We start from the raw sequence: 57,671 nt of genomic DNA, 5'->3' as shown, positions 1-57,671 counted from the left end.
ACGTTGTTCCGATACTAAGCGCCCTGAGGCGGGATGTCTTTATCGCAGGGAATCTGTGATAAAGACCAAAATGCCATCATTCATTTCTCGCGAAGTTGTCTTCTTTGTGTAATCTGCGATGAAGCGCTGTGCAATGGCCTCAATGAGCTAATGTTAGGACCTGGGTTCGCCGGTAGAGGAATCTTGGAGTTTTGGCTGAAAAACACGTCGGGCAGCCCGCCCGCTAAGGATTTCTGGCATGCCGCGGTTTCATCGAGCGTTTGCTTTGATCGGATTGCTGTTGCTGACACAGGCCGAGGCTGCGGAAAAGCTGCGTCTGGTCGCCGATGCCTGGCCACCCTTTACCGACGCCACGCTGGTCAATGGCGGTGTGGCCACGGACATCGTCAGCACCGCGCTGGCCCGGGCCGGTTACGCCAGCGATTTCGAACAAGTGCCGTGGGCCCGGGCCTTGTTTGGGGTGGGCGAGGGACGTTACGACGTACTGGTCAACACCTGGTACACCGACGAGCGCACGAAGCTGGGGCAATTTTCCGGCGAGTACCTGCTCAACCGCGTGCGCTTTCTCAAGCGCAAAGACACGCCAATCGAATACAACAACCTGCAACAACTGCACACCTACCCGATAGCGGTGGTACGCGGTTATGCCTATTCGCAGGAATTTGATGAGGATGTGTCGTTGCAGAAAGTCCCGGTGCATAACTTCGCCATGGCTGTGCGCATGGTCGCGGCCGATCGGGTCAAGCTGACTTTGGAAGACGAGTTCGTCGCCCGGTATTACCTGGCGCGGGAATCACCCAAAGTGCGCAATGCCGTGGAGTTCCTGCCCAAGCCGTTGAGCGAGAACAGTCTGCATATTCTGGTGAGCCTGAAGAACCCGGAGCATGAACAGATCGTCGCCGGTTTCGATCGCGAGATTGCGGCGATGAAGGCTGACGGGAGTTATGAGAAGTTGCTCAGGCAGCATGGGATGTGATCTGAAAGGCCTGCAGTGTCCGAGCTGAAGCCTTCGCGGGCAAGCCCGGTCGCTGCACATTTCAGGCTTCGTTAGTGTCCTTGATCAAATGCGCCGCCAACGTCCGCAACGGCCCCAGTTGCCGACAGATCAACGCCAGTTGTGTCTGTACCAGCCGCTGGCCTTCATCGATTTCATCCGGCATCTGCTCAAGCGCATTGGCCAGTGCTTCTTCCTCATCACTCTGAATCGCAATCGGCTGTTTGCTCGCCAGGCCCTGGGCAATGTCGTCGAGGCTGGCGGCCACGCTCACGCCCGCACCGTCGATCAGCTGCTCGCGCACATCCGACGGCAGTTGGGTTTCACGGTGTGCCCCAAGCCCCGACAAATAGCTGAGCAGGGTGTGCGACAGCACCAGGAATCGGAACCCTACATCGGCTTCCTTACGGAAGTGCCCCGGCTCCATCAGCATGTTGGCCAGTGTCGTCGACAACGCCGCGTCGGCGTTGTGCGCGTTACGTCGGGCCAGGCGGTAAGCCAGGTCGTCGCTTTTACCGGCGGCGTATTGCTGCATGATCTGGCGCAGGTAAATGCTGTTGCAGGTCAGGGTATTGGCCAGCACTTTGTTCAGGCGTCGGCCCTGCCAGTCCGGCAGGAACAGGAATACCGACAGGCCGGCGATCAGGCTGCCGAGCAAGGTATCGAACAGTCGCGGCAGAAGCAGCCCGTAACCGTCGCCCACCTGGTTGAAGCAGAACAGCACCATGATCGTAATGGCGGCTGTCGCCAGGGTGTAGCGGGTGGTGCGGTTGGTAAAGAACACCACCCCGGCGACGATGGCGAAGCTCGACTGGATCAACGGGTTGGGGAACAGATCGAACAGCGCCCAGGCCACGGTCAGGCCGATGGCGGTGCCGATGATCCGTTGGCCCAGTTTGCGGCGGGTGGCGCCGTAGTTCGGCTGACAGACAAACAACGTGGTGAGGATGATCCAGTAACCTTGCGAGGGGTGGATCAAATGCACCATCGCGTAGCCGATGCTCAATGCCAGGGGCAGGCGCAGGGCGTGGCGGAATAGCAAGGACGTTGGCGTCAGCTGCGTGCGCAAGCGAATCCACACATCCTTGAGACTGCGTGGCGAACGGTCGAGCAGGCTGCTGTCGGTGGCGTCTGCAAGCGCATCGGGGTTGCTGGCGTCGCTGAGCAAACGGTCGAGGGTGCCGAGGTTGGCGGCCAATGCCCGCAACGAGCGCAACAGACCACGCCAGGCCGGATTGCTCTGGATGCGCAGGTGTTCGAGGGAGGCGTGCAGGTCGCTCAGGGCTTCGGCGAAGCTGGCGTCATAGATGAACGGCTGGCGCATCTGGATCGATTCGGCCAGCGCGCGGCACACCTTGCCTTGTTGGCGCAGCAGGCGCTGACAGCGGAACAGCACGTCGCTGTGGAAGAACGCCTCGGCCAGCGCGTTGTAAGGGTAGTGCGAGGAGCTGGCGCGCTCGTGGATGTCCTGGGCGAGGAAGTACAGCTTCAGGTAACGGCTGAGTTTCGCCCCCGGCCGGCCATCGCCGACCCGGTGCAGAATGATTTCCTTGGCGGCGTTCAGGGCTGCCACCACCCGACCGTTCTGCTGGGCCAGTTCCAGGCGGCGCGCTTCCACGTCCAACTGCCGGATCGGTTCGAACAACGACGATTTCAGTTTCAGGTAATAACCCAGTTCACGGAACAACCGCGCCAGGCTCTGTTGCACCGGCTGGTTGGAAAACAGTACCTGCCACAACACCGAGAGCAAGCCATACCACGCCGCACCCGCCACCAGCAGTACCGGCTCGTGCCAGAAATCAGTGACCGCGCCGCCGCGCTGGTCCACGCCGATCATGGTGTAGACCGACAGAATCAGCGTCGCTGACGCAATCGCGCCATAACGCTCGCCCAGCGCGCCGAGCATGGTCAGGCAGAAGCTGGCCAGGGCAAAGGCGATGATAAAGAGGATGGGGTAGGGGAAGAGCAGTTCGACGGACAGGGCGGCGACCATAAAACACACCAGCGTCACGGCCAGTGCGTTGAGGCGGCCCTGCCAACTGTCGTCGGTTTCGGCCAGGGCGCTGGCGATGATCCCCAGGAACAACGGGATCAGCAGCCCCATTTCATCTTGATACCAACACAGCGCCATGGTGCCGGTCAGGGCGATGAATACCCGAACGCTGTAACTGAATTTATCCAGCGCCCAGAGGCGACGCAGAGACTGCCGAAATGTGGTCGATGACATGAAGTGCGAAGGCCTTCCGAGGCAATGACGCTAAATTGAGCCACTAATGACGCCGACGCAATGGCGCCGATCACATCAGACAGCAAAATCTGTTCCTTCCTCGTTCTGTGTTGCCTGTCAGGACGTCTTCGCGGGCAAGCCTCGCTCCTACAGGGATTTAGGTGACCCTTGTAGGAGCGAGGCTTGCCCGCGAAGAACGATAACGCGATCGGTCAGACGTATTGCGCCGCCGCGTAACCGGACGCCCAGGCCCATTGGAAGTTGAAACCACCCAGATGCCCGGTGACGTCGAGCACTTCACCGACGAAATACAGGCCGGGGCTTTTCAGCGACTCCATGGTTTTGGATGACACTTCGCGCGTGTCGACGCCACCCAGGGTCACTTCGGCCGTGCGGTAGCCCTCGGTGCCGGCCGGCACGACTTTCCAGCTCGCCAGTTTTTCAGCGATGTCTGCAATTTCTGCGTGGGTGTATTGCTTCATCGGTTTGGAGACGAACCAGTTGTCTGCCAGCAAGTTGGCCATCTTCTTGGTGAAGATCTCACCGAGCAGGGTTTTCAACTCGCTGTTCGGGCGTTCGACTTGCTGCTGTTGCAGCCAGCTCGGTACGTCGTGATCCGGCATCAGGTTGATCTCTACCGTGTCGCCGGATTCCCAGAACGAAGAAATCTGCAAAATCGCCGGGCCGCTGAGACCGCGGTGGGTGAACAGGATGTTCTCGCGGAAACTCTGGTCGTTGCAGCTCACCAGGCAATCCACCGACGTACCGGACAGTTCGGTGCACAGCTCCTTGAGCTGATCGGTGATGGTGAACGGCACGAGGCCGGCGCGGGTCGGCAGCAGGTCGTGGCCGAACTGCTTGGCCACCTGATAGCCGAAACCGGTGGCGCCGAGGGTCGGAATCGACAGGCCGCCGGTGGCGATCACCAGGGATTGGCAAGTGATCTGGTCCAGCGTGGTATCTAGCAGATAACCGCTTTCGAGCTTCTCGATGGTCTGGATCGAGGTGTCCAGGTGCAGGCTGACGCCGACCTGATTGCACTCCTCGAGCAGCATGTCGAGGATGTCGCTGGATTTGTTATCGCAGAACAACTGGCCGAGTTTCTTCTCGTGGTACGGCACGCCGTGTTTGGCCACCAGAGCGATGAAGTCCCACTGGGTGTAACGTGCCAACGCAGATTTGCAGAAATGTGCGTTCTGCGAGAGGAAATTGCTCGGCTCGGTGTACATGTTGGTGAAATTGCAGCGGCCACCGCCCGACATGAGGATTTTCTTGCCGGCCTTGTTGGCATGGTCAAGCAACATCACCTTGCGCCCGCGCCCGGCGGCGGTCAGCGCACACATCAACCCTGCGGCGCCAGCGCCAATGATCACAACTTCGGTAGAGCGCAAAACGGTGTCCTCACACATTGATCGTTCCCACACTCTGCGTGGGAACGATCACAGGGAAATACAGTGTTCTTACAGGATGCGAACGCGCAGCGAACGGCCTTTGATTTTACCGTCGTTCAGGCGCTGCAAGGCTTGCTTGGCGATCCCGCGTTCCACGGCCACATAGGCCTGGAAGTCGAAAATCGCGATCTTGCCGACCTGGGCGCCGGGAATGCCCGCCTCACCGGTCAGTGCGCCGAGAATGTCGCCTGGACGGACTTTGTCTTTACGGCCCGCACCAATGCACAGCGTGCTCATCAGCGGCAGCAGCGGACCGCCGCCCTGGGACGTGAGGTTATCCACCTGATCCCAATTCAACGGCGACTTCTGCAGTTGCTCGATGGCTTGGGCGCGATGGGCTTCGGACGGTGCGACCAGGCTGATCGCAATGCCTTTCTCACCGGCACGACCGGTACGGCCGACACGGTGAATGTGGATTTCCGAGTCACGGGCCAGTTCGACGTTGATCACCATGTCCAGAGCATCGATGTCCAGGCCGCGTGCGGCGACGTCGGTGGCAACCAGTACCGACGTACTGCGGTTGGCGAACATGGCCAACACCTGGTCGCGGTCACGCTGTTCCAGATCGCCGTGCAGGCCGACGGCGGAGATGCCTTTGGACGTCAGGTGATCGACGGTTTCCTGCACCTGCTGCTTGGTGAAGCAGAACGCCACGCAGGACGCCGGACGGAAGTGGCCGAGCACCTTGGTCACCGCGCTCATGCGCTCTTCCGGGGAGATTTCGTAGAAGCGCTGCTCGATCTGCGTGTCGTCGTGGAACGCCTCGGCCTTCACTTGCTGCGGATTACGCATGAACTTCGACGCCAACTGCTTGATGCCCACCGGATAGGTGGCGGAGAACAGCAGGGTCTGGCGACGTTCCGGGCACTGGGCGATGATTTCTTCGATGGAATCGTAGAAACCCATGTCGAGCATGCGGTCGGCTTCGTCGAGGATCAGCGTGTTCAGGCCGTGAAGCACCAGCGAACCCTTGCGCAGGTGTTGCTGGATGCGCCCTGGAGTGCCGACGATGATGTGTGCACCGTGCTCCAGCGAGCCGATCTGCGGGCCGAAAGACACACCGCCGCACAGGGTCAGGACCTTGATGTTGTCTTCGGCACGGGCCAGGCGACGGATTTCCTTGGCGACCTGGTCGGCCAGCTCACGGGTCGGGCAGATGACCAGTGCCTGGCAACCGAAGAAGCGCGGATTGATCGGGTTCAACAGGCCGATACCGAAGGCGGCGGTCTTGCCGCTGCCGGTCTTGGCCTGGGCGATCAGGTCCATCCCCTTGAGGATCACCGGCAAGCTTTGCGCCTGGATCGGCGTCATCTGGGCATAACCGAGGGAGTCGAGGTTAGCCAGCATGGCGGCGGACAGCGGCAAAGTATTAAAAGCGGTGGCGATGGTGGTCACGGGACTGGCCTGCAAAACAAAATGTCGCGCAGTGTATCAGTCCCAGGCTCTCCACCTGCAAATTCTGGACGAATAGCCGTAGCAGCTGTCGAGGTACGAGGCTGCGTTGCGTGTCCGCAGGACCGCCCCGGGAGGCCGCTTCGCAGCCCAACGCAGCCTCGTGCCTCGGCAGCTGCTACGGGTCAGTGCTCGATATCGTGCTCACGGCTGACCATCCGTCGGCCGTCCTTTGGTGAAAGTTGCGAGAAGATCGTTGCAGCCAGCATCGCCATGATTCCTACCGTCACAAACGTAAGCTGGAACGCGCCCAGCACCGTGTCCACGTCGTCATTGCCCATCTCCGCCGTGAATCCGCCGAGCAGCGCACCGGCGCACGCCACGCCCAGGCTCAGGGACAATTGCGCTACCACCGACAGCAAACTGTTGCCGCTGCTGGCGCTGGCGTCGTCGAGGTCGATCAGTGTCACGGTATTCATCGCGGTGAACTGCAAGGAGTTGATCGCCCCCAGAATCGCCAACTGGCCCAGCAACAGCCAATACGGTGTCTGCTCGCTGACCAGGCCCATGCTTGCCAGCATGATCCCCAGCGCCAGTGTGTTGCCGGTCAGCACGATGCGGTAGCCGAAACGTTCGATCAACGGCCGCGCCACCGATTTGGCGACCATCGCGGCCGCGGCCAGGGGCAGCATGCTCATCCCGGCCTGTGACGGCGAATAGCCCAGCGCCACTTGCAGCAGCAACGGCACCAGGAACGGCAATGCGCCGCTGCCCAACCGGGCGAACAGGTTGCCGAGGATGCCCACGGCAAAGGTCCGGGTCTTGAACAGCGATGGCGCAAACAGTGGATTGTCGATGTGCCCGGCCCGCAGCCAATAGGCCGCCAGACAGGCCATGCCGGCAAACAACAGCAACATCACCCGCAAGTGCGGCAGACGCAGTTCGCCGAGGCCTTCCATGGCGATGGTGATCAGCACCATCGCCGCGCCGAACAGCAAGAAGCCCAGGCTATCGAAGCGGGTGCGCTCGCTGCCGCGCAAGTCGGGGATGAATTTCCATACCGCGTAGCAACCGAGAACGCCCACCGGCAGGTTGATCAGGAAGATCCAATGCCAGGTCAGGTATTGCACCATCCAGCCGCCCATGGTCGGGCCGATCAGCGGGCCGAGCAGGCCGGGAATGGTGATGAACCCCATGATCCGCACCAGATCCGAGCGCGGATACGCGCGCAGCACTACCAAGCGTCCGACCGGCAACATCAAGGCGCCGCCCAGGCCCTGGATCACCCGGGCGCCGATCAGCATGCTCAGGGTGCTCGACAAGGCGCAGAGCAATGAGCCGATGCTGAACAACAGGATGGCGCCGAAGAAAATTTTCTTGGTGCCGAAACGGTCGGCGATCCAGCCGGAGGCGGGAATCAGCAAGGCGACGGTGAGCATGTAGGCGATGATCACACCCTGCATGCGCAGCGGGTCTTCGGCCAGGTCCCGGGCCATGGCGGGGAGGGCGGTGTTGAGGATTGTCCCGTCGAGGGACTGCATGAAGAAGGCAATGGCCACGACCCATGGCAACCAGCGGGCGGTGACGGCGTCGAGAGGTGGGCGGTTGGGCATGGGGCCTCTTGTTAATGCAGATTCGTGGCTGGCGCTGAACCCTGTGGCGAGGGAGCTTGCTCCCGCTCGGCTGCGTAGCAGTCGTAAATCCGGTGAATGCGGTCTGTCTGATAGAGCACATTGCCGGTCTGGGGCCGCTTCGCAGCCCAGCGGGAGCAAGCTCCCTCGCCACAGGTTTTTGTGTTTACAGGGTCAAGGTCAGTCGGCTGACGAGCGCTCCCGGCAGCAATGCCGAAGACGTGTTCCGCTGACTGTAGGTGCTGGCCGACAACATCAGCTCGCGTTCCTCGGTCAACGCTTCCAGCTGCGAACCGAGCAGGCTGTAGGCGCTGTCATCGAAACGCATGGTGCTGACCGGTGCCTGAATCTCGCCGTTCTCGACCCAGAAGGTCGCGAACCGTGTCATGCCGGTCAGGCGCGCCGCCGGTTGGTCCGAGTAGTTCAGGTACCACAGGTTGCTGATATACAAACCGGTGCCCAGTTGCTTGAGGATCTCGGCGTCAGGCAACGAGCCGGCCGCCATGTTCAACGCACTTGGCGCTTCACCGCCGCCAGCACCGTTGGCGGTCAGTCCGTATTCGGCGGCGCTGCGTGAACCGACCAGTTGCTCGCCCGCCTTGCCCTCAACAATCAGCCGCAGATCACTGCGCGGATAACCTTCACCGGAGAACGCCGGGCTCAGGGAGCCGCTGACTTTTTCATCCAGGGACACCAACGGGCTGAACGAGCTGTCGCCACCGTAGAGCTTCTGCAACGGACTGCTCTTGCTGGCAATCGACTGCGCCGAGAACCCGCCCCAACTGAGCATGCCCATGATTTCTTCCAGGGCTGCCGGCGCGAGGTAGGCGCGGTACTGACCCGGCGCCAGCGTGCGCGTTGGCCGACCCAGAAACGCCAACTGCTCGCGGGCCTGCTGGAAACGCCGGGCAAACCCGGCGCTGTTCCAGTCGTGCCCGGCATAGCTGGCTTTCACCGCCTGACCGTTTTCATGGAACAGGCTGAAATCGAAGTTGAAGCTATTGGCCTGATGCCAGCCGAACGCGCCCGAGGAGCTGGCGAAGCCGCGACTGATCGGCCCGGCGGCATAGAAACCGACCAGATCCAGCCCCTCGCCGGCCTGAGTGATTTCAGCGACCACCTGCTCGGTATCCGGCAGCGGATGTTCCTGCACGTTATTGCTCTGCCAGTCGTCATGGTTGAGCAGCAGGTACGGATCCTGAGGCAGCAACGGCAGGGTTTCGCGCAACTGTTGTAGCCCCTCGGCCAGACGCTGAAGGTCGACTTCCGGATCGCCCGACAACGTGATATCGAGGTCGGCGTGGCGGCCGTCGTTGATCAGTTTGAAGCCGATGCTTGCCTGCTGCACCTGCCCGGCCTGACGCACCTTGGCGTGGTTGAAACGCACGAAGGCCGACGATTCGGCGGCGTAGCTGAGGGTGAACTGCTCAGGCGTGCGCAGTGCATCGCGCAGCCAGTCGACCAAGGCCTTGAACGAATCGGCCTGGTTTTTTGAAGTGCTCGTGGACGTACTCATCAGGCATCTCCCCCAAACACATCAACGTTGCTGAACACACAGGCCGGCGACGCATGGCCGACACGGATCACCTGGTTCGGTTCGCCCTTGCCGCAGTTCGGCGTCCCCAGCACCTTGAAGGTGCTGACGTCACCGACGGCGCGCAGGCTCTTCCAGAATTGCGCGGAAATCGCCCGGTAGTTCGGGTTCTTCACCACGCCTTTGAGTTCGCCGTTTTCGATCAACTGGCCCCATTCGCAACCGAACTGGAATTTGTTGCGCGCATCGTCGATGGACCACGAACGGTTGGTGCTCATCAAAATGCCGTGCTCGATGTTGCCGATCAGTTGCTCAAGCGGCTGATCGCCGGGCTCGATGTTGAGGTTGGCCATGCGGTCGATCGGCGGACGGTTCCAGCCGCAGGCGCGGCTGTTGGCCACGCCGTCGAGGCTGGCCCGGAACTGCGAGACCGCGCCGCCCAATGGTCGCAGCAGCAAACCTTGCTTGATCAGGAATTGCTTGCTGGCGGCGGTGCCTTCGTCGTCATGGCCGTAGCTGGCGAGCTGTTCGGGGATGTCCGGGTCGAATGTCACGTTGAGCAGTTCGGAGCCGTATTGCAGGCGGCCGAAGTCTTGCGCCTTGACGAAACTGGTGCCGGCGTAATTGCGCTCGTCGCCCAGGATGCGGTCCAGTTCCAGCGGGTGACCGATGGACTCGTGGATCTGCAGCATCATCTGGTCGGGCATCAGCAACAGGTCGCGCGGGCCTTGCGGGGTGTTCGGTGCCAGCAGCAATTGCAACGCCTGGTCGGCGACTTTCGGGCCGGCGCCGATCAGGCCGCAGCGGCTGATCACATCAAAGCCGCCCTGCTGACCGAAATTCTCGCGGCCGAGGGTGCGGGTCTGGCTGTCGCTACCGTCGTAGGCGGTGACGTCCATGCTCGGGTAGACGAAGCGCTGGGCCTGGCGCAGTTCGGCGCCGGCGCTGTTGAGGTAGATCTGCTCGACGTTGGTGATACCGATGCTCGCCTGCCAGTTCACCAGGCGTTCGTCCTTGGGCACGGCGGCAGATTCGGCGCCGAGCAGTTGGTAGCAATCGCTGAGAGACGGGAAGGGTTGGTCGAGGCTCGGCGAGAAATAGTCGGCGCGCTCGCTGGAAACCGCTTGCTCACGCAAGTCGAGGAGGGCGTGTGGCTTGAGTCGACGGGCTTGTTGCTCGGCCTTCTCCAGCGCGGCTTGCAGCCCGGATTGGGACAAGTCGTTGGTCGCGGCATAGGCTTCGACGCCGTTGACCCGAACGGTCAGCATCGCACCTTCGTCCCGGCTCAGGCTCGGTGGTTCGGCGACGTTCTTGCGCACTGAAAGATACTGACCGGATTCGCGAACATAACGCAGCGAAAAGAATTCAGCGCCCGTGCGCAACGCAGCGAAGCGCTGCTTGAGCTGGGGGTGGAAATCGAACATTCGGGAACCTCCTTGGTATGGAGTGGCGGCGAATCGGTGTTGCGAGGGGGGGAAACGTTTGCGTGGCGCTAGATTAGGCCTGCGTGGGGGGTAGGATCAAGTGAAGAGCGGTGTAGGAAGAGTTGAGGTTGGGTGAGTCAGGAATTTATCTATTGCTTGGGCGGACGCTTTCGCGGGCAAGCCTCGCTCCTACAGGGCGAATGCGATTCCCTGTAGGAGCGAGGCTTGCCCGCGAAGGCCGCGCCTCGGTGTTACGGCTTACTGAGCGCTCACATCCCGCAACGGCTTGCCCTTCACCGGTGCACCGCCGGCCACGTAGTACTTGGCCTTGCTGCGCGGCAATGGTTTGCGACCGCGGATCTTGTCGGCGATTTTCTCGGCCATCATGATCGTTGGTGCGTTCAGGTTGCCGGTGGTGATGATCGGCATGATCGAAGCATCGACCACGCGCAGGCCTTGCATGCCATGCACACGACCTTCGCCATCGACCACGGCCATTTCGTCGGTGCCCATCTTGCACGAGCAGGACGGGTGGAACGCGGTTTCGGCGTGCTCGCGGATGAACTTGTCCAGCTGCTCGTCGGTTTGCACGTCGATGCCGGGGCTGATTTCGCGACCACGGAAGGCATCCAGCGCCGGCTGTTGCATGATTTCACGGGTCAGGCGGATGCCATCGCGGAATTCCTGCCAGTCCTGCTCGGTGGCCATGTAGTTGAACAGGATGCTCGGGTATTCGCGCGGATCCTTGGACTTGGCCTGGATGCGACCGCGGCTTGGCGAACGCATGGAACCCATGTGTGCCTGGAAGCCGTGCTCTTTCACGCCGTTGCTGCCGTTGTAGTTAATCGCTACCGGCAGGAAGTGATACTGGATGTTCGGCCATTCGAATTCCGGGCGGGTACGAATGAAACCGCCGGCTTCGAACTGGTTGCTGGCGCCGATGCCTGTGCCGTTGAACAGCCACTCGGCGCCGATGGCCGGCTGGTTGTGCAGGAGCAGCGACGGGTACAGCGAGACCGGTTGGGTGCAGGCGTATTGCAGGTACAACTCGAGGTGATCCTGCAGGTTTTCACCGACGCCCGGCAGGTCGTGGACCACCGGAATATCAAGCTTTTTCAGCAGTTCGGCCGGGCCGACACCGGAGCGTTGCAGGATCTGCGGCGACGCGATGGCGCCGGAGCACAGCAACACTTCTTTGCGGGCACGGACTTCAACGCGTTCTTCGGCGGCACCGATCAGGTAACGCACGCCGACTGCACGCTTGCCTTCGAACAGAATCTTGTCGGTCAGGGCGTGGGTGACGATGGTCAGGGTCGAACGCTTCTTGGCGATGTCCAGGTAACCGCGAGCGGTACTGGAGCGACGGCCTTTCGGCGTCACGGTGCGGTCCATCGGGCCGAAACCTTCTTGCTGGTAACCGTTCAAGTCTTCGGTACGCGGGTAACCGGCCTGCACGCCTGCTTCAACCATCGCGCTGAACAGCGGGTTGTTGCCGGCTTTGGGCGTGGTCACGCTGACCGGACCGTCGCCACCGTGGTAGTCGTTCGGGCCGATGTCACGGGTTTCCGCCTTGCGGAAATACGGCAGGCAGTCGAGGTAAGTCCAGTCTTCCAGGCCTGGCAGTTTCGCCCAGTTGTCGTAGTCCATGGCGTTGCCGCGGATGTAGCACATGCCGTTGATCAGCGAAGAACCACCCAGGCCCTTGCCGCGACCGCATTCCATCCGGCGACCGTCCATGTGTGGCTCTGGATCGGTTTCGTACGCCCAGTTGTAGCGACGACCTTGCAGCGGGAACGCCAAAGCCGCCGGCATTTGTGTGCGGAAATCCAGACGGTAATCCGGGCCGCCCGCTTCGAGCAGCAGGACGGTGACGCCTTCGTCTTCAGTCAGACGGGTCGCCAGGGTGTTACCGGCGGAGCCGGCACCGATGATGATGTAATCGAATACTTGGGACATTGAATGCACCCTCTTTGAAGTTGGTCAGGTCGCGGTCGCGGATTTGTCACTTACTGTGGCGAGGGAGCTTGCTCCCGCTCGGCTGCGCAGCAGTCGCAAATCAGCGACCGTGTTCTGTCTGAATGAGCGCTGAACCTGAAGTTGGGGCTGCTTCGCAGCCCAGCGGGAGCAAGCTCCCTCGCCACAAAGGCCCCAGCTTCAGGTTCGCGTCAGATCAGAAAACCGAGGCGTAATCGCCCAGTTCGACCTGTACCGATTTGATGCGTGTGAAGTTGTTCAGCGAGCTGATGCCGTTCTCACGGCCCACGCCCGACTGCTTGTAGCCGCCGACCGGCATCTTGGCGTCGGACTCGCCCCAGGCGTTGATCCAGCAGATACCGGCTTCCAGTTGATGAATCACGCGGTGCGCGCGGTTCAGGTCTTTGGTAACGACGCCGGCAGCCAGACCGAAGTCGGTGTCGTTGGCGCGACGGATCACTTCTTCTTCGGTTTCGTAGGTCAGGATGCTCATCACCGGGCCGAAGATTTCTTCGCGCACGATGGTCATCTCGTCGGTGCAGTCGGTGAACACGGTCGGGGCCACGAATGCGCCTTTGGCGAATTCGCCGTCGGTCAGACGAGCGCCGCCGCACAGCAGGCGAGCACCTTCTTCCTTACCTTTGGCGATGTAACCCAGCACGCTTTCCATGTGGGCGAAGCTGACCAGCGGGCCGAAGTTGGTGTTTTCGTCTTCCGGGTTGCCAACGCGGATGCGCGCAACGCGCTCAACGATCTTGGCTTCGAACGCGGCTTTCAGGTGGCTCGGGACGAACACGCGAGTGCCGTTGGTGCAGACCTGACCGGAGCTGTAGAAGTTGGCCATCATCGCGGTGTCGGCGGCGCGATCGAGGTCGGCGTCGTCGAAAATGATCAGCGGGGATTTGCCGCCCAGTTCCATGGTCACGTCTTTCAGCGTGGAAGCGGAAGCGCTGGCCATGACTTTCTTGCCGGTGTCGGTGCCGCCGGTGAAGGAGACTTTTTCGATGCGTGGGTGTTCGGTCAGCCAGGTGCCGACTTCACGGCCGCTGCCGGTCAACACGTTGAACACACCAGCCGGCAGGCCGGCTTCGGTGTAGATCTCGGCCAGTTTCAGGGTGGTCAGCGAGGTGACTTCGCTTGGCTTGAAGATCATCGCGTTGCCGGCCGCCAGGGCTGGAGCGGATTTCCACAGGGCGATCTGGATCGGGTAGTTCCACGCACCAATACCGGCCACGATGCCCAGCGGCTCGCGACGGGTGTAGACAAAAGAGGTGGTGCGCAGTGGAATCTGCTCGCCTTCGATGGCCGGTACCAGACCTGCGTAGTATTCCAGCACGTCAGCGCCGGTGACGATGTCGACGTAACGGGTTTCGGAGTACGCCTTGCCGGTGTCCAGGGTTTCCAGGGCGGCCAGTTCATCGTTGCGCTCGCGCAGGATGTCGACGGCACGACGCAGGATGCGCGAACGCTCCATGGCGGTCATCGCGGCCCAGATTTTCTGGCCCTTTTCGGCACTGACCACTGCACGCTCAACGTCTTCCTTGGTCGCACGCTGTACGGTTGCGAGGACTTCACCGTTAGCCGGGTTGATGGCTTCGAAGGTGGCGTCGCTGCTGGCGTCACTGTAGCCGCCGTCGATGTAGAGTTTTTGCAGTTCGAAACGGGCCATAAAGTCCTCGCAAGTGCATAAGTTGGTTGGCGTTAACCACTGGGACGTGCCGTGTAGCGTTGGCGACGCTGATCAGTGGCGGTTCAGGGGTTGAGCGGTTTTATGTGTGCTCTAACTCACCTGCTTGGCCAATTGGATATCCATGTATTCGTAAGCGATCCGTTGCGCCTGCTCGGTGTCGAAAGCATCTCCCGACAGCGCGCCGCGCAACCACAAACCGTCAATGAGGGCTGCCAGGCCCCGGGCGGCGCTGCGCGCTTGATCAAGCGGCAACGCACGGCGGAACTGGCAGCACAGGTTGGAATACAGACGGTGATCGTTGATCCGCTGCAACCTGTGCAAAGACGGCTGGTGCATGCTGGTGGCCCAGAAGGCCAACCAGGTTTTCATTGCCGGGCCATTGACCTGGCTGGCGTCGAAGTTGCCTTCGATAATCACCTGCAGATGCGCCCGTGGGCTGTCATCTGCCATCGCCTGACGGCGCGCGGTGACGTTCTCGCTGAGGACGCTCATCAGATACCGCATCGTGGCGGCGATCAGGCCATTCTTGTCCTGAAAATAGTGACTGATGATGCCATTCGAGACACCGGCCAAACGGGCGATCAGCGCAATGCTGGCGTCCCCCATGCCGACCTGATCGACGGCCTGCAACGTGGCTTCGATCAATTGCTGGCGGCGGATGGGTTGCATACCGACCTTGGGCATCTTGCACATCTCCTTAGGCCTTCCGGTGGACGAGATACGGCTACCGGATTGAGGGCCAGTCTATTTTGTTTTGATTGAACGTTCAATCAACAAAGAATAAGATCTGCGACAATTCGTCGCTGCTTACAGATTTTTCCTACGTGTAAATGACGATAAACCGACATCCAAAAATGCTCGAAACCCATACGCAGACGCGTTCCAGGGGGTTTCGGGCTTTTTTCGGGGTGTCTTTATATCACCCGCCGGTCGGCTGCCAACTAATCGATTGGTCGGGTATCGCGTTGCCTTGTGTTCTTCTCTCGCACTGCCCGGAGCATCTGTGCCATGAGTTCTGCCTCTCTAATAAAGACCCCACCCGAGAAGGTGATGGTCAACGGTTGGGTGTTCTACACCTCTACCGCGTTGATTCTGTTGTTGACCGCCATTCTGATCATCGCCCCGCAAGAGGCCGGCAGAATGCTCGGTATTGCCCAGGCCTGGTTGTCCCGCAGCTTCGGCTGGTACTACATGGTAGTGATCGCCGCCTATCTGGTTTTTGTCGTCGGCCTGGCGTTTTCGTCTTACGGCAAGCTCAAGTTGGGCAGCAAGGACGATACCCCGGACTTCAGCTACGGCGCCTGGGCGGGGATGCTGTTCTCGTCGGGTATCGGCATCTCGCTGTTGTACTTCGGTGCGTCCGAGCCACTGGACCATTACTTCAACCCGCCGGAAGGCGTCGCCGGCAGCAACCTTGCCGCACGTCAGGCAGTGCAGCTGACGTTCCTGCATTGGGGCCTGCATGGCTGGGCGATCTACGCCTTGGTCGGCCTGGCCGTGGCGTACTTTGCTTACCGTCATAACCAGCCGTTGGCCTTGCGTTCGGCGTTGTATCCGCTGGTCGGCGAGCGTTGGGTCAAAGGCGCGGCCGGTCATGCGGTGGACGGCTTCGGCATGTTCGTGACCCTGCTGGGGCTGGTGACGAACCTGGGGATCGGTTCGCTGCAAGTGTCGTCGGGGCTGGAAAACCTGTTCGGCATGGCACACAGCAACACCAACCTGCTGATCGTGATCATCGTGATGAGCACCGTGGCGACCATCGCCGCTGTGTCCGGTGTGGAAAACGGCATTCGTCGTCTGTCCAACCTGAACATCGTGCTGTTCAGCGGTCTGCTGATTTTCGTGCTGTTGTTCGGCCCGACCCTGCACCTGCTCAACGGCTTTGTGCAGAACATCGGTGACTACCTCAATGGCGTGGTGCTGAAGACCTTCGACCTCTACGTGTATGAAGGCGACAGTGAGAAGTCTGACCGCTGGCTGGGCCTGTGGACCCTGTTCTACTGGGCCTGGTGGATTTCCTGGGCGCCATTTGTCGGCATGTTCATCGCGCGTATTTCCCGTGGTCGCACGGTGCGTGAGCTGGTCGCCGGTGTGCTGCTGATCCCGCTGGGTTTCACCCTGGCATGGCTGTCGATCTTCGGTAACTCGGCCCTGGACCTGGTGATGAACCATGGGGCGGTGGAGCTCGGGAAGACGGCGCTGGAACAGCCATCGATGGCGATCTACCAGTTGCTTGAGCATTACCCGGCGTCGAAAGTGGTAATCGGCGTGTCGATCTTTGTCGGTTTTGTGCTGTTCCTGACCCCGGCGGACTCCGGCGCGGTGATGATGGCCAACCTTTCGTGCAAGGGCGGCAACGTCGACGAAGACGCGCCGCACTGGCTGCGGATTTTCTGGTCGGTGGTGATCACCCTGGTGACCATCGGTCTGCTGTTCGCCGGTAACTTCGAAGCCATGCAAACCATGGTGGTGCTGGCAGGGCTGCCGTTCTCGGTGGTGCTGGTATTCTTCATGTTCGGCTTGCACAAGGCCATGCGCCAGGACGTGCAGATCGAACAGGAGCAAGCGGAACTGGCGGCGCGTGGTCGTCGTGGTTTCAGCGAGCGTCTGACCCAGCTGGATCTGCAGCCGAATCAGTCGATTGTTCAGCGTTTCATGGACAAACAAGTCAGCCCGGCGCTGGAAGAGGCCGTGGTTCAACTGCGCGGCAAGGGCCTGGACGTGCAAACGTTGCTGGGTAAAGCCAAGCGTTGCATGGGCCTGCGGATCGAGATGGAAGAGGGCAACCCTTTTGTCTACGAAGTGAGCCTGGACGGTTATCTGGCGGCGGCGAGCGAAACGGTGTCGGCCGAAAGTGCCGATGAACCGCGCGCACGTTACTACCGCGCCGAGGTGTACCTGCACAACGGCAGCCAGGACTATGACTTGATGGGCTTCACTCGGGATCAGATCACCCGTGACGTGCTCGATCAGTTTGAAAGCCATCGGCAGCTGCTAGGCCGGGTTTATAGCTGAGGTTTGAGGTAATGCGGTGCACAAGCTGCACCGCAGATCCATTGTGGCGAGGGGGCTTGCCCCCGTTCGGCTGCGAAGCAGTCGTAAATCCGGATGATGCGGTGTATCTGAATAATCGCGGTGTCAGGTTTTGGGGCCGCTCCGCAACCCAGCGGGAGCAAGCTCCCTCGCCACAGTAGTCAGCATTCCAGATCCAATCTGTGCACAAGCAAAAACGCCGCGATCATCTCGCGGCGTTTTTGTGTCTGCTGTCTTGCTTACCCCAGGTTCTTGCCGAGCAGCGCGTGGTACAGCTCGCTGTCGCCCAGGATCCCGACCACTTTGTTGTTGTCGTGCAGCACCAGCTTGTTGCCGGTCTGGTAACGAATCTGCAGCGCATCGCGCATGCCGATGTTGGAGTCCACCAGCGTTGGTCGACGGCCCAGGGCTTCAACCGCTTGCCCAGGTATCCATTTCTGCAGATCCAGGCTCGAGCCGTTCTGGCGCGCGCCTTTGATGGTGTTGCCTTCGGCCAGGTCCAGCCACGAATCGCCGCCCGGATCCAGGCACACCGAACCGTTGATGCGTTTGCAGTTGTCCAGGGTGCGCATCAGGCTGCGACCACACAATACGTTCAGCGGATTGGTGTGGGCGACGAAGGTGCGCACGTAATCGTCCGCAGGGTTCAGGACGATTTCTTCCGGCACGCTGTACTGGATGATCCGGCCGTCCTTCATGATCGCGATACGGCTGCCCAGCTTCAGGGCTTCATCGAGGTCGTGGCTCACGAAGACGATGGTCTTGCTCAGCTTGTTTTGCAGTTCCAGCAGCTCGTCTTGCAGACCCTGGCGAATCAGCGGGTCGAGGGCCGAGAACGGTTCGTCCATCAGCAGGATGTCGGCGTCCATCGCCAGCGCACGGGCCAGGCCGACACGTTGCTGCATGCCGCCGGAGAGCTCATTGGGTTTCTTGTTGCGCCACTGGGTCAGGCCCACCAGCTCAAGCTTCTCGTCCACCAGTTTGCGGCGTTCTTTCTCGGGGCGACCCTGCATTTCCAGACCGAAACTGATGTTCTCGCGCACCGTCAGCCAAGGCATCAGGGCGAACTTCTGGAACACCATCGCGATGCGCTTGGTGCGCATCATCTTCAGTTCCGCCGGGGTGCAGGACGCGATGTCGATCTGCCGACCTTCGTGTTCGACGAACAACTTGCCACGGCTAACGGTGTTGAGGCCGTTGATGCAGCGCAACAGGCTGGATTTGCCGGAGCCGGACAAACCCATCAGTACGCAGATTTCACCTTTCTCGATGTCCAGGCTGGCCTTTTCGACACCAACGATTTGCCCGGTCTTTTTCAGAATCTCGTTGCGGGTCATGCCCTGGTCGAGCAGTTTGAGAGCGGCGCGTGGATCTTTGGAGAAGATCACGTCCACGTCTTCGAAGCGAATAATGCTCATGCGTCACCCCCTACTTTGGCTTCGGGTTGTTTGCAGATACGGTCGAGCATGATCGCCAGCAATACGATCGCCAGGCCTGCTTCGAAGCCCAGTGCGATATCAGCAGTGTTCAGTGCGTTGACCACAGGTTTGCCCAGGCCGTCGGCGCCCACCAGTGCCGCAATCACCACCATCGACAACGACAGCATGATGCACTGGGTGATACCGGCCGCGATGCTTGGCATGGCGTGGGGCAGTTCGATGCGCGAGAGCAACTGACGGCGCGAGCAGCCAAAGGCTTTGCCGGCGTCCATCAGTTCGTCCGGAACATCGCGGATACCCAGGTAGGTCAGGCGGATGGGCGCGGCAATCGCGAACACCACCGTCGAGATCAGACCCGGGACCACACCCAGACCGAAGAGGGTCAGGGTAGGAATGAGGTACACGAAAGTCGGTACGGTCTGCATCAGATCGAGCACCGGCCGCATCAGTGTGTAGAACATCGGTTTGTGCGCGGCGACGATACCCAACGGCACGCCGATCACTACGCAGACCAGGGTGGCGAACAACACCTGGGCGAGGGTTTCCATGGTTTCCTGCCAGTACCCCAGATTGAGGATCAGCAGGAAGGAGGCGATGACGAAAACGGTCAGGCCCCATTTGCGTTGGATGAAATGTGCCAGTAGTGCGATGAGGCCGATCAATGCCAGCGGGTTGAACCAGGTCAGCGCAAAAGTCACGCCGTGGATCATCGTTTCCAGTGACACGGCGATGGCGTCGAAGGTGCTGGCGCCGTGTTGCGTCAACCATTCAACGAAGCTCGCGATGTACTGGCCTAAGGGTATTTTCTGATCAATCAGCATGGTAGTGAACGTCCGCATGCAAGGAAATAAACAGCCCGGGCAGGCGAGCCTGCCCGGCGTAAGCGATTACTGCGCGAGCTTGGCTTTCACGGCCTCCAGGCCTGGTTTACCGTCAATGGTGGTCACGCCAGCGAGCCAGGTATCGAGCACCTGTGGGTTCTTTTTCAGCCAGGCCTTGGCGGCCGCTTCAGGCTTCATCTTGTCGTCCAGGATGTTGCCCATCAGCGTACTCTCCATGTCGACGGTGAACTCCAGGTTTTTCAGCAGTTGGCCGACGTTGCTGCACTCTTGGGTATACCCCTTGCGAGTGTTGGTCGCAACGGTGGCAGCACCGAAATCCGGGCCGAAGAAGTCATCGCCACCGGTCAAGTACTGAATCTTGAAACGTTTGTTCATCGGGTGCGGTGCCCAGCCGAGGAACACCACGGCTGTGTCGCGTTTTTGCGCACGGTCGACTTGCGACAGCATGCCCGCTTCGCTGGACTCGACGACTTTGAAACCGGCGGTTTTGAGACCGAAGGCGTCTTTGTCGATCATGCTCTGGATCAGACGGTTGCCGTCGTTGCCTGGCTCGATACCGTAGATCTTGCCGTCGAGTTCTTTCTTGAACTTGGCGATGTCGGCAAAGTCATGCAGCCCTTTGTCGTACAGCGCTTGTGGTACGGCGAGGGTGTATTTGGCACCTTTGAGGTTGGTGCGCACGGTTTCCACGGTGCCGGCATCCCGATAGGCCTTGATGTCGTTTTCCATGGTCGGCATCCAGTTACCCAGGAACACGTCCATGTTCTTGCCGTCGGCCAGGGACTTGTAGGTCACCGGCACGGAAATCATCGTGGTCTTGGTCTTGTAGCCGAGGGCGTTGAGCACAACGCTGGTGGTCGCGGTGGTCGCGGTAATGTCCGTCCAGCCGACATCGGAGAAGTTTACGGTGCTGCATTGGGCCGGCTCTGCGGCTTGAGCCAGGAACGGCAGACTCAGCATGGCGGCCAACAACAACGACGGGGAACCTTTCATAGGGGCGACTCCTAAGTGTTTTTTTTGGCAGTGTTCCGACTGGACCACCGCACTTATCTGTTGCGGTTGGATGGCGTTTTGGAGACAGCTCTACCACAGCGCCTTGCAATCGAGTCGATACGATCATGTACCAGTGAAAATCTGACGCCTACAGGGTGCGTCGTAACCAGTACAGGGATGGTCGCATCCAGTGTCGGTGACGTCGTTTACAGCTTTTTTCAGCCCGATTTGCCCCGCTGATCCGCAAAAAAACGGCGAAAACATTGCGTAAGAGACCTGCGGCGCTAGTGGGCATGAGTGCGTCGGTGTGAGACGTTGAACGACATGGTAAAAGCCTGATGATGCGGCCATCTCGACGGATTGCAGCTTGAGCGTAGCAGCTCCGTCACTGGGCGCTTTTGCGCCTGGAGCAGGCACATCCAGGAGTTCAGCAGTAATGGCTATCAGCGTTTTCGACTTGTTCAAAATCGGCATCGGCCCTTCCAGTTCGCACACCGTGGGGCCTATGCGCGCCGCGGCGCTGTTCGTGCAAGGTTTGCGCGAGCGGGGGCTTCTGGAGCAGGTGTGTCGCATCGAAGTTCAGCTATACGGATCGCTCTCGGCCACCGGCATCGGCCACGGCAGCGACAACGCGGTGATCATGGGGTTGATGGGCGAGTGGCCCGACGCGATCGATCCGTCGCAAATCGGCATCCGTATAGAAGCCTTGCGTGAAACTCACACGCTATTGCTCGACGGCCGCTTGTCGGTCCCGTTCATCTGGGCTCGGGACATGCGCCTGATCGACGAGAACCTGCCGTTCCATCCGAACGCCATGACCCTGGTCGCCGAAGGCGATCACGGCGAGCTGCATCGCGATACCTACTATTCCATCGGCGGCGGTTTTGTCGTCGACGAGGCGCAAGCTTCCAGCGGTGTGGTGGATCTGGATAACACCGTGCTGCCTTACGACTTCTCCAGTGCCGTCGAATTGCTCAGCCTGTGCAAGAAGCACAACCTGCGCGTGGCCGAATTGATGATGGCCAACGAGAAAGTCTGGCGCAGCGAAGAAGAAATCCGCAGCGGTCTGATGAAGCTCTGGCGCGCCATGCAGGATTGTGTGGAGCAAGGCCTCAAGCACGAAGGCATCCTGCCCGGTGGTCTCAATGTGCGCCGTCGCGCGGCCAAGTTGCACCGCAGCTTGCAAGAGCTGAACAAGCCCAACGTGATCGGCTCGACCTTGAGCGCGATGGAGTGGGTCAACCTGTTCGCGTTGGCGGTCAACGAAGAAAACGCTGCCGGCGGGCGCATGGTCACGGCGCCGACCAACGGTGCGGCGGGGATCATTCCGGCGGTGTTGCACTACTTTATGAAATTCAGCGAGGCGGTGACCGACGCCAATGTGGTCGATTACTTCCTCAGTGCCGCGGCGGTGGGGATTCTGTGCAAAAAGAACGCCTCGATCTCTGGTGCCGAAGTCGGTTGCCAGGGTGAAGTCGGTTCGGCTTGCGCCATGGCGGCGGCCGGGTTGGCGGAGGTTCTTGGTGCCACGCCGGAGCAGTTGTGTAACGCGGCGGAAATCGGCCTGGAGCATAACCTCGGCTTGACCTGCGACCCGGTGGGCGGGCTGGTGCAGGTACCGTGCATCGAGCGCAATGCGATTGCTGCGGTGAAAGCGATCAACGCCGCGCAGATGGCGCTGCGCGGTGACGGCCAGCACTTTATTTCGCTGGACCGGGTGATCCGCACCATGCGTGATACCGGTGCCGACATGCACGACAAATATAAAGAGACGTCGCGCGGTGGCTTGGCGGTTAGCGCGGTGGAGTGCTGAAACCGAGTTGACCTGTGGAGAGGGGGCAAGCCTGCTCTCCACAAAGACCTCATGTGCTGCACCAGACCAGTCAAAACTGCGCACCAAGTGAACACGCGCACTAAAACGCGCCACGTTTTGGCGCGTCGCAAACAGGCAAGCCCGGCTCCCCGGTCGGGGATCAAATTCAAACCCTGACCGTTCGTCACCTGTGCCAGCGGTGACACTCTTGGCCGCCGCGTCGCAGACCTGTTCCCACAAGTGCTACCGATTTGCTCACACGCAACGGGGGCACGGGTTTGGGGCCGTTGATGGCACTTTTAACCTCTTATCTCTGCGCGCCATATCTAGACGCATCGCGACGTCGTTTTCAGGAGTTATTGAACGCGCATTCAATTTAGGCATGGCAATTGCTCTGTCATTACAAAGCCCGTCTCCCACGCGAGAACGATGGCAATAAAAAGAGCCTCCGCCTGAGGCCATCACCCGCTTTGTGTGAGGAGATACCGCGATGACGACGTTCAACTCCGGGGCCCAACCCCAGAACCGTGCGCCTCAATCCATCGGCTTTCTGCTGCTGGACAATTTCACGCTGATTTCTCTGGCCTCCGCAGTAGAACCCCTGCGCATGGCCAACCAATTGTCCGGTCGCGAGCTGTACCGCTGGACCACGCTCACCGTCGATGGCGGTCAGGTCTGGGCCAGTGACGGCCTGCAGATCACCCCCGACGCCTCCATGCACAAAGCACCACCCATGGACACCGTCATTGTCTGCGGCGGCATCGGCATTCAGCGCACCGTAACCCGTGAGCATGTGTCGTGGCTGCAAAGCCAGGCGCGTCAGTCCCGTCGTCTCGGAGCGGTCTGCACCGGCAGCTGGGCCCTGGCGTGCGCCGGCCTGCTGGACGGTTTCGATTGCAGCGTGCACTGGGAATGTCTGGCCGCTATGCAGGAAGCTTTCCCGCGGGTGGCCATGAGTACCCGTCTGTTCACCCTCGACCGTAACCGGTTCACCAGCTCCGGCGGCACCGCGCCGCTGGACATGATGCTGCACCTGATCAGCCGTGATCACGGTCGTGAGCTGTCGGCCGCGATTTCGGAGATGTTCGTCTACGAGCGCATCCGCAACGAGCAGGATCACCAGCGCGTGCCGCTCAAGCACATGCTCGGCACCAACCAGCCGAAACTGCAGGAAATCGTGGCGCTGATGGAGGCTAACCTCGAAGAGCCGATCGACCTCGATGAACTGGCGGTTTATGTCGCCGTTTCGCGTCGTCAGCTGGAGCGGCTGTTCCAGAAATACCTGCACTGCTCGCCGTCGCGTTACTACCTGAAACTGCGCCTGATCCGTGCTCGGCAACTGCTCAAGCAAACGCCGATGTCGATCATCGAAGTGGCGTCGGTGTGCGGGTTCGTGTCCACGCCGCACTTCTCCAAGTGCTACCGCGAATACTTCGGCATTCCACCGCGTGACGAGCGCGTAGGCTCCAATACCACGCAGCAAGTGGCGATGATGCCGCTGCCGCAAGCCTTGGTGCTGTCGCCGTTGTCCGGGCCGCTGTCGGCGTTGAGCCAGGCGCGTAATGAATCGACGTTTGCCAGCGTAAGGCTCTAAACCCGGCAAACTATTGTGGCGAGGGAGCTTGCTCCCGCTGGGCTGCGGAGCAGCCCCAAAACCGGTACATGCATTCTTCATTCACATGTACCGGTTTTGCGACCGCTTCGCGCTCGAGCGGGAGCAAGCTCCCTCGCGACAAAGTGTTCACACCCCGGAAATCAGGCGCTATGGCTCTGTTGGTATTGCGCCAATGCCGGTAACAGTTGCTTGTCAATGGCCTGACGCACGGCCGGCTGGATTGACGCGCTGCTGGTGTACATCTGCTTGACCATGGTCCGCAGTTCGATTGCCCGCTCGTTGTTCAAGCCCCGTACTGCGCATTCGCAGGCTTGCTCGGCGGTTGCGCCGGGGGGCACTGAAAACCCCAACGCTTTCAGCTGGCTCAACAGGTCTTCCTGGTCTATCAAATCGGCGTACATCATGACGCAATCCTTCTTCAGGGAACGGTGTCGTGGTTCGATTCTGGTAGGGGCTGTGGGTGTCGGCAAGGACGATTTGTCGCAATGGCCGCAATACCTATGAACAGGTCGCTTTCGGCTAACTTGCGAAAGATGGGAGTAGGCACACTGGACTCAGCTGGCTCCACGAAGGTTTGGTCACCCTCGCGCAACAGCTCCTCAACAGTACCCTCCTCAGCTCCGATCTTGTCACGGCTTGATCGGGGTTTTTTTTGCCTGCGAATCCAGAATTTGTGTTGTTTGTGCGGACGCCATCGCGGCGGTGCGGCGATCCGACAAGCCACGCTCCCACAGGGGTCGTGAGTAACCTGTGGGAGCGTGGCTTGCCCGCGATGAACGATGACGCGGTCTAGCGTTGTAAAACGAGAATGCGCGACAGCAATTCATCCCGGTCGACATAGCAACCCTGGAAATGCCGGGCGCCGGTGGCGGGGTCGAAGGCGTTGCGGGCGTGGAGGGTGCGGCGGTTGTCGAAGCACCACAACTCGCCGGGGTTAAGCCGTGTCATCACCCGGAAACGCGCCTCGCGGGTCATCGCAATGAAGCGCCGGTAAGCGCGATACAGCCTGGGCATCTGCTCCACTGAAGCATCGAATGGCCCGCGCAGAAAGTTCGCCATGCGGATTTCCGACACTTGCCCGAATGCATCCAGCGCGATGATCGGCGCCAGGCAGCGGTAGTCGCTGTGGCGGTCCTTGTTGCGGAACTCCACGGGGGTTTCACACAAGGCTCGAAACGCCTCTGGGTCTTCCTGACGCAAAGCTTGGGCGATGGCAAAACCGTCGACGAAAATACTCTCGCCACCGTCGGCGTCATTCACCAGGCAATGCAGAAATTGCAGCCCCGGTTGCAACTCCCGGGTCGGCAAATCGCTGTGCAGTGGCAGGTTGAAGGCGGTGTAGGCATTGCTGTCGGCATCGGCCTTGGATTGCACGTTGAACAGCACGCCGAAATTGCTCTCGCGGATGAACGAAATCCGCTGGGCGATCAGCTTCAGCGAGCCTGGCTCGGTGGGTACTCCGCGCACTTGAGTCAGGCCGATATCGCGCACGGCCAGCAGCCATTGCAACAAAGCGTCGTTGTTCTCCATCAGGGCCTGGTATTCGAACACTGGCAGCTGCAAATCGCTATGCCAAAGCCTGGCTTTCGGTTTTCCGGCCTGGCGTTCGGCGCGGGATTCATCGTCATAGGCATGGGCCCGCAGCCAGCCCGGATCGAAGCGGCTGAGGTGGCCATCCTGCCAATCGACGCACAGGCAGCCTTCGGCATCGACGGTGGCGTTTTCAGGCATCAGGTGCTCTGCGACATCGACGATTTCCAGCACTTGCTCACGCGTCACCGTGTAGACGCACTGTGGGCACGGGCAGTTGTCCCGCAGCCATTGATGATGAAAAGGGCTGACCCGACCGTCCGCCCACTTCACTTGAATGCGGTCCTCCAGGGTGTGCACGGCGGTCAACGCGCTGATCAATGGATAGGTGCGGAAATCGGCAAAAGCGGCGGCGGTGTTCATGGCGGGCTCCTTGTTATTTTTCGGGGGGTAATGCGATCACTCGGCCGATCCAGGCGGGTGCAGGCAAGTCGGCTTGTTCGGCGGCAATGGCCTGCAGCTTGCTCAAGGTTTCTTCGCTGAATGGCGCGGATCGCGGCCCGGCGAGGTCGACGTGCAGCAGCATCTGTTCATTGCCCGCCAGCTCCTTGTCACCGCCCACCAGATGCAGGCTGTGGTAGAGGTGCAGGCGTTTGCGGTCGTGGCCGATGATCTGCGTATGCACTTCGACGTCGGCATCGAGTTTCACTTCGTGCAGGTAATTGAGGTGCAGTTCGAGGGTAAACAGCGAGTGGCCGCTAGCCTCGCGGTTGTTGCTGTCCATACCCAGCCGATCCATCAACGCGTCAGTGGCGTAGCTGAAAATCAGCAGGTAGAAGGCATCGCGCAGATGGCCGTTGTAGTCGACCCAATCGGGGATGATTCTGGTTTGGTAGGTGGTGAGGGTGGGCATGGTGGAACTCCACAGATAATCGCTGGTGTACACATGTGTGGCGAGGGAGCTTGCTCCCGCTGGACTGCGAAGCAGTCCCAAAACCGGTGGATGCGAGGTATCAGTCAAATCGCGTTTGCTGGTTTTACGACCGCTTCGCGGCCGAGCGGGAGCAAGCTCCCTCGCCACAGGGTGTGTGTTTATTCGCTGAAGGCCATCCCATGCTTCTCTTTGGTGGTTTTCACCGCCTCCAGCACCGCCAGCAAGCAATCGTCACGATAGCGTTCCAGTGCCGAGATGCTGTGTGTGCCCAACTGATCGCTGGTGCCATCCACCACATCGTCAATCAACTTGTCGGTCAGCTCCGGTGCCGGCAGGTACGTCCAGGGCAGCTGCAATGCTGGTCCGAACTGCGCCATGAAGTGCCGCATCCCGGCATCGCCGCCCGCCAGGGTGTAAGTCAGGAAGGTGCCCATGAACGACCAGCGCAGACCCGCGCCAAAACGAATCGCATCGTCAATTTCACCCGTGGTCGCCACGCCGTCGTTGACCAGGTGCAGCGCCTCACGCCACAAGGCTTCGAGCAAACGGTCGGCGATAAATCCCGGTACTTCCTTGCGCACATGCAGCGGGCGCATCCCCAGGGATTCATAGACTTTCATCGCCGCTTGCACCGCTTCTGGCGCGGTGTTCTTGCCGCCGACCACTTCCACCAATGGCAGCAGATAAACCGGGTTGAACGGGTGCCCGACCACACAGCGTTCCGGGTGCGTCGAACTCTCGTAAAACTCGCTCGGCAACAGTCCCGAGGTGCTGGAACCGATCAACGCATTGGGCTTGGCCGCCGCGCTGATTTTGCTGTGCAGTTCCAGTTTCAGGTCCAGGCGCTCAGGGGCGCTTTCCTGAATGAAATCCGCGTCGCGAACACATTCTTCGATGGTGGCGACAAAGCGCAGCCGATCCTGCGATGCGCCGGGTGCCAGGCCTTGTTTTTCCAGCGCGCCCCAGGCATTGGCGACACGTTTGCGCAGCGCCGCTTCGGCACCGGGTGCCGGATCCCAGGCCACCACATCGAGGCCGTGGGCGAGGGCGCGGGACACCCAGCCGCTGCCGATGACACCGCTGCCCAGTGCTGCGAAGGTTTTGATATCAGTGATAAAGCTCATGGCGACTTCCTGAATTGGGCTCAAAAAAATGTGGGAGCGAACCTGCTCGCGATGACGCCGGTACAACCGATGCGTTATCTGCGGCAGGACAACCGTCATCGCGAGCAAACTCGCTCCCACAGGGGGAAAGGGTGATTTGTTTCAACCGCGCTTGGTCAGGCCCATTTTTGCCCGGCCTTCTGCCGGGGTCAGAACGCGGGCGCCGAGGCGGCTGAGGATTTCCGAGGCGCGTTCGACCAGTTGGCCGTTGGTCGCCAGTACGCCCTTGTCCAGCCACAGGTTGTCTTCCAGGCCGACCCGCACGTTGCCACCGAGCAGCACCGCTTGCGCCGCCATCGGCATCTGCATGCGCCCGATGCCGAACGCCGCCCAGACCGCATTGGCCGGCAGGTTGTCGACCATGGCTTTCATGGTGGTGGTATCCGCTGGCGCACCCCACGGGATGCCCAGGCACAGCTGGAACAACGGGTTATCCAGCAGACCTTCCTTGATCATCTGCTTGGCGAACCACAGGTGACCGGTGTCGAAAATTTCCAGCTCAGGCTTGACGCCCAGCTCTTGAATTCGCTTCGCGCCGGCCCGGAGTTGCGCCGGGGTGGAGACGTAAATGGTGTCGCCGTCGCCGAAGTTCAGGGTGCCGCAATCCAGGGTGCAGATTTCTGGCAGCAATTCTTCAACGTGGGCCAGACGGGTCAGTGGGCCGACCAGATCGGTGTTCGGGCCGAATTCCATCGGGTTCTCGCCTGCGCCGATTTCCAGATCGCCGCCCATGCCGGCAGTGAGGTTGACGATGATGTCGACGTCCGCCTCGCGGATGCGCTCCATCACTTCGCGGTACAGCGCCACGTCACGGCTGAACTTGCCGGTTTGTGGATCGCGAACGTGGCAGTGGACCACGGTAGCGCCCGCCTTGGCGGCTTCCACGGCGGCTGCAGCGATTTGTTTCGGGGTGACCGGCACGTGTGGGCTCTTGGCGGTCGTGTCGCCAGCACCGGTGAGTGCGCAGGTGATGATGACGTCGTGGTTCATGAGGCGGTTTCCTTCAGGCTTGAGTTTTTTGGCGGAGCTTGGGCGTGGCTATTCCGCTCGCAGCCCGCATCGGGCTGCGAGTCGGTGGTTCATTTCGGTTCTATTTACTGGTCAGCTTCAGGTTTTCAGCGGCCGGCTTGCCATCGAATGTGGTCACGCCTTCAAGCCAGCGTTGCTTGTCTTGCGGGTGATCCTGGAGCCACTGTTTGGCCGATTCGAAAGCGTCCTTGTGATCCAGCAGCGGCTGCATCATCCGGCTCTCGTCTTCGGCGGTGAACGTCAGGTTGCTCAGCAAGCGACCGACGTTCGGGCATTGCTGCGCGTAGTTCGGCGAGGTGACGGTCCAGACCGTGGCCATGCCTTCGTTCGGGCCGAGGGCGTCGTCGCTGCCGGTGAGGTAGGTCATCTTCACGTTGACGTTCATCGGGTGCGGCGCCCAGCCGAAGAACACCACGGCTTCCTTGCGGCGTACCGCGCGATCTACTGCCGCCAGCATGCCGGCTTCGCTGGACTCGACCAGCTGGAACTTGCCGAGGCCGAACTGGTTCTTGGCGATCATCGCCTTGATCTGGGTGTTGGCGCCCGAGCCAGGTTCGATGCCGTAAATCTTGCCGCCCAGTTCTTTTTCAAACTTGGCGATGTCGGCGAAAGTTTTCAGGCCCTTGTCGGCAAGGTAAGTCGGTACTGCCAGGGTGGCGCGGGCGTCCTTGAGGCTTGGCGCTTCAAGCACTTTGACCTGCTTGGCATCGACAAACGGCGTGATGGTCTGGGTCATCAGCGGGTTCCAGTAGCCCAGGAACAAATCCAGGCGCTGGTCGCGAATGCCGGCAAAGACGATTTGCTGGGAGGCGCTGGTTTGTTTGGTGCTGTAGCCGAGGCCGTCGAGCAGGACCTGGGTCATGGCGCTGGTGGCGATCACGTCGGTCCAGTTCACTACGCCCATGCGCACGTTCTGGCACGACGCGGGTTCGGCTGCCATGACACTGGCGCTCAAGAAAGCGGTACCGCTGAGTGCAAGAACACAGCTGCTGATCAGTCGTTTCATGTCGGGGTTCCTCGGCAGGTCGTTTATTGTGGGTTCCGGTGTCTGATGCGCCGGTGATGCCAAGTTACGCAGCAAAGCCCCCGTGAAAGCGCACTGCGGCGACCAGCTCTTGCACTGCGGCGACCTGCGCACTTGAATGCTGCTGGCAAGTGGCGTATCAACGTCCACACGCTTCCCGCCCTCTCGTTGCCTGCCAGTCGAGTGCGCTCCATGTCCCAGGATTTCTACTTCTTGTTGAAGCCGGGTTTTTCGGCGATCGGTTTTATCTCTGCAATCGAGCCGCTGCGGGTCGCCAATCGCTTTCGCGGCGAGTTGTACCGCTGGCATGTGTTGAGCGCCGATGGCGGGGCGGTTTTGGCCAGTAACGGCATGTCGGTCAACGCCGATGCGGCGCTGGAGCCGCTGAAGAAAGGCGCAACCCTGTTGGTGGTCGCCGGTTTCGAACCGCTGAAGTTCGCCACCCCGGCCCTGGAGCATTGGTTACGTCGGCTGGACAACGAAGGCGTAACCCTCGGCGCCATCGACACCGGCAGTTTCATCCTCGCCGAAGCCGGCCTGCTCGACGGCCATCGCCTGACCCTGCACTGGGAAGCGATCGACGCCTTCAAGGAATCTTATCCACAGCTGAGCGTCACCCAGGAGCTGTTCGAGATCGACCGACGGCGTATCACCTCCGCCGGCGGCACCGCCTCGATCGACCTGATGCTTGACCTCATCGGTCAGGCTCATGGTCCGGAACTGGCGATTCAGGTCAGCGAACAATTCGTACTCGGGCGCATTCGCCCGCGCAAAGACCACCAACGCATGGAAGTCGCCACGCGATATGGCATCAGCAACAAGAAACTGGTGCATGTCATTGGGGAGATGGAACAGCACAGCGAACCGCCGCTCAGCACTTTGGAGCTGGCGGAATCGATCAAAGTGACCCGGCGTCAGCTAGAGCGCCTGTTTCGCCTGCACCTGCACGACACGCCGAGCAATTTCTATCTGCGATTAAGGCTGGAGAAGGCGCGGCAGCTGCTGCGCCAGACGGACATGAGTGTGCTGGAGGTGAGTATCGCCTGCGGGTTTGAATCGCCGTCGTATTTCACCCGCAGTTATCGGGCGAGGTTTGAGCGGTGCCCGCGGGAGGATCGCCGACAAAGCCAGAAGGCCTGAAACCGACCTCCTAGGGGATTTATGTCGTTACTTCTTCATCAGCGCCGAGCAGGCCGCTTTGTAGGCCTCGTGCTGATACTTGTTCAGCGTGGCCGGCAGTTCAAAGTCGAACTTTTTGTTCTGCGCATTGATGGTTTGCGGCGACAGCAGCGTTACCTCGCAATTTTCCAGTAACTGGAAAACCCCTTCGATCTTGAACGTGGTCGGCCCACCGGCGAACTCACCTTTCTTGCTGCGCTTTTTGATCGCGATGCGGTCGATTGAATTCTCACGAATAAACGACGCCACCTGAGCGGCAAAGACTTTGACGTTGGCGGCTTCGTCGTCATCGTCGAGGGCGATTTTCTTGGTGGCCAGCGCGACGTGTGTCAGCCCCTGATCGTCGAGGGAGGCCACGGCAAGGATTGCTTCGCTGCCTTTGATTTCGATACCGCAGATTTTCATTTCAATCCCTTTTCCGATGTTGGCGTGCAGCTTACAGCTCTAGTTGATTGGCGGTGATGCCAAAAGCCGCGGCGATTTTCTCACGCGTGGCCTTGCGGGGCTTGGCAACCGTTTCCTGCTGGGCAAAGGCTGGTTGGGAGATGCCCATGCGTCTGGCCACTTCATCCTGCGTAAGGTTCAGGTGTTCACGCCAGGCACGAACAGGGGGTGCGCCATCGACGATGTGGCTGACTACTTCGTGTGGGATCAAATGATTCTCCATTTTTATGTTTTTATTCCTGCCCAATCGACTCCAAAAACTCCGACCGCTCGTCACTCATCCGTGCCACGCAATCATTTTGCGCAATGTTGAACGCCTTGCTGCCGCTCGTCGCCGGGAACGCTTCCACTGCGCAATCGGCATCCCGGGTCTTCAGCCATTGTTGTTGCGCAGTTTTGATTTTTGCGGTGATGTCGGCCAGTTGCGCCTTGTTGCTGCCATAGCGCGTTTGCATGCGTTCGTTCAGGCCTTGGTAGTTGTCGCTCAGTAGCTGTTCGGCGGTGTTTCTGCTGTAAGCCGAGCATTCCAGGGTCTGGACTTCGTTTTCGACGGCGTCACAGGGGTTGTCGTCGGCCCCTTCGGCCGCCTGTACGCCGGTCGCTATCAGTGCCAAAGCCAAGAAGATGGATTTCATTGCGTCGCCGCCCTTAATTCAGTGAAACATTCGGTGATGCGACGAATTCTGGCCCATGCGAACGGGCTTGAACAGGTAGGCAATCATGTCGGTTGGCGACCCTTTGTCGCGGATTGACGCTTTCGGCAATTCCCCTGTCGTTTTTGCACCCGGCTGCACCGTCCCTCAGGCATATGCTGGCCCCAAAGCGCCGGCACACGATTCGGCGCATGAATCGTTAATAGGGGACTGCCTGATGAGCCCAGCCGAATTACACGCCGACAGCATCGTTATCGACGGCCTGATTATTGCCAAGTGGAACCGTGAGCTGTTCGAAGACATGCGCAAGGGCGGTCTGACCGCGGCCAACTGCACCGTGTCGGTGTGGGAGGGCTTCCAGGCCACCGTCAACAACATCGCCGCCAGTCAGAAGCTGATTCGCGAGAACAGCGACCTGGTGATCCCGGTGCGCACTACCGCCGACATCCGCAAAGCCAAGGAGCAGGGCAAGACCGGCATCCTGTTCGGCTTCCAGAACGCTCACGCCTTCGAAGACCAGATCGGCTATGTCGAGGTTTTCAAGCAGCTGGGCGTCGGTATTGTGCAGATGTGCTACAACACCCAGAACCTGGTCGGTACCGGTTGCTATGAGCGCGATGGCGGCCTGTCGGGTTTCGGTCGTGAAATCGTTGCCGAGATGAACCGCGTCGGTGTCATGTGCGACCTGTCCCACGTCGGCTCGAAGACCTCCGAAGAAGTCATCCTCGAATCCAAGAAGCCGGTCTGCTACTCCCATTGCCTGCCGTCGGGCCTGAAAGTGCACCCGCGCAACAAGTCCGATGAAGAACTGAAGTTCATCGCCGATCACGGCGGTTTCGTCGGCGTGACCATGTTCGCGCCGTTCCTGGCCAAGGGTATCGATTCGACCATCGACGATTACGCCGAAGCCATCGAATACACCATGAACATCGTCGGCGAAGACGCCATCGGCATCGGCACCGACTTCACCCAGGGCCATGGCCAGGACTTCTTCGAATACCTGACCCATGACAAGGGCTACGCCCGCCGTCTGACCAGCTTCGGCAAGATCATCAACCCGCTGGGCATCCGCACCGTGGGCGAGTTCCCGAACCTGACCGAAACCCTGCTCAAGCGCGGCCATTCCGAGCGCGTGGTGCGCAAGATCATGGGCGAAAACTGGGTCAACGTTTTGAAAGACGTTTGGGGCGAATAAGCCGCCGCATCTGAAGAATCCTTTCCCCCGGCCGTCCGTGCCGGGGGCAACACAACGAATTTTCTGGAGTTAAGTTTCCATGGCCAAGATCGCCCCGCAATTGCCAATCGAAGTCGACAGCGAAACCGGTGTCTGGACCTCCGACGCCCTGCCGATGCTGTATGTGCCGCGTCACTTCTTCGTCAACAACCACATGGGCATCGAGGAAGTGCTGGGCGCCGACGCCTACGCCGAAATCCTCTACAAGGCCGGCTACAAGTCCGCTTGGCACTGGTGTGAAAAAGAAGCTGAATGCCATGGCCTGGAAGGCGTCGCGGTGTTCGAGCACTACATGAAGCGCCTGTCGCAGCGCGGCTGGGGTCTGTTCAAGATCCAGGACATCGACCTCGACAAAGGCACCGCCAGCGTCAAGCTCGAACACTCCGCATTCGTCTACGTGTACGGCAAGGTCGGGCGCAAGGTCGACTACATGTTCACTGGCTGGTTCGCCGGCGCCATGGACCAGATCCTGGCTGCTCGCGGCAGCAAGATCCGCACCGTCGCCGAACAAGTTTACGGTGGCTCCGAAGAAGGCCACGACGACGGTTTGTTCACCGTCAAGCCGTTGTAAGTCGAGGAACCCGCCATGGCTTTCGAAGCAATGTTCCAGCCGATCCAGATCGGCAAACTGACCATCCGCAACCGCGTGCTCAGCACCGCGCACGCTGAGGTCTACGCCACCGACGGCGGCATGACCACCGATCGGTACGTCAAGTATTACGAAGAGAAAGCCAAGGGCGGGATCGGCCTGGCGATTTGCGGCGGTTCCTCCAGCGTGGCCATCGACAGCCCGCAAGGCTGGTGGAAGTCGGTCAACCTGGCCGACGACCGGATTATTCCGCACTTCCAGAATCTGGCCGATGCCATGCACAAGCATGGCGCCAAGATCATGATCCAGATTACCCACATGGGTCGCCGCTCCCGCTGGGACGGTGAGCATTGGCCAACCCTGCTGTCGCCGTCGGGCATCCGCGAGCCGGTGCACCGCGCGACCTGCAAAACCATCGAGCCGGAAGAAATCTGGCGGGTGATCGGCAACTACGCCAGCGCCGCAGCACGGGCCAAGGCCGGTGGCCTGGATGGCGTCGAGCTGTCTGCCGTGCACCAGCACATGATCGACCAGTTCTGGAGCCCGCGAGTCAACAAGCGTACCGACGAATGGGGCGGCAGCTTCGAGAACCGCATGCGTTTCGGCCTGGAAGTGATCAAGGCTGTGCGCAAGGAAGTCGGTCCGGACTTCTGCGTTGGTATCCGTATCTGTGGTGACGAATTCCACCCTGATGGCCTGAGCCATGAGGACATGAAGCAGATCGCCAAGTACTACGACGACACCGGCATGATCGACTTCATCGGTGTCGTGGGCTCGGGTTGCGACACTCACAACACCCTGGCCAACGTTATTCCGAACATGAGTTATCCACCGGAGCCGTTCCTGCACCTGGCCGCCGGTATCAAGGAAGTGGTGAAGGCTCCTGTGCTGCACGCGCAGAACATCAAGGACCCGAACCAGGCAACCCGTATTCTGGAAGGCGGTTACGTCGACATGGTCGGCATGACCCGCGCTCACATCGCCGACCCGCACCTGATCGCCAAGATCAAGATGGGCCAGGTCGACCAGATCAAACAGTGCGTGGGCGCCAACTACTGCATCGACCGTCAGTACCAGGGCCTGGACGTCTTGTGCATCCAGAACGCCGCGACCTCCCGTGAATACATGGGCGTGCCGCACATCATCGAGAAATCCACCGGGCCGAAGCGCAAAGTCGTGATCGTCGGTGCCGGCCCTGCGGGGATGGAAGCTGCTCGTGTATCCGCTGAACGTGGCCACGACGTGACCCTGTTCGAGAAGAAAGAATTCATCGGCGGGCAGATCACCACCGCCTCGAAAGCCCCGCAACGGGACCAGATCGCCGGTATCACCCGTTGGTTCCAGCTGGAACTGGCGCGTTTGAAAGTCGACCTGCGCCTGGGCGTGGCGGCGGATGCGGCGACCATTCTCGACCTGCGTCCGGACGTCGTGGTGCTCGCCGTTGGTGGCCATCCGTTCCTGGAGCAGAACGAGCACTGGGGTGCGGCTGAAGGCCTGGTGGTCAGCAGCTGGGACATCCTCGACGGCAAAGTGGCGCCGGGCAAGAACGTGCTGGTCTACGACACCATTTGCGAGTTCACCGGGATGTCGACAGCCGACTTCCTCGCCGACAAAGGCAGCCAGGTCGAGATCGTCACTGACGACATCAAGCCGGGCGTGGCCATCGGCGGTACGTCGTTCCCGACTTACTACCGCAGCATGTACCCGAAAGAAGTGATCATGACCGGCGACATGATGCTGGAAAAGGTCTATCGCGAAGGCGACAAGCTGGTGGCGGTGCTGGAAAACGAATACACCGGCGCCAAAGAGGAGCGGGTGGTTGACCAGGTGGTCGTCGAGAACGGCGTGCGTCCGGACGAAGAAATCTACTACGCCATGAAGGAAGGCTCGCGCAACAAAGGCCAGATGGACATCGAAGCCCTGTTCGCGATCAAGCCACAACCTTCGCTGAGCCAGGCGGGCGACGGCTACTTGCTGTTCCGCATCGGTGACTGCGTGGCCCAGCGCAACACTCACGCGGCGATCTACGACGCGCTGCGGTTGTGCAAGGATTTCTAACGGATTTACCACCATCACCTGTGGCGAGGGAGCTTGCTCCCGCTGGGCTGCGAAGCAGCCCCAAAACCTGCAGTCGAGGTGTATCAGGTGTACACCTGAGACTGTTTTGGGAGCGCTTCGCACTCCAGCGGGAGCAAGCTCCCTCGCCACAAGTAGGTGCGTCGCTCTCATCGGCACGCACATGACCCCGAGGTCTTTGGGAGCTCCACCATGTTGAACACCCTTCTTCCAATCCTGTTGTTCGCTGCCCTGGGCCTGGCTGTCCTGGGCGCATTGCGGCGGGTGGCTATGTGGCGTCAGGGCCGGGCTTCGAAAGTCGACCTGATCGGCGGTCTGTTCGCCATGCCCAAGCGTTACATGGTCGATTTGCACCACGTCGTCGCGCGGGACAAATACATCGCCAATACTCACGTCGCCACGGCCGGTGGTGCGGTGGCGTCCATTGTGCTGGCGATTCTGGTTCACGGTTTCGGCCTGCATAACCGCATCCTCGGTTATGCACTGCTGTTGATGACGGCAGTGATGTTCGTCGGTGCGATCTTTGTCTTCCTGCGCCGCCGCAACCCACCGGCCCGCTTGTCCAAAGGTCCGTGGATGCGCCTGCCGAAAAGCCTGCTGGCGTTCTCGGCGTCGTTCTTCCTGTTGACCCTGCCGGTGGCGGGCATCCTTCCGGAAAACTTCGGTGGCTGGGTGCTGGCGGCGATTCTCGGCGTCGGTGTGCTGTGGGGCGTGTCGGAACTGTTCTTCGGCATGACCTGGGGCGGGCCGATGAAGCACGCCTTCGCCGGTGCCTTGCACCTGGCTTGGCACCGTCGCTCCGAACGGTTTGGCGGCGGTCGTTCCACTGGCTTGAAGCCGCTGGATCTGAACGACCCGACCGCGCCACTGGGCGTGGAAAAACCCAAGGATTTCACCTGGAACCAACTGCTCGGCTTCGACGCCTGCGTGCAGTGCGGTAAATGTGAAGCTGCGTGCCCGGCGTTCGCCGCCGGCCAGCCGCTGAACCCGAAAAAACTGATTCAGGACATGGTCGTCGGCCTGGCCGGTGGTACGGATGCCAAGTTTGCCGGCAGCCCTTACCCAGGCAAGCCGATCGGTGAGCACGCCGGTAATCCGCATCAACCGATCGTCAACGGTCTGGTGGACGCTGAAACCCTGTGGTCCTGCACCACCTGCCGCGCCTGCGTCGAGGAGTGCCCGATGATGATCGAGCACGTCGATGCCATCGTCGACATGCGCCGCCATCTGACCCTGGAAAAAGGCGCGACCCCGAACAAGGGCGCCGAGGTCCTGGAAAACCTGATCGCCACCGACAACCCTGGCGGCTTCGCGCCGGGCGGGCGGATGAACTGGGCGGCGGATCTGAACCTGAACCTGCTCAGCGAAAAGAAAACCACCGACGTGCTGTTCTGGGTCGGCGACGGTGCCTTCGACATGCGCAACCAGCGCACCTTGCGTGCCTTCGTCAAAGTGCTGAAAGCGGCCAAGGTCGACTTCGCAGTGCTGGGCCTAGAAGAGCGCGACAGCGGTGACGTGGCCCGGCGTCTGGGCGACGAAGCGACGTTCCAGTTGTTGGCCAAACGCAACATCCAGACCCTGGCCAAATACCGCTTCAACCGCATCGTCACCTGCGACCCGCACAGCTTCCATGTGCTGAAAAACGAATACGGCGCCTTCGATGGCAACTACCTCGTGCAGCACCACAGCACTTACATGGCGGAGATCATTGGCGAAGGCGCACTGAACCTCGGTCAGCACAAAGGCAACAGCGTGACTTATCACGACCCGTGCTACCTCGGTCGCTACAACGGCGAATACGAGGCGCCACGCGAAGTGCTGCGCGCCCTGGGCATCGAGATCAAGGAAATGCAACGCTCCGGTTTCCGTTCGCGCTGCTGCGGCGGCGGTGGCGGTGCGCCGATCACCGACATTCCGGGCAAGCAACGGATCCCTGACATGCGCATGGAAGACATCCGCGAAACCGGCGCCGAACTGGTGGCCGTGGGTTGTCCACAGTGCACCGCGATGCTTGAGGGCGTGGTCGAGCCACGGCCATTGATCAAGGACATCGCCGAACTGGTGGCTGATGCGCTGCTTGAAGACGCCGCGCCGGGAAAGCCTTCGGCACCGGCCAAACGTGAACCTGCGGAGGTGCATTGATGAGCGACATTATCCGCCGCGACCCTCGCGCTGAATGGATCGCCCGCAACCGTCTGCACCCGCTGCACGCGGCCATGCAACCGGTGCAACACAGCTGGATGGGGCCTAACGGCGTCATCCGCAAGAATCCCCACGGGATCGGTTTTATCGGTCCCAACGGGATCAAACGGATCGACCGCAGTGGCGCTCAGCAGGGCGGGGCAACTAAACGCTCGGCCGCGGTTGAAGTGCAATTGCCGCTGCATCAAGTGGCTGCACCCGCGTTCTACATCAGCGTGGTGCCGGACATGGTCGGCGGTCGCTTGAGCAGCCACGACCGCGATTTGCTCGGCCTGGCCCATCAGTTGGCCGGCAAGGACGGCGCGGTACTGGCGGTGGTCTTCGGTGAGCACAAGGAAAACGCCTTCACCACGGCTGGCGTTGACCGCTTGCTGGTACTGGAAGGCGACGAATTCAGCGGTTATGCACCGGAACAACGCGTCCAGGGCCTGCGGGCTGTGGATAACCAGTTCAGCCCGCGTCACTGGCTGCTGCCGGACAGCCGCAGTGGTGGCGGCGAACTGGGTCGACGCTTTGCTGCCGCACTGGGCGAACGTCCGGCCACACGGGTCTGGCAGGTCAAGGATCAGGAATGCATCGGCCGTGCCGGTGCCGGTTTGCAGGACCTTGCGCGGCCGGTGGCCCGCTTGATTCTGGCGGCTGCCGAATGCGCCGAACCGGTCAGCGAAACCCGCCATGAAGCGTTGCCGGTGGAGTTATCCACAACGGTCGCTCGCAGCCTGTCGCGGATAGAAGATCTGGGCGCGGTGGCGGTGGACCCGGCGGCGATTCCGATGGCCGAAGCCGAGTTCATCTTCTCTGGCGGCAACGGTGTCAAGGACTGGGGACTTTTCCACAGGACGGCCGAAGCGTTGGGCGCGACCGAAGGTGCGTCGCGGGTGGCGGTGGACGATGGTTTCATGGCGCGCGACCGTCAGGTCGGCGCGTCCGGCACCTGGGTAACCGCGCGGGTTTACGTGGCGGTGGGGATTTCCGGGGCGATCCAGCACCTGCAAGGCATCGGTGCCTGCGACAAGGTGGTGGCGATCAACCTCGATCCGGGTTGCGACATGATCAAACGGGCCGACCTGTCGGTGATCGGCGAGAGCGCCGAGATTCTTCAAGCCTTGATCGATGCGGTAGAGGCTTACCGCAACGACGCCAAGCGCGATGCGGCTTAAGGGAAGGAAAGGGTTATGAGCACGAAAATCATCAGCCTGGTGTCCATCGGCGCCCACCCGACCTCCGGCCGGCCACGCCGCGCCGAGCAGGACGCGCGGGCCGTTGAACTGGGTCTGCAATTGGCTGGGGATAACCTGCAAGTGCTGCACGCCGGCGACGTTGCGGAACCGGCGCTGCGTGCCTATCTGGGCATGGGCCTGGAACAGTTGCATGTGCTGGAACAACCGGTCGGCGCAGATGCGCTGCCAGCGTTGACCGACTATTTGCGTGACGCCGGGGCGCAGGTGGTGTTGACCGGCAGCCAGGCGGAAACCGGTGAAGGCTCGGGCATGTTGCCGTTCCTGCTGGCCGAAAGCCTCGGCTGGCCGCTGGTGGTGGGTTTGGCGCAAGTCGAATCCATCGACGGTGGTTCGGCGCTGGTTCTGCAGGCCTTGCCGCGCGGTCAGCGCCGTCGCTTGAAAGTGCGCCTGCCGTTTCTGGCGACTGTGGATAACGCAGCGCCCAAGCCTCGGCAAAGTGCCTACGGTCCGGCGCGACGCGGGGTATTGCAGGCAGATGAAGTTGAAGTGGTCGACGATGAACTGCTGGCAGTGGCCACGCTGCAACCGGCCAAGCCACGACCCAAGCGCCTGAAAGTGATCAAGGCCAAGAGCGGTGCTGACCGCATGAAGGCCGCGACGGCCAAGGCCAGTGGCGGCGGTGGGCAAGTGCTCAAGGGCGTGACCGCGCAGGCGGGCGCCGAAGCCATCCTCAAGTTGCTGATTGAAGAAGGCGTGGTCCGTCAGGGTTGATCCACAGCGACAACCGGCCATAAAACCGTTGGCCTGGCCGGTTGTTACGTATCAACCTGCACGCTAAGCAGGTCGCTCGTATTCTGGGGAGTTACATCAATGGAAGTTGAATTTCGTCCGGCTCTGCGCACGGATGCGCGCGAGATTGCCCGTTTGTTCCAGATTTCGTCAGAGGGGGCTTCGGATTACATCTGGAGCCAGCTGGCGGAGCCCGGGCAGGATCTGCTGGAAGTGGGGGCCATTCGTTACGCCCGTGAAGATGTCGATTTCTCCTATCAGAACTGCGTTATCGCGCAGGCACAGGGGCGGGTCATCGGCATGATGCACAGTTACGTGACGCGTCACGATCCGTTGGCAGCTCCCGTAACTGATCCGGTCCTGGCGCCTTACGCCGACATGGAAGTCCCCGATACCCTCTATATTTCAAGCCTGGCCCTGCATGAAGGGTGGCGCAACAAGGGGCTTGGTGTGCGCTTTCTCGAGCATGCTCAACAGCGCGCCGATCAACTGGAACTCAACGGCCTGAGCCTGATCGACTATGCAGCGAATACCGGGGCCCGGCGTTTTTATGAGCGCCATGGTTTTGGGATCGTCAAAACCTGTCAGGTTGTTCCCCATCCGATGATTCGGGTTACGGGCGAGGCGTATCTCATGTATCGGCCTTAAGGGCCCGGTTTTGATTGTGTAGTGTACATATCCGTTTCTGCGGTAACGGCGACTTATGGTTTCGCTCTTACAGCGAGTCACTTTCGAAAAGCGCGAAAGTAACCAAAGCGCTTTTGCCCCGCCATTCGGTGCCTCGCCTAGGCTCGGCATGCCCTCACTCCGGCATTGCTCCGGGGGCCCGCCGCCATCGGCCATCCATGGCCGGGGGCGGCTACCGCGGCATCCCTGCCGCGGTGCCCCCTGCGCAACGCCTGCGTTCGGCCTCTGGGAAAGGGGCGTTCAGATCAAGATCAAAAACCAAAGCAAAGCAAAAGCAAAAGCAAAAGCAAGATCAAAAGATCGCAGCCTTCGGCAGATTCTATAGGGGACACGTTCACTTGAAGTCAGGCCGGCCGGTAGGCCGCCTCGCTTTTGCTTTTGCGGTGCACGCCCCCTCGTGAGGCCGAGTGGAGGTTCTGCGCAGTGGGCAACCCGGCATGGATGCCGGGTTAGCCGCCCCCGGCCATGGATGGCCGATGGCGGCGGGCCCACGGAGCAGGACCGGAGCGAGGGTATGCCGAGCCTAGGCGAGGCACCGAACGAAAGGGGCAAGAGCCCTTTGGTTACTTTGGGGCTTTTCCAAAGTGACTCGCTGTAAGAGCGAAACCGCCAGCCGTCGTTACCGCAGAAATGGATATGTACTCCCGATACCGTAGATGCGGGGCAAGTATCTGGGTTACCCACAATCCCTGTTAGCGCTTCTGTGGATAACATGTTCGCCCCTCGCTACACCCCATGCCAATCAAGCCCTGCAGCCCTCCGTACAAAAAACAACCAGCCTAACCCACGGTTTTTTCGGGCTTTTTCCACAGAGTAACGTCGCTCACTGGCCGACACTTGCCCCCAATCTCTGTTGGCGCTTCTGTGGATAAGATGTTCGCTGTCCGCTACAGGCCATACAGATCGCGGCTTTCAGTGGGTTGATCAAATATTGTTCAACTCGGCGTTTTCCTCCGCTAATCGTCCCGTAAACCCGGAATACTCGCGGGTTTCAGCGGTTTTCCACAGAGACCGCAAAGTTGCCCCCAAAGTCTGTTGGTGCTTCTGTGGATAAGGTGTTCGCCATCCCCTGCACGCTATGTAAAACGTGGCCTGCAAGCTTCTGATTAAAAAACAACCAGTGCCTGGCTAAAACCCTGCTTCTGGATAAGTCACGGTTTTTCTTCGGTTTTTGTGAATAGATTTAGCCTGTCATCCACAGTTGTCCCCATTTGCTGTGGGTGGAGATGTGGATAACTTGTTCGCTGAACCCTGTAAGCCACGGCCCGTATAGGCCGGAACGCGATAGATCAGATTTCATACAGTTCTAAGGCACTTCCTTGACTTCGATCTGTCGCCTGTCTTCACTCTCATCGCATAAGGACAACTGTCACTTATCCACATCTGGTTCAGGGAGAACGCGTGATGGATAGCCAGCCACATCGCTCGCAGCCACATTCGCACCCCAGCCCCTGCGTGACCTGTGTTCCGACATCCGCCACCTCGTTGCACAAGCGGATTCATCGTCGCGCCGCCAATCAGCGCGCTCGTCTATAGCGCCTGGCCCCCTTATGCCATAACACCGCTGCCATTGAGGCCCGACCGTGCCCGGTGACCAGGCGTTTGTTCGTCTATCGATTGCAGGCAACCGCAGAGTTGCCCCATCTGCCCGAGAGGAAATGACCCATGACACGGATCGCCACGCCCATCAGCGATATCAAGGAACATTACGACGTGATCGTCATTGGCTCCGGCTACGGCGGCGGGATCGCGGCGTCGCGCCTGTCCCGGGCCGGCAAGCGGGTGTGCCTGCTGGAGCGAGGCCGGGAAATCCAGCCCGGCGAATACCCCAATACGATGCTGGCGGCCACTGAAGAGCTGCAAGTGCATGACCCGGACGGGCACATCGGCTCGCGCACCGGGCTGTTCGACCTGCACGTCAACGCCCAGCAGAACGTAGTGGTCGGTTGCGGCCTGGGCGGCACGTCGTTGATCAACGCCAACGTCGCGCTGGAACCTGAACCCGGTGTGTTCGATGATCCGCGTTGGCCGCTGGCGGTGCGTGAACATCGCGACACGCTGCTCAAGGACGGTTACGCCCGGGCTCGGGAGATGCTCAAGCCCAATCCCTATCCGAAAACCGCTCCGACCTTGCCCAAACTCGAGGCTAACCAGAAGTCCGCCGATTACCTCAAGCAAGGCGCGCACTTCTACAAGCCGCCGATCAACGTGACCTTCGACAAACTGCCGAACAACCTCAACCACGTCGGCGTCGAGCAATTGCCGTGCAACCACTGCGGCGACTGCGTTTCGGGCTGTAACAACAAGGCCAAGAACACCACGTTGATGAATTACCTGCCGGATGCCTGCAACCACGGCGCGGAGATTTTCTGCCAGGCCGAGGTCCGGCATCTGGAGCGCGACGGCGATGGCTGGATCGTGCACTTCCAATACCTGGACAGCGGCCGCGAGAAATTCTCCGCGCCGACGCTGTTCGTCAAGGCGGACATCGTCGTGGTGTCGGCCGGCACTCTGGGTTCCACCGAAATCCTCCTGCGCTCTCGGGACAAAGGCCTGTCGACGTCCAATCAGCTTGGCGAAAACATGAGCGGCAACGGCGACATCCTCGGTTTCGGCCACAACTGCGATGAAACGATCAACGGCATCGGTTTCGGTGCCCATCCGGCCAAGGAGATGAAACCGGTCGGCCCGTGCATCACCTCGATCATCGACATGCGCACCGAAGGCGACTGGCGCAGCCGCATGGTCATCGAAGAAGGCTCGATCCCCGGCGCACTCGGCCGGCCCATGGTGCCGAGCATGGCCACATTCGCCGGGTTGATCGGCAAACCCACCGATGACAGCTTCACCGGCAAGCTCAAATATGCCGAACGCGAAGCCGAAAGCTTCCTGCGTGGCCCGTATCACGGCGCGCTGCATAACATGCAGACCTACCTGATCATGAGCCACGACGACGGCAAGGGGCGCATGGTGCTCGACAGCAAGGATCAGTTGCGCATCGACTGGCCGGGCGTTGGCGAGCAGGAAAACGTCAAGATCGGCAACGAGCGCCTGCACCAGAGCACCAAGGCCTTGGGCGGGATCTGGGTCGAGAACCCGATCTGGACCGAGCTGCTCAAACACAGCATCGTTTCCGTGCACCCATTGGGCGGTTGTGTGATGGGCGAGGATGCGACGCAAGGCGTGGTCAACCACAAGGGCCAGGTGTTCAGCGGCGTCAGCGGCACCGATGTCTATGCCGGGCTATACGTGGCCGACGGTGCGGTGATCCCGACCTCACTGGCGGTCAATCCGTTGCTGACCATCTCTGCCGTGAGCGAGCGCAACATGGGGCTGCTGGCCGCCGATCGCGGGTGGCACATCGACTACACGTTGCCCTCGGCACCGCGCAAACCGGTGGCGGCACCGACCCTCGGCGTGCAGTTCACCGAAACCATGAAGGGCTATTTCTCCAAAGATTTCACCCAGCCCCAGGGCACCGATCTCAAACTCTACGAAGCGGCGGCCAAACGCGGCAAGTCGGATAACTCGCCGATCGAATTCACCTTGACCATCACCGCCAACGACCTCAATCGCATGATCAAGGAGCCAGAACATGCCGCGACACTGGTCGGCTCTCTGGATGCGCCGGGCTTGTCGCCGGAACCACTGACCGCCAGCAATGGTGTGTTCAATCTGTTCGAGGAATATCAGGAACAGGTCGGTGTGCGGCACATGAATTACGACATGAAACTGACCGCCGAGGACGGCAGCGATTATTACTTCAGCGCATTCAAGACCGTTCCCGAAGACAACGGCGTGCTGAACGTCTGGCACGACACCAGTACACTCTATGTGACGCTGTATCGCGGGCCGGACAAGACGGGCGAGGTGATCGGCTCGGGGGTGATGCACATCGAGCCGGCCGATTTTGCCAAGCAGATGACCACCATGAAGGTGCTCAACGCGCGCAACGAACGTGAGCGCATTGAAGGGCTGGCGCGGTTCGGCAAGTTCTTCGCCGGCATCTTGTGGGAGAGCTACGGCGGGGTGTTCGCGGGCGACATCTACTTCAACCCCGATGCGCCGCCCCGGCAGAAACGGCCGCTGGATGCGCCGACGCCAAGCGTGCAGTTCTTCCAGACCGAAGACAGCGTCCAGCTACGCTTGACCCGCTATCAGGGTGGCACCAAGGGGCCGGTGATGCTGGTGCATGGTTTGGGTGTGGGCTCGAATATTTTCTCCACCGACACCATCCAGACCAACCTGCTGGAGTACCTGTGCAAGCACGAGTACGACGTCTGGCTCCTGGATTTCCGGGTCAGCATCCTGCTGCCGGCCAGCAAACATGAATGGAACGGCGACCAGATTGCCCAGTACGACTTCAAGGCCGCCATCGAGCATATCCAGCAGGCCACCCTCGCCGCTGACGTGCAGTGCGTGGTGCATTGCTACGGCGCGACGACCTTCTTCATGTCACTGCTGGCCGGATTGCAGGGCGTGCGTTCGGTGGTCTGTTCGCAGATCGCCGCGGACACGGTGGTCGCCACGGCAACGGGGCTCAAGGCCGGTCTGCATTTGCCGGGGATGCTCGACGCCATCGGCATCAAATCCCTCACCGCGTATGCCGACAACAAGGAGAGCTGGTTCAACAAACTCTATGACAAGGCCCTCAACATCTACGCCCGCATCGAGGCTCAAGGTTACTGCACCAACCCGGTGTGCCACCGCATCACCTTCATGTACGCGTCGCTGTACCGCCACGACACACTCAACGAAACCCTGCACGACAACCTGCACGAGTTGTTCGGCGAGTCGAACATACAGACCTTCGAGCACCTGGCGCTGATCCTGCGCAAAGGCCATCTGGTGGACTTCAAGGGCCAGGACGTCTACATGCCGCACTTCGACCGGCTGACCATGCCGATCTGCTTCATCAGTGGCGAAGACAACCAGTGCTACTTGCCCGAAAGCACGCTCAGGACCTATGAGCGCGTGTGCAAAATCCATGGACCGGAACGCTACAGCCGGCATGTGGTGCCGGGTTACGGGCATATCGACTGCATGTTCGGCAAGAACGCGGTGGTCGATGTGTACCCGATCATCCTGCAGCACCTGGAGAAAACCGCCCTCGGTTGATCGGGCTTTTTGTGGCGAGGGAGCTTGCTCCCGCTGGGTTGCGCAGCAGCCCCAAAACCTGAGGATGCGATCGATCAGATACACCGCGTTTTCTGGTTTTACGACTGCTTTGCAGCCGAACGGGAGCAAGCTCCCTCGCCACAAAAGCCGTGTGCTGACTTGGGATTGGCGACTACAAGGAAATGGATGCCATGGACAGTTACATCCGCTGGTTTCAACGCTTCATCTGGATAGGCATCGCAATGAACATGGTCTTCGCGATTCCGGCGCTGTTCGCGCCGGCATTGCTGACCTCGATGCTCGGGATGCCTCCGCAGCTCTCCGATCCTTGGCTGGAGAACGCCGGCATGTTGCTGGTGGGGATCAGCCTTTTTTACATGCCGTCAGGCTTCAATGCCCCCAAATACGTGGTGCATTCGTGGCTGTGCGTATTGTCGCGGTTGGTCGCCGTGGCGTTCTGGATTTACCTGATCAACACCAGCAACCAGGCCCAGGTGTTCGTGCCGATGCTGCTGGGCGATCTGGGCATGTTCCTGATCCTCGGGATTCTGCTGTACCTGGGCAGCGCGCCGGCCAATCGGCCGTTCGCCCTGCTTCGCGATGGCTGGCGTGAGTGGTGCGCAGCGTGGGCGCGACGCTGGCGGCGGCACAGCTTCAAGGTCGCCACGCTGGTCGTGGTGCTGGCGCTGGGGTTTATCGGCTACGAAACCTGGTACCAGATGCTGCGGGTGGTGCCGGCCGAGCAATACGCTTCTGACGAAGACCACTACAAATACGCCGCCATCGGCCTGGGTATCGAAGCACGGATTCCCTATTACCTGTTCGCAGTGTTGCCGCAGATGTGCCCGGAAAAACTGCCGAAACCCGGCGGTTACGAAGTGTTCGGTTTCCTCTACGAGAACGGCAAGGACCTGCCGATCGGCATGGCCAAGCGGCAGATCGGCTACCCGACCGTGGAGCCCAACTGCGCCTTGTGCCACACCGGCTCCTACCGCGCCAATGCCAGCGACGTTGCTACCCCGGTGGCCTCCGCGCCGGCCAATACCTTGCAACTGCAGGCCTTCCAGTGGTTCGCCTACGATTGCGCGAGCGACCCCAAATTCACGCCCGACGCGGTGATGACTGCGATCAACAGCAAGTTCCAGCTCGGGTTCTTCGAGCGCCTGTACAACCGCTATCTGATCATCCCGATGGCCACCAGCGCGCTGATCAAACAGAAACAGGCTTATGCCTGGCAGAAGCTGCGCGCACCGCAAGGGCCGGGGCGTACCGACACCTTCAACCCGACGAAAATGGTGGTGTTCGGCTTCCCGGATGACTCGACCATCGGCACCGTCGACTTGCCGCAAGTCTGGAACCAGAAACCCCGGGAGTCGCTGTACCTGCACTGGGACGGCAACAACAACGATATCCATGAGCGCAACTACGCGGCGGCCATGGCCGTGGGCGCGACGCCGGAGTCGGTGCTGCCGGACAGTTTCAACCGGGTGACCAATTGGCTGCTGGGCCACAAGGCACCGGCCTGGCCGTTCGCACTGGATCAGGCCAAGGTCGCCCGGGGCAAGCCGGTCTGGGAAAAGAATTGCGCCGGTTGCCATGACTTCGGTCGCACCGATACCGGTCAGGTCACCACCACGATTGATGAGCTGGGCACCGATCCCCATCGGCTGAACTCGTTCACCACGGGGCTGGTGACGGCTTTCCACGGCTTCAAGAAACCGCCGTTCGACTTTGGTGCCTACCGCAAGACCCAGAGCTACAGCAACACGCCCACCGACGGCATCTGGTTGCGCGCGCCGTACTTGCACAACGGCTCGGTGCCGACCCTGTGGGATTTGCTGCAACCGCCGGAACTGCGGCCGCAGGTGTTCTTCACCGGTTCCGACATTTACGACAAGGACAAGGTCGGCTACGTCACCAGTGGCGAGCAGGTGAAAGCCTCGGCGGACTTCAAATACGACACGCGCCTGGAGGGCAACCACAACGGTGGCCACCTGTACGGCACGCAGTTGTCGGAACTCGATAAGCGGGCGCTCATCGAGTTCATGAAAACCCTGTGATTCCACTACGGATGGAGGAAAGCGACATGTCATTGGTCAGACATTGGGAACATGAATACGACAAGGTGAAGGTGCGCCTGCACGGGCTGTTCACACGGCTGGAAATGGCCTGGAAGAAGCTCGTCAGCGAGCTTGAACCGGAGGAGTACCAAGCCATCGTCGCGCTGCTGCAGCGGGGGCACGATCAGGCGCAATACGTGCTCAAGCACGGCGACTTGCCGGACGATCAACCGAGTGTGCCGTGGGAGTTGTCCCACGGTTTGTCGATCCTGCACATCGGCAACGCCAGCCCCTTGCCGCAATCGGTAGATGAGCTGCAGACCCAAGTGCTCAAGGATGGCAGCCTGCTCGGTTGTCGCAAATGGGAGCTGCTGGATCTGTTGTGGAGCGAAGCGTTGCTCAAGTGGATCGAGAACCTGCGGCATCACGCACCGTTCGCTACCAACCCGGCGTTGATGCGCATGGACAGTGACGTGACCCTGGCCATTGCCGGCGACTGGGGCACCGGGCCGTTCGACAGTCATGCCCCGGCAGTGGCGGTGGCCGATCAGATGCAACTGGCCCAGGCCGACTTCACCATTCATCTGGGGGATGTGTATTACGCCGGCACCCGCTCCCAGGAAGACGTCGACATGGTCGGTTGGCCGATGGGCAAGCAGGGCTCATTCACTCTCAACTCCAACCACGAGATGTACAGCGGCGCCCATGGCTACTTCAAGGAACTGGCCAAACGTTTCCCGGCGCAGCAGGGCACCAGTTATTTTGCGTTGTACAACGATGACTGGCTGGTGGTCGGGATCGACTCGGCTTATGCCTCCAGTCCAATCAATCTGTATATGGACGGCGCGCTGAACAAGCAGCAGATCGACTGGATGAAAGACCTGCCCAAACGCAAGAAGATCATGGTGCTCAGTCATCACCAGGGCTTTGACATTACCGGGCGTGACAAGACCGCGTTGTACAAGCCGGTCTGCGATGCCTTGGGGCGCGAGCCGGATTACTGGTATTGGGGGCATTTGCATAACGGCATCTGCTATGCCACTCAAGGTGGCTTGCATGCACGTTGCGCCGGGCACGGGGCGATTCCCTATGGCAATGCCAGCGAGCTGAACGGGCATCCGGGGGTGCTGTGGTCGGAAACGCAAAATGCGCGGGATGAGGCGTACCCGGATCGGGTGTTGAACGGTTATGTGAAGGTGCGGCTGGTGGGGGAGAACATCGAAGAGACGTTTATTGGCGAGGATGGTTCGGTGCGGTGGTCTTCAATTTAGCGAGGAAGGATCGTTCCCACGCCTGGCGTGGGAACGATCAGATTTCGATTAACCCTGAACCGGAACACCTTTGAGGTAAGGCGCAGGCTCGGCCCCCAGGTTGTTCAGCATCCGCTCGCTGTACCAGTCCACGAAGTTCACCACGCCGAACTCATAGGTCTTGGAGTAAGGCCCTGGCTGGTACGCGGTGGAGTTGATCCCGCGCTGGTTCTCTTCGGCCAGGCGACGGTCCTGGTCGTTGGTCGCATCCCAGACCTGGCGCATGCGCTCCACGTCGTAGTCCACGCCTTCGACCGCGTCCTTGTGGACGATCCACTTGGTGGTGACCATGGTTTCCTGGGCGCTGATCGGCCACACGGTGAACACGATGATGTGGTCGCCCATGCAGTGGTTCCACGAGTGCGGCAGGTGCAGGATGCGCATCGAGCCCAGGTCCGGGTTCTTGATGCGGCCCATCAGTTTGGCGCAGCCTTGTTTGCCGTCCATGGTCATCGATACGGTGCCCTTGAGCAGCGGCATGCGCACGATACGGTTACGCAGGCCGAAACTGGCGTGGGCGTAAGGGATCTTCTCGGCTTCCCAGGCAGCGGCGGAAGCGGCTACGTGGTCCTTGAAGGCCTGGTCGGCACGCGGATCGGTGACGTCGTCCCATTCCAGCAGGGTTTTCAGCAATTCCGGGTGTGAACCGCCGCAGTGGTAGCACTCGCGGTTGTTTTCCAGCACCAGTTTCCAGTTGGCCTTTTCCATCAAGGTGGTTTGCACCGCCACCTTGGTGTTCTCCATGTCGTACGGTTCCATGTAATGGCTGAGCGTCGACAGGAAGTCATCGATGGCCGGCGGGTTTTCTGCCAGGCTGATGAAGATGTAACCGCCGGCGGTCTTCACGTTCACCGGTTTAAGGCCGTATTGCTTCATGTCGAAGTCGGCGCCCATTTCGGTGCCGGCGAACAGCAGGCGACCGTCCAGCTCGTACGTCCACTGGTGGTAGTGGCAGACCAGTTTGGCGACCTTGCCTTTTTCACTGGTGCACAGGCGTGAACCACGGTGGCGACAGACGTTGTGGAACGCATGGACCACGCCATCGGCGCCACGAATCACGATGATCGGGTTCTTGCCGACTTGCAGGGTCAGGTAGTTGCCCTTGGTCGGGATCTCGCAGGTCATGCCGGCAATCAACCACTCTTTCTGGAAGATTTCCTGCATGTCGATATCAAACAGCCGCTCGTCAGAGTAAAACGGCTGCGGCAGCGAGAAAGTGCGTTCGCGCTCTTGCAGCATCTGCGCAGTGGCCTTGCGTGCGGGTTCCAGTGGATCGCCGAGGCTCAGGGTAGTGGTGACGTCCATCATGTGTTTCCTCAAGGCCATCTGCGTGGCCGCGAAAGTGGCTGATCAGGTTTGCTACGCAAGGTGTAAAGGTTGTGTCTTGGTATGGGGCGAGTGTGGGGCCGGCGCTCCCCGGAACCTTATCCATGGGCGACATGGCCCAATCTGTTCCCGACGCCCAACCCCCGGTAATTGGGGGCTGGTCGCGATAAGTATGTCAATGTCGCAGATAGGTAAATGGCGGGGCTGCGCTATACGCAGAATCGCCAACATAAAGGCCGGTAGTCGGCCGTGGAGATCAGCATGTCCAACAACTTCCTGAACCCGGTAACCACCCAGACCTGGGCCAATGGTCGACACATTGTCCGTTGCGTCAAAGTCATCCAGGAAACCTGGGATGTGCGCACCTTCTGCTTTATGGCCGACCAGCCGATCATGTTCTTCTTCAAACCGGGGCAATTCGTCACCCTGGAGCTGGAAATCGAAGGCCAGCAGATCATGCGTTCGTACACCATTTCCAGCTCGCCGTCGGTGCCGTACAGCTTCTCGGTGACGATCAAGCGCGTACCGGTCGGCAAGGTCTCGAACTGGTTGCATGACACCCTGCATGAAGGTTACGAGCTGGCGGTGCACGGCCCGGTCGGGCTGTTCAACGCCATCGACTTTCCGAACCCGAAAGTGCTGTACCTCAGCGGCGGCGTGGGCATCACCCCGGTGATGTCCATGGCGCGCTGGTTCTTCGATACCAACGGCAATGTCGATATGGCCTTCATCCACAGCGCCCGCTCGCCGAAAGACATCATTTATCACCGCGAGCTGGAGCACATGGCGGCGCGGATCGAAAACTTCAGCCTGCACCTGATCTGCGAGAAACACGGTTTCGGTGAGCCGTGGGCCGGATACCGCGGTTATCTCAACCACAAGATGCTCGAACTGATGGTCCCGGACTTCCTTGAGCGGGAAGTGTTCTGCTGCGGTCCGACGCCCTACATGAATGCGGTCAAGCGTTTGCTGGAAAACGCCGGCTTCAATATGAAGCGCTACCACGAAGAGTCCTTCGGCGCCACACCGCCAGAGGCTATCGCCGATGCAGAGGAACACGCTGAACAAGCGGCCGACGCCCCTGCAATCGACGCCGCCGACCTGCACCAGGTGGAATTCACCGCCTCCGGCAAGAGCATCCGCGTGGCTCCGGGCGAAACCGTCCACGCCGCTGCCGCCAAGCTGGGCCTGATGATCCCCAAGGCCTGCGGCATGGGTATCTGCGGTACCTGCAAGGTAATGAAGCTTGCCGGCGAAGTGGCAATGGAACACAACGGCGGGATTACCGAGGAAGACGAAGCCGAAGGGTTCATCCTGTCTTGCTGCAGCGTGCCGAAGGGTGACGTGCGGATCGAGTATTGATCGGTCGGATGATCGCTGAATAACCTCTACAGGAGCAGCCTTCGGCAGCGCCTGTAGAGGGCGCGCTTCAGTCAGTCGACAAACAGGTCTGGCATCAGTTTGTCGGTGGAATCAGGCGCATACCGATACCCTTCAAAATCCGTCACCCCTTGCTCGCGCAAAATCTCCTCATCGATCAGCAACCGACCGGTAATGCTGCGACCGCTGCTGTCGAGAATGACGTGGGCGGCATCCGCCATGATCGCGGGTGTGCGGGCATGTTTGAAAGATTCGCGCGATCCGAGCTGAAACTCGATCGCGGCCGTGGCGATCATGGTCTGCGGCCATAGAGAGTTGACGCTGATACCGTAGGCGGCGAATTCCTCGCTCATGCCCAGGGTGAGCATGCTCATGCCGTACTTGGTGACGGTGTAGGGGCTGTATTGGGCGAACCATTTGGTGGCCAGGTTCAACGGCGGTGACAGGTTGAGGATGTGGCCGCTGGATTTTTTCAGATAGGGCAGGGCGGCCTGGCTGCACAGCAGCACGGCGCGGGTGTTGATCTGGTGCATCAGGTCGAAGCGCTTGAGTTCGATGTGCTGCACGCCGGTCAGCTTGATCGCTCCTGCATTGTTGACCAGCGCGTCGATGCCGCCGAAATGCTCATTGGCGTCAGCCAGGGCCTGGCGCACGATGGTTTCATCGCGCACATCCACCTCCAGGGCCAGCGCCTTGCCACCCGCGGCTTCGACTTCCGCTGCCACGCTGAAGATGGTGCCAGGCAGTTTGGGGTGAGGGGCGGCGCTTTTCGCGGCAATCACGATGTTGGCCCCGTCGCGCGCGGCCCGCAGCGCAATCTCACGCCCGATCCCGCGACTGGCGCCGGTGATGAACAGGGTTTTGCCTTGTAGTGACATGCGGACGCTCCCGATTGGCGTGATCCGAGCGGATCGAAACGGCTCGCAGTCAATGTAGACCAACTCGTGCGGGACTGTGGCAAGGGGGGGGCAAGCCCCCTCGCCATAAGATCTCTTGCCAATCAAATAGCTGAGGTCGAGCGCAGAACCTGTGGCGAGGGAGCTTGCTCCCGTTGGGTTGCGAAGCAGCCCCAAAGCCTGAGCATGCGGTCTGTCAGGTGGACCGCGTTGGCTGGTTTTACGACTGCTGCGCAGCCGAGCGGGAGCAAGCTCCCTCGCCACAAAGTCGCATTTCAACCAAATAGCTGAGGTGGAACACAGAGCCTGTGGTGAGGGGGAGGGAGTCAGGCTGTCATCACGTGCCGAATATCTGCCGCCAGTTCCCGCACGCGTTCTTCTTCGGTGTCCCACGAGCACATGAACCGTGCGCCGCCGTTGCCGATGAAGGTGTAGAAGCGCCAGCCCTTGGCGGTCAGTGCGGCGATGGCCGGCTCGGAGAGTTGCAGGAACACACCGTTGGCCTGCACCGGGAACATCAGCTCGACGCCAGGAATGTCGCTCACCAGTTCGGCCAGCAACTGCGCGCAGTGGTTGGCGTGGCGGGCGTATTTGAGCCAGGCGTCGTTTTCAAGAATCCCGACCCAGGGGGCCGAGAGGAAGCGCATCTTCGACGCCAGTTGCCCGGCCTGTTTGCAGCGGTAGTCGAAGTCTTCAGCCAGTTTGTGGTTGAAGAACAGAATCGCTTCGCCCACCGCCATGCCGTTTTTCGTACCGCCAAAGCACAGCACGTCGACGCCGGCCTTCCAGGTCAGGTCGGCTGGCGAGCAACCCAGATAAGCGCAGGCGTTGGAGAAACGGGCACCGTCCATGTGCAGGTTCAAGCCCAGTTCTTTACAGGTGACGCTGATGGCGCGGATTTCTTCCGGGGTGTACACGCTGCCGACTTCAGTGGCCTGGGTCAGGGTCACGACGCGCGGTTTCGGGTAGTGGATATCCTGGCGCTTGAGGGCAATTTCGCGGATCGATTCCGGGGTCAGCTTGCCGTTTTCGGTGCGGGCGATGAGCAGCTTGGAACCGTTGGAGAAAAACTCCGGAGCGCCGCATTCGTCGGTTTCGACGTGGGCGGTTTCCGAGCAGATCACGCTGTGGTAACTCTGGCACAGCGACGACAGGGCCAACGAGTTGGCCGCGGTGCCGTTGAAGGCGAAGAACACTTCGCAGTCGGTTTCGAACAGTTTGCGGAATTGATCCGCGGCGCGTGCGGTCCACTCATCGTCGCCATAAGCGCGCTGGTGTCCGTGGTTGGCCTGTTCCATGGCAGCCCAGGCTTCAGGGCAAATACCGGAATAGTTGTCGCTGGCGAATTGTTGGCTCTTGTCGGTCATGGCCGGCTTCCGTGATCGAGGCGCTTGTGGCGCTTCGTTGGTCAATGATGATGTGCACTTTACCGAAGATCGTCCGGGGAGCACACGGGATGAGTCTGTCAGAAAAATACAAACGCCTCGGGCAATTATGCACATGACGCAGAGGGACGGTGCACTGGATCTGCTCAAGTGGCTGGCGCTGTTGAGCATGGTGCTCGATCACCTGCGATATGTCGGTTATTCCCTCGATCTGCTGTATGTGCCGGGCAGACTGGCGTTCCCGTGGTTCTGTCTGGCGATGGCGGCGAACCTGGCGCGTGTCCGTACAGTGACGACCGACGGCCAGTGGCGCTACCTCGGTTGGTTGTTGCTGTTTAGTGCCCTGAGCGAAATTCCGTATCGGATGTACATTCCTGATCACGACACCTTGAATGTATTGCCTACGCTGGTCATGGGGTTGCTGGTGGCCCGTGGCTGGCAGCACGGGCCAGTTCAGTCGCGTCTGTTGGCGGTCGTTGCCTTGGTGCTGGCGGCACTGTTCTCGCAGCGATTGATGTTCGGCTTTTTCGGCGTGCTGTTGCCACTGGCGATGTTGCTGGTGATCCAGCGGCCCTGGTATTTCGGCCTGTTGCCGGGGCTGGTGTGCCTGGCGGCCAATCAATGGCAAGTGCTGTACTCCGCTGCCTGGTTCGGCAGCGGTGCGGCGATTTTGGGTATTGTCGTTTGTCTGATTGCGCCATTCTCGGGCCTGCTGCTATTGCGACATGCCCAAGGCATCCAGCCACCGCCGATGCGCCGCTGGGCCTACGCCCTTTATCCCGGACATTTCCTCGTACTTTTGGCCTTGCGCCAACTCATCGCCTGACGCCCGTCCCCTGTGGCGAGGGGGCTTGCCCCCGTTGGGCTGCGCAGCAGACCCAAACCCGGCGCATGTGGTTCGTCAGTTAGATCGAATTTGTCGGTTTCACGACTGCTTCGCAGTCGAGCGGGAGCAAGCTCCCTCGCCACAGGGGTGTTCGCCCGTTCACCCATTTCGGCCCATGTCGTAAACGCACCTTTGCGTGGCGTCCATAGGCATTTGACCTGTCTGCGCCGGTCATACCATCGCTATCAAAGGGCACTGCCGAAATGCCAGTGCCTCACCGAGACGAAAGGCGCACCGCCGCCGCTGGGAGAGACGCGATGTTCAGCAAGCAAGACCAGATTCAGGGTTACGACGATGCACTGCTGGCGGCGATGAATGCCGAGGAGCAACGCCAGGAAGATCACATCGAGCTGATCGCGTCAGAGAACTACACCAGCAAGCGCGTGATGGAAGCGCAAGGCAGTGGCCTGACCAACAAATACGCCGAAGGCTATCCGGGCAAGCGCTACTACGGTGGTTGCGAGCACGTCGACAAGGTTGAAGCCCTGGCCATCGAACGCGCCAAGCAGTTGTTCGGTGCCGATTACGCCAACGTGCAGCCGCACTCCGGTTCTTCGGCCAACAGCGCCGTTTACCTGGCCCTGCTGCAAGCCGGCGACACCATTCTGGGCATGAGCCTGGCCCACGGCGGTCACCTGACCCACGGTGCCAAAGTGTCGTCCTCGGGCAAGCTGTACAACGCTGTGCAGTACGGCATCGACACCAAAACCGGCCTGATCGACTACGACGAAGTCGAGCGTCTGGCCGTCGAATGCAAGCCGAAGATGATCGTCGCCGGTTTCTCGGCCTACTCCAAGACCCTCGATTTCCCGCGTTTCCGCCAGATCGCTGACAAGGTCGGTGCCCTGCTGTTCGTCGACATGGCTCACGTTGCCGGTCTGGTCGCCGCTGGCCTGTACCCGAACCCGCTGCCATACGCCGACGTGGTGACCACCACCACCCACAAGACCCTGCGCGGTCCACGTGGTGGCCTGATCCTGGCCAAGGCTAACGAAGAAATCGAGAAGAAGCTCAACGCCGCGGTATTCCCTGGTGCCCAGGGCGGCCCGCTGATGCACGTCATCGCCGGTAAAGCAGTGTGCTTCAAGGAAGCACTGGAGCCTGGCTTCAAGGCCTACCAGCAACAAGTGATCGACAACGCCAAGGCAATGGCCGGCGTATTTATCAAACGCGGCTACGATGTAGTGTCCGGCGGTACCGATAACCACCTGTTCCTGGTCAGCCTGATCCGTCAGGGCCTCACCGGTAAAGAGGCGGACGCAGCACTCGGCCGCGCCCACATCACCGTGAACAAGAACGCTGTCCCGAACGATCCACAGTCGCCGTTCGTGACCTCCGGCCTGCGTATCGGCACCCCGGCGGTGACCACTCGCGGCTTCAAGGTTACCCAGTGTGTTGAACTGGCTGGCTGGATCTGCGACATCCTCGACAACCTCGGCGACGCCGATGTCGAGGCCAATGTCGCGCAGCATGTGGCAGCCCTGTGCGCGGACTTCCCGGTTTATCGCTGAGCGCGGTTTTGGAGTAAATGACTATGCAACGCTATTCGGGCTTCGGCCTCTTCAAACACTCCCTCAGCCACCATGAAAACTGGCAGCGCATGTGGCGTACGCCGACCCCGAAAAAGGTCTACGACGTGGTCATCGTCGGCGGTGGCGGGCATGGTCTGGCGACCGCCTACTACCTGGCCAAGGAACACGGCATCACCAACGTGGCCGTGGTCGAGAAGGGCTGGCTGGGCGGCGGTAACACCGCGCGCAACACCACCATCGTGCGTTCCAACTACCTGTGGGACGAGTCGGCACACCTGTACGAACACGCGATGAAATTGTGGGAAGGCCTGTCCCAGGACCTGAACTACAACGTGATGTTCTCCCAGCGTGGCGTCTACAACCTGTGCCACACCCTGCAGGACATTCGTGATTCCGAGCGTCGGGTCAGCGCCAACCGCCTCAACGGCGTGGACGGCGAACTGCTCGATGCCAAGCAAGTGGCAGACGAGATCCCGTACCTCGACTGCTCCAAGAACACCCGCTACCCGGTGATGGGCGCTACCGTCCAGCGTCGCGGCGGCGTGGCCCGTCACGATGCCGTGGCGTGGGGCTTTGCCCGTGCCGCCGACGCCTTGGGCGTGGACCTGATCCAACAGACCGAAGTGATCGGTTTCCGTAAGGAAAACGGTGTGTGCATCGGTGTTGAAACCAACAAGGGCTTCATCGGCGCCAAGCGCGTCGGCGTGGTGACTGCCGGTAACTCCGGGCACATGGCCAAACTCGCCGGTTTCCGCCTGCCGATCGAATCGCACCCGCTGCAAGCGCTGGTGTCCGAGCCGATCAAGCCGATTATCGACAGCGTGATCATGTCCAACGCCGTACACGGTTACATCAGCCAGTCCGACAAGGGCGACCTGGTGATCGGCGCCGGTATCGACGGCTACAACGGCTACGGCCAGCGTGGTTCGTACCCGGTGATCGAGCACACCATCCAGGCCATCGTCGAGATGTTCCCGGTGCTGTCGCGCGTACGCATGAACCGTCAGTGGGG

42 protein-coding genes and 1 pseudogene (1 of these 43 cut by a window edge) are annotated in these 57,671 nt (G+C 60.6%); 19 read left to right on the top strand and 24 right to left on the bottom strand.

The features are described 5' to 3' along the window. Positions 1-238: 238 nt before the first annotated feature. Positions 239-976, top strand: a complete 738-nt coding sequence (locus FFH90_RS28515; RefSeq protein WP_018928760.1) for an ABC transporter substrate-binding protein — start codon at positions 239-241, stop codon at positions 974-976. A gap of 61 nt (positions 977-1,037) precedes the next feature. Here the strand turns inward: FFH90_RS28515 and yccS are convergent, their stop codons facing one another. From yccS to betI, 9 genes are all read right to left on the bottom strand, one after another. Continuing rightward, complete coding sequence (yccS, locus tag FFH90_RS28510; protein ID WP_138866429.1) at positions 1,038-3,221, bottom strand: YccS family putative transporter; 2,184 nt, start codon at positions 3,219-3,221, stop codon at positions 1,038-1,040. Between the two features lie 212 nt (positions 3,222-3,433). Then, positions 3,434-4,612 carry an NAD(P)/FAD-dependent oxidoreductase gene (locus FFH90_RS28505; RefSeq protein WP_138866816.1) on the bottom strand — a complete coding sequence of 393 codons (1,179 nt, stop codon included), beginning with the start codon at positions 4,610-4,612 and terminating at the stop codon, positions 3,434-3,436. 69 nt (positions 4,613-4,681) lie between these two features. Continuing rightward, a complete protein-coding gene (gene dbpA / locus FFH90_RS28500; RefSeq protein ID WP_230139067.1) occupies positions 4,682-6,019 on the bottom strand; it encodes an ATP-dependent RNA helicase DbpA in 1,338 nt (445 codons plus the stop codon). 230 nt (positions 6,020-6,249) lie between these two features. Next, complete coding sequence (mdtD, locus tag FFH90_RS28495) at positions 6,250-7,836, bottom strand: multidrug transporter subunit MdtD (protein ID WP_256663648.1); 1,587 nt, start codon at positions 7,834-7,836, stop codon at positions 6,250-6,252. A 25-nt stretch (positions 7,837-7,861) separates the two neighbouring features. Further along, positions 7,862-9,211: a TldD/PmbA family protein gene (locus FFH90_RS28490; protein ID WP_138866428.1), complete on the bottom strand. Its 1,350-nt coding sequence runs from the start codon at positions 9,209-9,211 to the stop codon at positions 7,862-7,864. Next, positions 9,211-10,653, bottom strand: coding sequence for a TldD/PmbA family protein (locus FFH90_RS28485; protein ID WP_138866427.1), 1,443 nt, complete (start codon positions 10,651-10,653; stop codon positions 9,211-9,213). The genes FFH90_RS28490 and FFH90_RS28485 overlap by 1 nt, the downstream gene beginning before the upstream one ends. A gap of 258 nt (positions 10,654-10,911) precedes the next feature. Then, positions 10,912-12,609 (bottom strand): choline dehydrogenase, encoded by a 1,698-nt coding sequence (betA, locus tag FFH90_RS28480; RefSeq protein WP_064620863.1) that lies wholly within the window; start codon positions 12,607-12,609, stop codon positions 10,912-10,914. A gap of 214 nt (positions 12,610-12,823) precedes the next feature. Further along, positions 12,824-14,296: a betaine-aldehyde dehydrogenase gene (gene betB / locus FFH90_RS28475; protein WP_018928768.1), complete on the bottom strand. Its 1,473-nt coding sequence runs from the start codon at positions 14,294-14,296 to the stop codon at positions 12,824-12,826. Positions 14,297-14,407: 111 nt separating this feature from the next. Beyond that, a complete protein-coding gene (betI, locus tag FFH90_RS28470; protein WP_018928769.1) occupies positions 14,408-15,001 on the bottom strand; it encodes a transcriptional regulator BetI in 594 nt (197 codons plus the stop codon). A gap of 381 nt (positions 15,002-15,382) precedes the next feature. On the opposite strand from betI, the gene FFH90_RS28465 reads away from it, so the two are divergent. Then, positions 15,383-17,332, top strand: a complete 1,950-nt coding sequence (locus FFH90_RS28465; RefSeq protein WP_230139065.1) for a BCCT family transporter — start codon at positions 15,383-15,385, stop codon at positions 17,330-17,332. Between the two features lie 257 nt (positions 17,333-17,589). Here the strand turns inward: FFH90_RS28465 and choV are convergent, their stop codons facing one another. The 3 genes from choV to FFH90_RS28445 all read right to left on the bottom strand — a co-directional run bounded on the left by choV (position 17,590) and on the right by FFH90_RS28445 (position 20,624). Next, positions 17,590-18,768, bottom strand: a complete 1,179-nt coding sequence (gene choV / locus FFH90_RS28455; RefSeq protein WP_018928771.1) for a choline ABC transporter ATP-binding protein — start codon at positions 18,766-18,768, stop codon at positions 17,590-17,592. Then, positions 18,765-19,610, bottom strand: a complete 846-nt coding sequence (choW, locus tag FFH90_RS28450; protein WP_018928772.1) for a choline ABC transporter permease subunit — start codon at positions 19,608-19,610, stop codon at positions 18,765-18,767. The genes choV and choW overlap by 4 nt, the downstream gene beginning before the upstream one ends. A gap of 66 nt (positions 19,611-19,676) precedes the next feature. Beyond that, a complete protein-coding gene (locus FFH90_RS28445; RefSeq protein ID WP_018928773.1) occupies positions 19,677-20,624 on the bottom strand; it encodes a choline ABC transporter substrate-binding protein in 948 nt (315 codons plus the stop codon). A 436-nt stretch (positions 20,625-21,060) separates the two neighbouring features. Here FFH90_RS28445 and FFH90_RS28440 point away from each other — a divergent pair, with 436 nt between their 5' ends. Beyond that, positions 21,061-22,437, top strand: a complete 1,377-nt coding sequence (locus FFH90_RS28440; RefSeq protein WP_018928774.1) for an L-serine ammonia-lyase — start codon at positions 21,061-21,063, stop codon at positions 22,435-22,437. A gap of 490 nt (positions 22,438-22,927) precedes the next feature. Beyond that, a complete protein-coding gene (locus tag FFH90_RS28435) occupies positions 22,928-24,031 on the top strand; it encodes a GlxA family transcriptional regulator (protein WP_007975492.1) in 1,104 nt (367 codons plus the stop codon). A 161-nt stretch (positions 24,032-24,192) separates the two neighbouring features. On the opposite strand, the gene FFH90_RS28430 is transcribed toward FFH90_RS28435, so the two are convergent. The 6 genes from FFH90_RS28430 to FFH90_RS28400 form a co-directional block, all read right to left on the bottom strand. Then, positions 24,193-24,456, bottom strand: a complete 264-nt coding sequence (locus FFH90_RS28430; protein ID WP_018928775.1) for a hypothetical protein — start codon at positions 24,454-24,456, stop codon at positions 24,193-24,195. A gap of 385 nt (positions 24,457-24,841) precedes the next feature. Further along, a complete protein-coding gene (locus FFH90_RS28420) occupies positions 24,842-26,005 on the bottom strand; it encodes a gamma-butyrobetaine dioxygenase (RefSeq protein WP_138866425.1) in 1,164 nt (387 codons plus the stop codon). Positions 26,006-26,018: 13 nt separating this feature from the next. Then, complete coding sequence (locus FFH90_RS28415; protein WP_138866424.1) at positions 26,019-26,495, bottom strand: thioesterase family protein; 477 nt, start codon at positions 26,493-26,495, stop codon at positions 26,019-26,021. A gap of 179 nt (positions 26,496-26,674) precedes the next feature. Then, positions 26,675-27,640, bottom strand: coding sequence for an L-carnitine dehydrogenase (locus FFH90_RS28410; protein ID WP_018928778.1), 966 nt, complete (start codon positions 27,638-27,640; stop codon positions 26,675-26,677). Positions 27,641-27,781: 141 nt separating this feature from the next. After that, a complete protein-coding gene (locus FFH90_RS28405; RefSeq protein ID WP_019580671.1) occupies positions 27,782-28,669 on the bottom strand; it encodes a 3-keto-5-aminohexanoate cleavage protein in 888 nt (295 codons plus the stop codon). A 100-nt stretch (positions 28,670-28,769) separates the two neighbouring features. Beyond that, positions 28,770-29,714, bottom strand: coding sequence for a choline ABC transporter substrate-binding protein (locus FFH90_RS28400; RefSeq protein ID WP_138866423.1), 945 nt, complete (start codon positions 29,712-29,714; stop codon positions 28,770-28,772). 210 nt (positions 29,715-29,924) lie between these two features. Here FFH90_RS28400 and FFH90_RS28395 point away from each other — a divergent pair, with 210 nt between their 5' ends. Beyond that, complete coding sequence (locus FFH90_RS28395) at positions 29,925-30,872, top strand: GlxA family transcriptional regulator (RefSeq protein WP_138866422.1); 948 nt, start codon at positions 29,925-29,927, stop codon at positions 30,870-30,872. Positions 30,873-30,899: 27 nt separating this feature from the next. Here FFH90_RS28395 and FFH90_RS28390 read toward each other — a convergent pair whose 3' ends face one another. The 3 genes and pseudogenes from FFH90_RS28390 to FFH90_RS28380 form a co-directional block, all read right to left on the bottom strand. Next, positions 30,900-31,316 (bottom strand): DUF3010 family protein, encoded by a 417-nt coding sequence (locus FFH90_RS28390; protein WP_019580672.1) that lies wholly within the window; start codon positions 31,314-31,316, stop codon positions 30,900-30,902. A 31-nt stretch (positions 31,317-31,347) separates the two neighbouring features. Further along, positions 31,348-31,581 (bottom strand): annotated as a pseudogene (locus FFH90_RS28385) (helix-turn-helix domain-containing protein); the annotation flags it as partial. A 7-nt stretch (positions 31,582-31,588) separates the two neighbouring features. Next, positions 31,589-31,990 (bottom strand): lysozyme inhibitor LprI family protein, encoded by a 402-nt coding sequence (locus FFH90_RS28380; RefSeq protein WP_018928783.1) that lies wholly within the window; start codon positions 31,988-31,990, stop codon positions 31,589-31,591. Positions 31,991-32,225: 235 nt separating this feature from the next. Between FFH90_RS28380 and FFH90_RS28370 the strand changes: the two genes are divergently transcribed. The 10 genes from FFH90_RS28370 (at position 32,226) to FFH90_RS28320 (ending at position 49,215) form a co-directional block, all read left to right on the top strand. Then, entirely contained in the window at positions 32,226-33,203 is a 978-nt protein-coding gene (locus tag FFH90_RS28370; protein WP_007907542.1) for a dipeptidase, read from the top strand. A 79-nt stretch (positions 33,204-33,282) separates the two neighbouring features. Next, positions 33,283-33,813 carry a DUF5943 domain-containing protein gene (locus tag FFH90_RS28365; RefSeq protein WP_007926354.1) on the top strand — a complete coding sequence of 177 codons (531 nt, stop codon included), beginning with the start codon at positions 33,283-33,285 and terminating at the stop codon, positions 33,811-33,813. A gap of 15 nt (positions 33,814-33,828) precedes the next feature. After that, positions 33,829-35,889 (top strand): dimethylglycine demethylation protein DgcA, encoded by a 2,061-nt coding sequence (dgcA, locus tag FFH90_RS28360; RefSeq protein ID WP_007938000.1) that lies wholly within the window; start codon positions 33,829-33,831, stop codon positions 35,887-35,889. Positions 35,890-36,099: 210 nt separating this feature from the next. Next, complete coding sequence (gene dgcB, locus FFH90_RS28355) at positions 36,100-38,049, top strand: dimethylglycine demethylation protein DgcB (protein ID WP_018928784.1); 1,950 nt, start codon at positions 36,100-36,102, stop codon at positions 38,047-38,049. Continuing rightward, positions 38,049-39,269: an electron transfer flavoprotein subunit alpha/FixB family protein gene (locus FFH90_RS28350; protein WP_138866420.1), complete on the top strand. Its 1,221-nt coding sequence runs from the start codon at positions 38,049-38,051 to the stop codon at positions 39,267-39,269. Before dgcB ends, FFH90_RS28350 begins: the two co-directional genes overlap by 1 nt. 15 nt (positions 39,270-39,284) lie before the next feature. Beyond that, the gene (locus FFH90_RS28345) at positions 39,285-40,061 is read left to right on the top strand and encodes an electron transfer flavoprotein subunit beta (RefSeq protein WP_018928786.1); all 777 of its coding nucleotides are present in this window, start codon (positions 39,285-39,287) and stop codon (positions 40,059-40,061) included. A gap of 99 nt (positions 40,062-40,160) precedes the next feature. Then, positions 40,161-40,727 carry a GNAT family N-acetyltransferase gene (locus FFH90_RS28340; protein WP_138866419.1) on the top strand — a complete coding sequence of 189 codons (567 nt, stop codon included), beginning with the start codon at positions 40,161-40,163 and terminating at the stop codon, positions 40,725-40,727. A 1,704-nt stretch (positions 40,728-42,431) separates the two neighbouring features. Further along, positions 42,432-45,884 (top strand): GMC family oxidoreductase N-terminal domain-containing protein, encoded by a 3,453-nt coding sequence (locus tag FFH90_RS28330; protein WP_138866418.1) that lies wholly within the window; start codon positions 42,432-42,434, stop codon positions 45,882-45,884. A 191-nt stretch (positions 45,885-46,075) separates the two neighbouring features. Then, complete coding sequence (locus FFH90_RS28325; RefSeq protein ID WP_138866417.1) at positions 46,076-47,944, top strand: hypothetical protein; 1,869 nt, start codon at positions 46,076-46,078, stop codon at positions 47,942-47,944. 26 nt (positions 47,945-47,970) lie between these two features. After that, complete coding sequence (locus tag FFH90_RS28320) at positions 47,971-49,215, top strand: metallophosphoesterase (protein WP_018928790.1); 1,245 nt, start codon at positions 47,971-47,973, stop codon at positions 49,213-49,215. Positions 49,216-49,263: 48 nt separating this feature from the next. Here the strand turns inward: FFH90_RS28320 and gbcA are convergent, their stop codons facing one another. After that, positions 49,264-50,559 (bottom strand): glycine-betaine demethylase subunit GbcA, encoded by a 1,296-nt coding sequence (gbcA, locus tag FFH90_RS28315; RefSeq protein ID WP_018928791.1) that lies wholly within the window; start codon positions 50,557-50,559, stop codon positions 49,264-49,266. A gap of 282 nt (positions 50,560-50,841) precedes the next feature. Here gbcA and gbcB point away from each other — a divergent pair, with 282 nt between their 5' ends. Then, positions 50,842-51,942 (top strand): glycine-betaine demethylase subunit GbcB, encoded by a 1,101-nt coding sequence (gene gbcB / locus FFH90_RS28305; protein WP_138866416.1) that lies wholly within the window; start codon positions 50,842-50,844, stop codon positions 51,940-51,942. Between the two features lie 71 nt (positions 51,943-52,013). Here gbcB and FFH90_RS28300 read toward each other — a convergent pair whose 3' ends face one another. Both FFH90_RS28300 and FFH90_RS28295 read right to left on the bottom strand, forming a co-directional pair. After that, positions 52,014-52,838, bottom strand: a complete 825-nt coding sequence (locus FFH90_RS28300; RefSeq protein ID WP_064620837.1) for an NAD(P)-dependent oxidoreductase — start codon at positions 52,836-52,838, stop codon at positions 52,014-52,016. A gap of 344 nt (positions 52,839-53,182) precedes the next feature. Then, positions 53,183-54,223 carry a low specificity L-threonine aldolase gene (locus tag FFH90_RS28295; RefSeq protein WP_018928794.1) on the bottom strand — a complete coding sequence of 347 codons (1,041 nt, stop codon included), beginning with the start codon at positions 54,221-54,223 and terminating at the stop codon, positions 53,183-53,185. 127 nt (positions 54,224-54,350) lie between these two features. Here FFH90_RS28295 and FFH90_RS28290 point away from each other — a divergent pair, with 127 nt between their 5' ends. From FFH90_RS28290 to FFH90_RS28280, 3 genes are all read left to right on the top strand, one after another. Next, a complete protein-coding gene (locus FFH90_RS28290) occupies positions 54,351-55,067 on the top strand; it encodes a TraX family protein (protein ID WP_138866415.1) in 717 nt (238 codons plus the stop codon). 317 nt (positions 55,068-55,384) lie between these two features. Continuing rightward, positions 55,385-56,638 (top strand): serine hydroxymethyltransferase, encoded by a 1,254-nt coding sequence (gene glyA / locus FFH90_RS28285; RefSeq protein ID WP_018928796.1) that lies wholly within the window; start codon positions 55,385-55,387, stop codon positions 56,636-56,638. Positions 56,639-56,661: 23 nt separating this feature from the next. Then, a protein-coding gene (locus FFH90_RS28280; RefSeq protein ID WP_007936415.1) for a sarcosine oxidase subunit beta crosses the window boundary here: on the top strand, positions 56,662-57,671 show its 5' portion. Its footprint extends 241 nt past the window's final position; the window shows 1,010 of its 1,251 coding nt (coding positions 1-1,010); its start codon is at positions 56,662-56,664; the stop codon falls past the right edge of the window.

Source organism: Pseudomonas sp. ATCC 43928 (assembly GCF_005938665.2).
GTDB lineage: Bacteria > Pseudomonadota > Gammaproteobacteria > Pseudomonadales > Pseudomonadaceae > Aquipseudomonas.
Note: the sequence above shows the minus strand (reverse complement) of the source record. Positions and strands in the feature narration are given on the sequence as shown.

Coding starts and splice junctions, on each gene's coding strand:
- FFH90_RS28330 (WP_138866418.1), top strand. CDS start 42,432: ATGACACGGATCGCCACGCCCATCAGCGATATCAAGGAACATTACGAC.
- glyA (WP_018928796.1), top strand. CDS start 55,385: ATGTTCAGCAAGCAAGACCAGATTCAGGGTTACGACGATGCACTGCTG.
- FFH90_RS28430 (WP_018928775.1), bottom strand. CDS start 24,456: ATGATGTACGCCGATTTGATAGACCAGGAAGACCTGTTGAGCCAGCTG.
- FFH90_RS28380 (WP_018928783.1), bottom strand. CDS start 31,990: ATGAAATCCATCTTCTTGGCTTTGGCACTGATAGCGACCGGCGTACAG.
- FFH90_RS28410 (WP_018928778.1), bottom strand. CDS start 27,640: ATGAGCTTTATCACTGATATCAAAACCTTCGCAGCACTGGGCAGCGGT.
- FFH90_RS28350 (WP_138866420.1), top strand. CDS start 38,049: ATGAGCGACATTATCCGCCGCGACCCTCGCGCTGAATGGATCGCCCGC.
- gbcB (WP_138866416.1), top strand. CDS start 50,842: ATGTCCAACAACTTCCTGAACCCGGTAACCACCCAGACCTGGGCCAAT.
- FFH90_RS28365 (WP_007926354.1), top strand. CDS start 33,283: ATGGCCAAGATCGCCCCGCAATTGCCAATCGAAGTCGACAGCGAAACC.
- FFH90_RS28420 (WP_138866425.1), bottom strand. CDS start 26,005: ATGAACACCGCCGCCGCTTTTGCCGATTTCCGCACCTATCCATTGATC.
- FFH90_RS28485 (WP_138866427.1), bottom strand. CDS start 10,653: ATGTTCGATTTCCACCCCCAGCTCAAGCAGCGCTTCGCTGCGTTGCGC.
- dbpA (WP_230139067.1), bottom strand. CDS start 6,019: ATGCTGGCTAACCTCGACTCCCTCGGTTATGCCCAGATGACGCCGATC.
- choV (WP_018928771.1), bottom strand. CDS start 18,768: ATGAGCATTATTCGCTTCGAAGACGTGGACGTGATCTTCTCCAAAGAT.
- betA (WP_064620863.1), bottom strand. CDS start 12,609: ATGTCCCAAGTATTCGATTACATCATCATCGGTGCCGGCTCCGCCGGT.
- dgcB (WP_018928784.1), top strand. CDS start 36,100: ATGTTGAACACCCTTCTTCCAATCCTGTTGTTCGCTGCCCTGGGCCTG.
- FFH90_RS28440 (WP_018928774.1), top strand. CDS start 21,061: ATGGCTATCAGCGTTTTCGACTTGTTCAAAATCGGCATCGGCCCTTCC.
- betI (WP_018928769.1), bottom strand. CDS start 15,001: ATGCCCAAGGTCGGTATGCAACCCATCCGCCGCCAGCAATTGATCGAA.
- FFH90_RS28395 (WP_138866422.1), top strand. CDS start 29,925: ATGTCCCAGGATTTCTACTTCTTGTTGAAGCCGGGTTTTTCGGCGATC.
- FFH90_RS28290 (WP_138866415.1), top strand. CDS start 54,351: ATGCACATGACGCAGAGGGACGGTGCACTGGATCTGCTCAAGTGGCTG.
- FFH90_RS28435 (WP_007975492.1), top strand. CDS start 22,928: ATGACGACGTTCAACTCCGGGGCCCAACCCCAGAACCGTGCGCCTCAA.
- FFH90_RS28415 (WP_138866424.1), bottom strand. CDS start 26,495: ATGCCCACCCTCACCACCTACCAAACCAGAATCATCCCCGATTGGGTC.
- betB (WP_018928768.1), bottom strand. CDS start 14,296: ATGGCCCGTTTCGAACTGCAAAAACTCTACATCGACGGCGGCTACAGT.
- gbcA (WP_018928791.1), bottom strand. CDS start 50,559: ATGGACGTCACCACTACCCTGAGCCTCGGCGATCCACTGGAACCCGCA.
- FFH90_RS28340 (WP_138866419.1), top strand. CDS start 40,161: ATGGAAGTTGAATTTCGTCCGGCTCTGCGCACGGATGCGCGCGAGATT.
- FFH90_RS28390 (WP_019580672.1), bottom strand. CDS start 31,316: ATGAAAATCTGCGGTATCGAAATCAAAGGCAGCGAAGCAATCCTTGCC.
- FFH90_RS28320 (WP_018928790.1), top strand. CDS start 47,971: ATGTCATTGGTCAGACATTGGGAACATGAATACGACAAGGTGAAGGTG.
- FFH90_RS28490 (WP_138866428.1), bottom strand. CDS start 9,211: ATGAGTACGTCCACGAGCACTTCAAAAAACCAGGCCGATTCGTTCAAG.
- FFH90_RS28295 (WP_018928794.1), bottom strand. CDS start 54,223: ATGACCGACAAGAGCCAACAATTCGCCAGCGACAACTATTCCGGTATT.
- FFH90_RS28345 (WP_018928786.1), top strand. CDS start 39,285: ATGAGCACGAAAATCATCAGCCTGGTGTCCATCGGCGCCCACCCGACC.
- FFH90_RS28370 (WP_007907542.1), top strand. CDS start 32,226: ATGAGCCCAGCCGAATTACACGCCGACAGCATCGTTATCGACGGCCTG.
- FFH90_RS28405 (WP_019580671.1), bottom strand. CDS start 28,669: ATGAACCACGACGTCATCATCACCTGCGCACTCACCGGTGCTGGCGAC.
- FFH90_RS28515 (WP_018928760.1), top strand. CDS start 239: ATGCCGCGGTTTCATCGAGCGTTTGCTTTGATCGGATTGCTGTTGCTG.
- yccS (WP_138866429.1), bottom strand. CDS start 3,221: ATGTCATCGACCACATTTCGGCAGTCTCTGCGTCGCCTCTGGGCGCTG.
- choW (WP_018928772.1), bottom strand. CDS start 19,610: ATGCTGATTGATCAGAAAATACCCTTAGGCCAGTACATCGCGAGCTTC.
- FFH90_RS28445 (WP_018928773.1), bottom strand. CDS start 20,624: ATGAAAGGTTCCCCGTCGTTGTTGTTGGCCGCCATGCTGAGTCTGCCG.
- FFH90_RS28300 (WP_064620837.1), bottom strand. CDS start 52,838: ATGTCACTACAAGGCAAAACCCTGTTCATCACCGGCGCCAGTCGCGGG.
- FFH90_RS28325 (WP_138866417.1), top strand. CDS start 46,076: ATGGACAGTTACATCCGCTGGTTTCAACGCTTCATCTGGATAGGCATC.
- dgcA (WP_007938000.1), top strand. CDS start 33,829: ATGGCTTTCGAAGCAATGTTCCAGCCGATCCAGATCGGCAAACTGACC.
- FFH90_RS28400 (WP_138866423.1), bottom strand. CDS start 29,714: ATGAAACGACTGATCAGCAGCTGTGTTCTTGCACTCAGCGGTACCGCT.